General features: G+C 44.7%; 61 protein-coding genes, 1 pseudogene and 1 other annotated feature (1 of these 63 cut by a window edge). Of the genes and pseudogenes, 36 read left to right on the top strand and 26 right to left on the bottom strand.

Going from position 1 to position 57,671, the window contains the following annotated elements; translation table 11 throughout:
• The first annotated feature begins 186 nt into the window (after positions 1 to 186).
• Together KCX82_RS09865 and KCX82_RS09860 are read left to right on the top strand one after the other, a co-directional pair.
• The gene (locus tag KCX82_RS09865) at positions 187 to 1,701 is read left to right on the top strand and encodes a sodium:solute symporter family protein (RefSeq protein ID WP_227018292.1); all 1,515 of its coding nucleotides are present in this window, start codon (positions 187 to 189) and stop codon (positions 1,699 to 1,701) included.
• 123 nt (positions 1,702 to 1,824) lie between these two features.
• Positions 1,825 to 2,087, top strand: a binding site (T-box leader).
• A gap of 73 nt (positions 2,088 to 2,160) precedes the next feature.
• A complete protein-coding gene (locus KCX82_RS09860; RefSeq protein ID WP_227018291.1) occupies positions 2,161 to 3,540 on the top strand; it encodes a TrpB-like pyridoxal phosphate-dependent enzyme in 1,380 nt (459 codons plus the stop codon).
• A gap of 128 nt (positions 3,541 to 3,668) precedes the next feature.
• Here KCX82_RS09860 and KCX82_RS09855 read toward each other — a convergent pair whose 3' ends face one another.
• The 3 genes from KCX82_RS09855 to KCX82_RS09845 form a co-directional block, all read right to left on the bottom strand.
• The gene (locus tag KCX82_RS09855; RefSeq protein WP_227018290.1) at positions 3,669 to 4,373 is read right to left on the bottom strand and encodes a YjjG family noncanonical pyrimidine nucleotidase; all 705 of its coding nucleotides are present in this window, start codon (positions 4,371 to 4,373) and stop codon (positions 3,669 to 3,671) included.
• 76 nt (positions 4,374 to 4,449) lie between these two features.
• Positions 4,450 to 6,126: a sensor histidine kinase gene (locus KCX82_RS09850; protein ID WP_227018289.1), complete on the bottom strand. Its 1,677-nt coding sequence runs from the start codon at positions 6,124 to 6,126 to the stop codon at positions 4,450 to 4,452.
• Positions 6,127 to 6,433: 307 nt separating this feature from the next.
• A complete protein-coding gene (locus tag KCX82_RS09845) occupies positions 6,434 to 6,940 on the bottom strand; it encodes an RrF2 family transcriptional regulator (RefSeq protein ID WP_227018288.1) in 507 nt (168 codons plus the stop codon).
• 189 nt (positions 6,941 to 7,129) lie between these two features.
• Here KCX82_RS09845 and KCX82_RS09840 point away from each other — a divergent pair, with 189 nt between their 5' ends.
• Both KCX82_RS09840 and KCX82_RS09835 read left to right on the top strand, forming a co-directional pair.
• Positions 7,130 to 7,504 (top strand): pyridoxamine 5'-phosphate oxidase family protein, encoded by a 375-nt coding sequence (locus tag KCX82_RS09840; RefSeq protein ID WP_227018287.1) that lies wholly within the window; start codon positions 7,130 to 7,132, stop codon positions 7,502 to 7,504.
• A 229-nt stretch (positions 7,505 to 7,733) separates the two neighbouring features.
• A complete protein-coding gene (locus KCX82_RS09835) occupies positions 7,734 to 7,898 on the top strand; it encodes a hypothetical protein (protein WP_227018286.1) in 165 nt (54 codons plus the stop codon).
• Between the two features lie 219 nt (positions 7,899 to 8,117).
• Here KCX82_RS09835 and KCX82_RS09830 read toward each other — a convergent pair whose 3' ends face one another.
• From KCX82_RS09830 to KCX82_RS09820, 3 genes are read right to left on the bottom strand one after another with little or no spacing between them, the layout of a single operon-like run.
• Positions 8,118 to 8,807, bottom strand: a complete 690-nt coding sequence (locus KCX82_RS09830) for a hypothetical protein (protein ID WP_227018285.1) — start codon at positions 8,805 to 8,807, stop codon at positions 8,118 to 8,120.
• The gene (locus KCX82_RS09825) at positions 8,788 to 9,756 is read right to left on the bottom strand and encodes a hypothetical protein (protein ID WP_227018284.1); all 969 of its coding nucleotides are present in this window, start codon (positions 9,754 to 9,756) and stop codon (positions 8,788 to 8,790) included. Before KCX82_RS09825 ends, KCX82_RS09830 begins: the two co-directional genes overlap by 20 nt.
• Entirely contained in the window at positions 9,753 to 10,274 is a 522-nt protein-coding gene (locus KCX82_RS09820) for an RNA polymerase sigma factor (RefSeq protein ID WP_227018283.1), read from the bottom strand. Before KCX82_RS09820 ends, KCX82_RS09825 begins: the two co-directional genes overlap by 4 nt.
• A gap of 707 nt (positions 10,275 to 10,981) precedes the next feature.
• On the opposite strand from KCX82_RS09820, the gene KCX82_RS09815 reads away from it, so the two are divergent.
• The 6 genes from KCX82_RS09815 to KCX82_RS09790 all read left to right on the top strand — a co-directional run bounded on the left by KCX82_RS09815 (position 10,982) and on the right by KCX82_RS09790 (position 14,989).
• Positions 10,982 to 11,326, top strand: coding sequence for a hypothetical protein (locus KCX82_RS09815; RefSeq protein ID WP_227018282.1), 345 nt, complete (start codon positions 10,982 to 10,984; stop codon positions 11,324 to 11,326).
• On the top strand, positions 11,311 to 12,132 hold the full coding sequence (locus KCX82_RS09810; protein WP_227018281.1) for a ParA family protein: 822 nt from the start codon (positions 11,311 to 11,313) through the stop codon (positions 12,130 to 12,132). Before KCX82_RS09815 ends, KCX82_RS09810 begins: the two co-directional genes overlap by 16 nt.
• The gene (locus tag KCX82_RS09805; RefSeq protein WP_227018280.1) at positions 12,089 to 13,027 is read left to right on the top strand and encodes a ParB/RepB/Spo0J family partition protein; all 939 of its coding nucleotides are present in this window, start codon (positions 12,089 to 12,091) and stop codon (positions 13,025 to 13,027) included. Before KCX82_RS09810 ends, KCX82_RS09805 begins: the two co-directional genes overlap by 44 nt.
• 66 nt (positions 13,028 to 13,093) lie before the next feature.
• Entirely contained in the window at positions 13,094 to 14,029 is a 936-nt protein-coding gene (locus KCX82_RS09800) for a DUF6017 domain-containing protein (RefSeq protein ID WP_227018279.1), read from the top strand.
• Positions 14,030 to 14,152: 123 nt separating this feature from the next.
• Positions 14,153 to 14,503, top strand: coding sequence for a DUF7768 domain-containing protein (locus tag KCX82_RS09795; protein ID WP_211802330.1), 351 nt, complete (start codon positions 14,153 to 14,155; stop codon positions 14,501 to 14,503).
• Between the two features lie 39 nt (positions 14,504 to 14,542).
• The gene (locus KCX82_RS09790) at positions 14,543 to 14,989 is read left to right on the top strand and encodes a DUF3846 domain-containing protein (protein ID WP_227018278.1); all 447 of its coding nucleotides are present in this window, start codon (positions 14,543 to 14,545) and stop codon (positions 14,987 to 14,989) included.
• A gap of 61 nt (positions 14,990 to 15,050) precedes the next feature.
• On the opposite strand, the gene KCX82_RS09785 is transcribed toward KCX82_RS09790, so the two are convergent.
• On the bottom strand, positions 15,051 to 15,875 hold the full coding sequence (locus KCX82_RS09785; RefSeq protein WP_227018277.1) for a hypothetical protein: 825 nt from the start codon (positions 15,873 to 15,875) through the stop codon (positions 15,051 to 15,053).
• Between the two features lie 177 nt (positions 15,876 to 16,052).
• On the opposite strand from KCX82_RS09785, the gene KCX82_RS09780 reads away from it, so the two are divergent.
• From KCX82_RS09780 to KCX82_RS09760, 6 genes are all read left to right on the top strand, one after another.
• Positions 16,053 to 16,343 carry a hypothetical protein gene (locus tag KCX82_RS09780; RefSeq protein ID WP_227018276.1) on the top strand — a complete coding sequence of 97 codons (291 nt, stop codon included), beginning with the start codon at positions 16,053 to 16,055 and terminating at the stop codon, positions 16,341 to 16,343.
• Between the two features lie 199 nt (positions 16,344 to 16,542).
• Positions 16,543 to 16,674: a hypothetical protein gene (locus tag KCX82_RS22960; RefSeq protein WP_264373240.1), complete on the top strand. Its 132-nt coding sequence runs from the start codon at positions 16,543 to 16,545 to the stop codon at positions 16,672 to 16,674.
• Positions 16,675 to 16,767: 93 nt separating this feature from the next.
• Positions 16,768 to 17,247, top strand: a complete 480-nt coding sequence (locus KCX82_RS09775) for a PcfB family protein (RefSeq protein WP_227018275.1) — start codon at positions 16,768 to 16,770, stop codon at positions 17,245 to 17,247.
• Positions 17,244 to 19,019 (top strand): VirD4-like conjugal transfer protein, CD1115 family, encoded by a 1,776-nt coding sequence (locus KCX82_RS09770; RefSeq protein WP_227018274.1) that lies wholly within the window; start codon positions 17,244 to 17,246, stop codon positions 19,017 to 19,019. The genes KCX82_RS09775 and KCX82_RS09770 overlap by 4 nt, the downstream gene beginning before the upstream one ends.
• A 44-nt stretch (positions 19,020 to 19,063) precedes the next feature.
• Positions 19,064 to 19,279, top strand: coding sequence for a Maff2 family mobile element protein (locus KCX82_RS09765; protein WP_084234496.1), 216 nt, complete (start codon positions 19,064 to 19,066; stop codon positions 19,277 to 19,279).
• A 14-nt stretch (positions 19,280 to 19,293) separates the two neighbouring features.
• Positions 19,294 to 20,163 (top strand): VirB6/TrbL-like conjugal transfer protein, CD1112 family, encoded by an 870-nt coding sequence (locus KCX82_RS09760; RefSeq protein ID WP_227018273.1) that lies wholly within the window; start codon positions 19,294 to 19,296, stop codon positions 20,161 to 20,163.
• Between the two features lie 121 nt (positions 20,164 to 20,284).
• Here KCX82_RS09760 and KCX82_RS09755 read toward each other — a convergent pair whose 3' ends face one another.
• Positions 20,285 to 20,764: a hypothetical protein gene (locus tag KCX82_RS09755; RefSeq protein WP_227018272.1), complete on the bottom strand. Its 480-nt coding sequence runs from the start codon at positions 20,762 to 20,764 to the stop codon at positions 20,285 to 20,287.
• A 21-nt stretch (positions 20,765 to 20,785) separates the two neighbouring features.
• On the opposite strand from KCX82_RS09755, the gene KCX82_RS09750 reads away from it, so the two are divergent.
• The 13 genes from KCX82_RS09750 (at position 20,786) to KCX82_RS09690 (ending at position 33,729) form a co-directional block, all read left to right on the top strand.
• On the top strand, positions 20,786 to 21,196 hold the full coding sequence (locus tag KCX82_RS09750; protein WP_227018271.1) for a PrgI family protein: 411 nt from the start codon (positions 20,786 to 20,788) through the stop codon (positions 21,194 to 21,196).
• Positions 21,138 to 23,534 (top strand): VirB4-like conjugal transfer ATPase, CD1110 family, encoded by a 2,397-nt coding sequence (locus KCX82_RS09745; RefSeq protein ID WP_227018270.1) that lies wholly within the window; start codon positions 21,138 to 21,140, stop codon positions 23,532 to 23,534. Before KCX82_RS09750 ends, KCX82_RS09745 begins: the two co-directional genes overlap by 59 nt.
• Before the next feature lies 1 nt (position 23,535).
• Positions 23,536 to 25,689, top strand: coding sequence for a CD1108 family mobile element protein (locus KCX82_RS09740; protein ID WP_227018269.1), 2,154 nt, complete (start codon positions 23,536 to 23,538; stop codon positions 25,687 to 25,689).
• A gap of 3 nt (positions 25,690 to 25,692) precedes the next feature.
• A complete protein-coding gene (locus KCX82_RS09735) occupies positions 25,693 to 25,944 on the top strand; it encodes a DUF4315 family protein (protein ID WP_227018268.1) in 252 nt (83 codons plus the stop codon).
• Positions 25,931 to 26,656, top strand: coding sequence for a DUF4366 domain-containing protein (locus KCX82_RS09730; RefSeq protein WP_227018267.1), 726 nt, complete (start codon positions 25,931 to 25,933; stop codon positions 26,654 to 26,656). The genes KCX82_RS09735 and KCX82_RS09730 overlap by 14 nt, the downstream gene beginning before the upstream one ends.
• On the top strand, positions 26,653 to 26,847 hold the full coding sequence (locus tag KCX82_RS09725; protein ID WP_227018266.1) for a hypothetical protein: 195 nt from the start codon (positions 26,653 to 26,655) through the stop codon (positions 26,845 to 26,847). The genes KCX82_RS09730 and KCX82_RS09725 overlap by 4 nt, the downstream gene beginning before the upstream one ends.
• Entirely contained in the window at positions 26,844 to 28,985 is a 2,142-nt protein-coding gene (locus KCX82_RS09720; RefSeq protein WP_227018265.1) for a DNA topoisomerase 3, read from the top strand. Before KCX82_RS09725 ends, KCX82_RS09720 begins: the two co-directional genes overlap by 4 nt.
• Complete coding sequence (locus tag KCX82_RS09715; RefSeq protein WP_227018264.1) at positions 28,982 to 29,161, top strand: hypothetical protein; 180 nt, start codon at positions 28,982 to 28,984, stop codon at positions 29,159 to 29,161. The genes KCX82_RS09720 and KCX82_RS09715 overlap by 4 nt, the downstream gene beginning before the upstream one ends.
• Positions 29,154 to 31,262, top strand: a complete 2,109-nt coding sequence (gene radC, locus KCX82_RS23360) for a RadC family protein (RefSeq protein ID WP_227018263.1) — start codon at positions 29,154 to 29,156, stop codon at positions 31,260 to 31,262. Before KCX82_RS09715 ends, radC begins: the two co-directional genes overlap by 8 nt.
• Before the next feature lie 2 nt (positions 31,263 to 31,264).
• The gene (locus KCX82_RS09705; protein ID WP_227018262.1) at positions 31,265 to 31,489 is read left to right on the top strand and encodes a transposon-transfer assisting family protein; all 225 of its coding nucleotides are present in this window, start codon (positions 31,265 to 31,267) and stop codon (positions 31,487 to 31,489) included.
• Positions 31,490 to 31,538: 49 nt separating this feature from the next.
• Entirely contained in the window at positions 31,539 to 31,877 is a 339-nt protein-coding gene (locus tag KCX82_RS09700) for a plasmid mobilization protein (protein WP_405127686.1), read from the top strand.
• A gap of 86 nt (positions 31,878 to 31,963) precedes the next feature.
• Positions 31,964 to 32,248, top strand: a complete 285-nt coding sequence (locus tag KCX82_RS09695) for a CD1845 family protein (protein WP_227018261.1) — start codon at positions 31,964 to 31,966, stop codon at positions 32,246 to 32,248.
• 77 nt (positions 32,249 to 32,325) lie between these two features.
• The gene (locus tag KCX82_RS09690) at positions 32,326 to 33,729 is read left to right on the top strand and encodes a relaxase/mobilization nuclease domain-containing protein (protein WP_227018260.1); all 1,404 of its coding nucleotides are present in this window, start codon (positions 32,326 to 32,328) and stop codon (positions 33,727 to 33,729) included.
• Positions 33,730 to 34,083: 354 nt separating this feature from the next.
• Here the strand turns inward: KCX82_RS09690 and KCX82_RS09685 are convergent, their stop codons facing one another.
• Positions 34,084 to 34,317: a hypothetical protein gene (locus tag KCX82_RS09685; RefSeq protein ID WP_227018259.1), complete on the bottom strand. Its 234-nt coding sequence runs from the start codon at positions 34,315 to 34,317 to the stop codon at positions 34,084 to 34,086.
• Between the two features lie 2 nt (positions 34,318 to 34,319).
• Here KCX82_RS09685 and KCX82_RS09680 point away from each other — a divergent pair, with 2 nt between their 5' ends.
• Entirely contained in the window at positions 34,320 to 34,622 is a 303-nt protein-coding gene (locus KCX82_RS09680) for a helix-turn-helix domain-containing protein (protein WP_227018258.1), read from the top strand.
• Positions 34,623 to 34,887: 265 nt separating this feature from the next.
• Here the strand turns inward: KCX82_RS09680 and KCX82_RS09675 are convergent, their stop codons facing one another.
• Both KCX82_RS09675 and KCX82_RS09670 read right to left on the bottom strand, forming a co-directional pair.
• Complete coding sequence (locus KCX82_RS09675) at positions 34,888 to 37,701, bottom strand: oxidoreductase (protein WP_227018257.1); 2,814 nt, start codon at positions 37,699 to 37,701, stop codon at positions 34,888 to 34,890.
• 21 nt (positions 37,702 to 37,722) lie between these two features.
• Positions 37,723 to 38,784 carry a zinc-dependent alcohol dehydrogenase gene (locus KCX82_RS09670; protein WP_227018256.1) on the bottom strand — a complete coding sequence of 354 codons (1,062 nt, stop codon included), beginning with the start codon at positions 38,782 to 38,784 and terminating at the stop codon, positions 37,723 to 37,725.
• A gap of 166 nt (positions 38,785 to 38,950) precedes the next feature.
• Between KCX82_RS09670 and KCX82_RS09665 the strand changes: the two genes are divergently transcribed.
• On the top strand, positions 38,951 to 40,468 hold the full coding sequence (locus KCX82_RS09665) for a PucR family transcriptional regulator (protein WP_227018255.1): 1,518 nt from the start codon (positions 38,951 to 38,953) through the stop codon (positions 40,466 to 40,468).
• Positions 40,469 to 40,690: 222 nt separating this feature from the next.
• On the opposite strand, the gene KCX82_RS09660 is transcribed toward KCX82_RS09665, so the two are convergent.
• The 9 genes and pseudogenes from KCX82_RS09660 to xerA form a co-directional block, all read right to left on the bottom strand.
• A complete protein-coding gene (locus KCX82_RS09660) occupies positions 40,691 to 40,927 on the bottom strand; it encodes a helix-turn-helix domain-containing protein (protein WP_227018254.1) in 237 nt (78 codons plus the stop codon).
• Between the two features lie 6 nt (positions 40,928 to 40,933).
• The gene (locus KCX82_RS09655; RefSeq protein ID WP_405127685.1) at positions 40,934 to 41,773 is read right to left on the bottom strand and encodes a recombinase family protein; all 840 of its coding nucleotides are present in this window, start codon (positions 41,771 to 41,773) and stop codon (positions 40,934 to 40,936) included.
• 11 nt (positions 41,774 to 41,784) lie between these two features.
• Positions 41,785 to 42,372 carry a PDDEXK family nuclease gene (locus KCX82_RS09650; RefSeq protein ID WP_227018253.1) on the bottom strand — a complete coding sequence of 196 codons (588 nt, stop codon included), beginning with the start codon at positions 42,370 to 42,372 and terminating at the stop codon, positions 41,785 to 41,787.
• Positions 42,373 to 42,723: 351 nt separating this feature from the next.
• Entirely contained in the window at positions 42,724 to 43,002 is a 279-nt protein-coding gene (locus KCX82_RS09645) for a DUF1905 domain-containing protein (RefSeq protein WP_227018252.1), read from the bottom strand.
• A gap of 188 nt (positions 43,003 to 43,190) precedes the next feature.
• Positions 43,191 to 43,580 (bottom strand): DUF2513 domain-containing protein, encoded by a 390-nt coding sequence (locus KCX82_RS09640; protein WP_227018251.1) that lies wholly within the window; start codon positions 43,578 to 43,580, stop codon positions 43,191 to 43,193.
• A gap of 179 nt (positions 43,581 to 43,759) precedes the next feature.
• A pseudogene (locus KCX82_RS09635) lies at positions 43,760 to 46,768 on the bottom strand (type I restriction endonuclease subunit R); the annotation flags it as partial.
• Between the two features lie 33 nt (positions 46,769 to 46,801).
• Complete coding sequence (locus tag KCX82_RS09630; protein ID WP_227018249.1) at positions 46,802 to 48,298, bottom strand: hypothetical protein; 1,497 nt, start codon at positions 48,296 to 48,298, stop codon at positions 46,802 to 46,804.
• A gap of 31 nt (positions 48,299 to 48,329) precedes the next feature.
• Positions 48,330 to 49,550 (bottom strand): restriction endonuclease subunit S, encoded by a 1,221-nt coding sequence (locus KCX82_RS09625; RefSeq protein ID WP_227018248.1) that lies wholly within the window; start codon positions 49,548 to 49,550, stop codon positions 48,330 to 48,332.
• A gap of 13 nt (positions 49,551 to 49,563) precedes the next feature.
• Positions 49,564 to 50,502: a site-specific tyrosine recombinase/integron integrase gene (gene xerA / locus KCX82_RS09620; protein ID WP_227018247.1), complete on the bottom strand. Its 939-nt coding sequence runs from the start codon at positions 50,500 to 50,502 to the stop codon at positions 49,564 to 49,566.
• A 34-nt stretch (positions 50,503 to 50,536) separates the two neighbouring features.
• Here xerA and KCX82_RS09615 point away from each other — a divergent pair, with 34 nt between their 5' ends.
• Entirely contained in the window at positions 50,537 to 51,268 is a 732-nt protein-coding gene (locus tag KCX82_RS09615; protein ID WP_227018246.1) for a restriction endonuclease subunit S, read from the top strand.
• Here the strand turns inward: KCX82_RS09615 and KCX82_RS09610 are convergent.
• The 6 genes from KCX82_RS09610 to KCX82_RS09585 form a co-directional block, all read right to left on the bottom strand.
• A complete protein-coding gene (locus KCX82_RS09610; RefSeq protein ID WP_227018245.1) occupies positions 51,190 to 51,780 on the bottom strand; it encodes a restriction endonuclease subunit S in 591 nt (196 codons plus the stop codon). The two genes, KCX82_RS09615 and KCX82_RS09610, sit on opposite strands and share 79 nt — an antisense overlap.
• Complete coding sequence (locus KCX82_RS09605; protein WP_211800582.1) at positions 51,770 to 53,272, bottom strand: class I SAM-dependent DNA methyltransferase; 1,503 nt, start codon at positions 53,270 to 53,272, stop codon at positions 51,770 to 51,772. The genes KCX82_RS09610 and KCX82_RS09605 overlap by 11 nt, the downstream gene beginning before the upstream one ends.
• The gene (locus tag KCX82_RS09600) at positions 53,273 to 53,482 is read right to left on the bottom strand and encodes a helix-turn-helix domain-containing protein (protein WP_211800583.1); all 210 of its coding nucleotides are present in this window, start codon (positions 53,480 to 53,482) and stop codon (positions 53,273 to 53,275) included.
• A 184-nt stretch (positions 53,483 to 53,666) separates the two neighbouring features.
• Positions 53,667 to 53,936, bottom strand: a complete 270-nt coding sequence (locus KCX82_RS09595) for a hypothetical protein (RefSeq protein ID WP_227018244.1) — start codon at positions 53,934 to 53,936, stop codon at positions 53,667 to 53,669.
• Positions 53,933 to 54,478: an ImmA/IrrE family metallo-endopeptidase gene (locus KCX82_RS09590; RefSeq protein WP_227018243.1), complete on the bottom strand. Its 546-nt coding sequence runs from the start codon at positions 54,476 to 54,478 to the stop codon at positions 53,933 to 53,935. The genes KCX82_RS09595 and KCX82_RS09590 overlap by 4 nt, the downstream gene beginning before the upstream one ends.
• 142 nt (positions 54,479 to 54,620) lie before the next feature.
• Entirely contained in the window at positions 54,621 to 55,121 is a 501-nt protein-coding gene (locus KCX82_RS09585; protein WP_227018242.1) for a helix-turn-helix transcriptional regulator, read from the bottom strand.
• 107 nt (positions 55,122 to 55,228) lie between these two features.
• Between KCX82_RS09585 and KCX82_RS09580 the strand changes: the two genes are divergently transcribed.
• The 4 genes from KCX82_RS09580 to KCX82_RS09565 all read left to right on the top strand — a co-directional run.
• Positions 55,229 to 55,786 (top strand): DinB/UmuC family translesion DNA polymerase, encoded by a 558-nt coding sequence (locus KCX82_RS09580; protein ID WP_227018241.1) that lies wholly within the window; start codon positions 55,229 to 55,231, stop codon positions 55,784 to 55,786.
• Positions 55,787 to 56,133: 347 nt separating this feature from the next.
• Positions 56,134 to 56,559 carry a sigma-70 family RNA polymerase sigma factor gene (locus tag KCX82_RS09575; RefSeq protein ID WP_227018240.1) on the top strand — a complete coding sequence of 142 codons (426 nt, stop codon included), beginning with the start codon at positions 56,134 to 56,136 and terminating at the stop codon, positions 56,557 to 56,559.
• A gap of 662 nt (positions 56,560 to 57,221) precedes the next feature.
• Complete coding sequence (locus KCX82_RS09570) at positions 57,222 to 57,419, top strand: helix-turn-helix domain-containing protein (RefSeq protein ID WP_227018239.1); 198 nt, start codon at positions 57,222 to 57,224, stop codon at positions 57,417 to 57,419.
• A gap of 21 nt (positions 57,420 to 57,440) precedes the next feature.
• Positions 57,441 to 57,671, top strand: partial view of a site-specific integrase gene (locus KCX82_RS09565; protein WP_319633346.1) — the start only. It continues 900 nt past the right edge of the window; only the first 231 of its 1,131 coding nucleotides appear in the window; it begins with the start codon at positions 57,441 to 57,443; its stop codon lies off the right edge, out of view.

The raw sequence follows: 57,671 nt of genomic DNA, 5'->3' as shown, positions 1-57,671 counted from the left end.
CATTCTCCGTTCACTGTAACCTTTCATATGAATTCACTTGATTTACTTAAAGTATAAATAGAAATATCCGTGTGTCAAGTTCGATGCATATTTTATCCCTTCCAATGGAGAATCATTTACATCTTCTGTGTGCTTTATGTTATACTAATTATGGTTTTCAACATCATTGAGAAAGGAGATGAAAAGGTGAATTTTGAATCATTAGAAGAACTATTTTATTCCAATATTCCAATTCCTATCATTTTGATTTTCACTGTCATTCCATTGGTTATCGGTTCTCTTGCGTCACAAAACTCCATTTCCACCATCAATGATTTTTTTATCTATAACAGAAATATGGGAACGATGGTTTCGTTCTTTACCGTATATGCTACCTGGTGGAGTTCCTTTGCCTTTTTGGGCTCCATTTCCTATTTTTATTCGGTGGGTTCCGTCTATTGGACGGCCATTGGCTGGAATGTTTTATTCGGGCTCCTTTATCTGCTGTTCGGAGCAAAAATCGCCCAGTACGGAAAGGAAAAAGGATATCTCACTCCCATTTCTTTTTTTACTGATATTTATGATTCCAGGAAATTAAGTTTACTGGTAACCGCCATCATGATTATTTTTACCATCCCCTATCTGCAGATACAGCTTTACGGTGGTGCTATCATTATTGAAATCGCCACGAAAGGAGTCATTCCCTGGCAGATCTGTGCACTCATGTTCTATGTTGTTATGATTATCTATCTTTGGGCCGGAGGTTTACGGGCTGTTGCATGGACGGATATTTTTTACGGACTGCTTATTTTTTTGGGTTTGATTGCCGGAGGCTATTTTCTGGTATCGAAAGTCGGGGGCGTTGATATTTTATTTGAGGATTTGATCACCAAACGGCCTGATCTGATCCTTCTGCCTGTTGGTTCGGATACGGCCGGTGTTACCATGTGGATTTCCATGTTCCTCATCATTCCTATCGGTGTGGTGATGGGACCCCAAATCTGGCTCAGAATGTATGCTACCAAAGAAGCCAAAACATTTTATATCATGCCGTTGCTGCTAAGCCTGGGAACCATTGCCTATGTAGGCTCTATTCTTGCAGGAAGCGCGGCAGCACTTTTGAAACCGGAAGGCGTACAGGCTTCGGCTGATGCCATTCTTCCGATCCTGCTGGTGGAATTCGCTCCCGGGTGGTTCATGGCCCTGATTATGTGCTGCGGCGCCGCTGCATGCCTGTCTACCGCAAATTCAGGAATCCATGCGGTATCCGCTTTATTGACTTTGGATATTTACAAACGGTATTTCCGCCCGAAATCTTCGGAAAAACATATCGTTTTTATTGCAAAACTTTGCATAGTCGTATTTTCTGCCGCTGCGTATCTGGCCCTGGTTTTCGCCGAGTCTCCCATTTCTATCGTGGATATGGGATTTATCGCGCTCTGTGGAATGTCACAATTAATCGTACCTGTTGCAGGAGCACTTTTATGGGAAAAGTCCAATGCGCAGGGTGCCGCAGCAGGACTCATGGCGGGTGTCTTTTTTACCCTGTATTTTTCCTTTATGAAAACCATCGATCTCCCTTTGCATTCAGGTGTGATCGCACTGATGATAAACGGGATCACGTTTGTTATATGCGGCTTACTCCTGCCCCATAACCCCGTCACCGTAGCGAAGATTACCTTGTATCGCAAGGGGAATTTTCAGGATGTGACCTCTGATTAGAGAGATCGGTTCCAGGATTATATCTTATTCAATAAACTGAAATTACGAAAGCTGTAAAATGATCTTTTGGTAAAAAATTGTTGACAAATATACAAACAGAGCATATACTACAGAAAAACAATAGTAAAACCGTTGATTAAGAATAGTAAGCATGGATGTTACTTTTCACAGAGAGCCGCTGCTGGTGGGAATGCGGTAAATGACGCTGTGCCGAATGGACTTATGAGGGCAGGACGAACACAATTGTAATGGATCGATTGCCAGTAGCGCCTGACGGGATCTCCGCCTGTTATCAAGGGAGCATGCATGATTGTGTATGATAAGAGTGGGTGCAAATTGCATCAAACAGGGTGGTACCGCAGAAGCAACAGACTTTTGTCCCTAGTGAAAGCTAGTGACAGAGGTCTTTTTTATTACGTAAAAGCAGCATTGAAAACATATTTGAAAGGAGAAAAAACAATGAGTAAAATTCCACACAGATTGTATTTATCAGAGGAGCAGATGCCCAAACAATGGTATAACCTGAGAGCCGATATGAAAGAGCAGCACGATCCGATGATTAATCCCGGCACCATGAAGCCGGCCCAGGTTGAAGACCTGTATCCTGTCTTCTGTGAGAAGCTTGCCAAACAGGAACTGGATACGGAAACACGTTATGTTGACATACCTGAAGAAGTTCAGGAAATGTATAAAATCTACCGTCCTTCTCCTTTAATTCGTGCCTATAATCTTGAAAAGGCTTTGGATACTCCGGCTAAGATCTATTATAAATTTGAAGGAAACAACACCTCAGGAAGTCATAAGCTGAATTCCGCCATCGCCCAGGCCTATTATGCCAAGGAGCAGGGCTTAAAGGGACTTACCACAGAAACAGGTGCCGGGCAATGGGGTACTGCCCTTTCGGAAGCCTGTGCTTATTTCGGCCTTCCGCTTACAGTATATATGGTGAAGGTTTCTTACAATCAGAAACCCTTCCGAAAAGCCGTGATGCAGACCTTTGGTGCTGAGGTTATTGCAAGCCCCAGCGACACAACCCATGTTGGGCGCGAAATCCTGAAAAAAGATCCAAATACCGGCGGAAGTCTTGGCTGTGCCATTTCAGAAGCAGTTGAGAAGGCGGTAACATCAGAAGGCTACCGATATGTACTCGGTTCCGTTCTCAACCAGGTATTGCTGCATCAATCCATTATCGGTCTGGAAACCAAAACAGCCATGGAAATCCTGGGAGAATATCCTGACGTAGTGATTGGCTGTGCCGGCGGTGGCTCCAATCTTGGCGGTCTTATTGCTCCCTTTATGCAGGATAAACTGACAGGAAAAGCAAATCCAAGAATCGTAGCCGTAGAGCCCGCTTCCTGTCCGTCTTTCACCAGAGGACGATATGCCTATGATTTCTGCGATTTGGGCCAGATCACTCCGCTCGCCAAGATGTATACACTGGGAAGCGGTTTCATTCCATCTGCCAACCATGCAGGCGGTCTTCGCTACCATGGAATGTCACCTATGCTCTCAAAGCTTTATCATGATGGTTCTATGGAGGCCGTAGCCGTAGAACAGACAAAAGTCTTTGAAGCTGCTACCTTCTTTGCGAAAAACGAAACCATTCTTCCCGCACCGGAATCCGCTCATGCGATCCGTGCCGCTATGGATGAAGCGCTGCGATGCAAAGAGTCAGGAGAAGCAAAAACCATTCTCTTCGGACTCACTGGAACAGGATACTTCGACATGACCGCTTATACTTCCTATAATGAAGGTACTATGGAAGATTATATTCCTACCGATGAAGATCTGGAAATGTCCTTATCAACCCTTCCTAAAATTCCCGGAATTCAGGAATAAATAAATCAAGGGATTAACCAAAAACGAGCCAATAATCTTAAGAATTTGGATGCAATAACCGCCGGAAAACCGGCGGTTATTTTTAACCATTTACATGCCGCACCCTTACACTGTCAGGTGTTGGGTGTTTATTTAAGCAACACGTTTCTGACCTCTGTCAGACTTGATATCTCATAAGTAGGCTTTACCTTTGTATCATTCGTTGCCTTATTCGGATTGAACCAGCAGGTATCAATCCCAAAATTGATGCCTCCCTGAATATCGGAAGAAAGACTGTCGCCTACCATTAGAATCTTTTCCTTGTTCGTACAGCCAATTTCGTTTAAAGCTATGGCAAAAATCCTCGGATCGGGTTTTGAGACCCCCACCTCTTCCGAAATCACAATGTTGTCAAAGTATTTTGCGATGGCAGAGTTTCTGATTCGATTTTCCTGTATTTCTTTCAGACCATTGGATAGGATCAAAAGCCGGTAATCCTTGCAGAGACCTTCAATCAGGGTGATACTGTCATCGTATAAATGGGCTGCCTGTGACAAACGTTTTTTATAGAAATCCGCTATTGCGGAGGAGTCAAGATCCGACTGCAGACCATCGAACTTCATACGCTCTGTCAGCCTTCGAAAGCGGATGAGATTCAATTCGTACTGAGTAATCCGCCCATCCTCCAGCTCCTTCCAGACTCCGTTGTTAATCTCCTTGTAAATTGGGAAATGATAATTTTCATCATAATCCAGTCCAAAATTTATTATGGTATCCCGAAAGGCAATTTTTTCGGATTTTTTAAAATCAAATAAGGTATCATCCGCATCAAATATAATGATTTCATATTTCATAGCCTTCCTCCTTCGCATAGCTTGTACCGCTCTTATGATTCTATACCCTTTACCTCGTTGAAAAGATCACAATTCTTTATTCATAAATGTCCGAGAATTCAATATTCATGATCTGAATTAAGTCGCTGCTGTCATTCTCAACTCCGTTTTTTGTTGTATCCATATCGGAAGCATCCGACAGAATATTGATGGGCAATTCGATGTTAAATTCACTGCCTGATCCAAGTTTACTGGAAACACGGATATTGCCTCCGTGGAGCTCCACCAGTGCCTTCGTTAACGACAGCCCAATACCGCTCCCCTCTTTATCTTTCTTGGTGGTATCTTTTACCTGTTTATATCTGTCAAATATATCATCTAATTTGTCTTCGGGAATGCCAATACCGTTGTCTTTTACGGATATCTCTATTTGGCCCTGATGCTTTCTTACGATTATCGCTATGATACCTTTTGCTTTGGTAAATTTAATGGAATTTGAAATTAAATTCATCATAATTCTTTCTATAGCATCTACATCACAGAGCATATTCATTTCTTTCAATTCGGAATGAAATTGAATTTCTATATTTTTACTGGCAACATAATCCTGCAGTGACGTGGTGATGTTTTCTATAATCCGGATAATGTTGTACATTCTGAATTCCAGGTTCAGAAATCCGGCATCGATTTTGGTAGTATCAATGAGATTATTCACCAGACGAAGCTGGCGGAGACAATTTTGTTTCATTGATTGCAAATGCTTCATCATTTTTCTGGTCTTAGGGGAAGAATCTCCGTTCATGTAGAGTTCAAACAGCTGAATACCGCTTAAAAGGACGTTTAAAGGCGTTCTCAGTTCATGGGACATATTGGCGATATATTCGCTTTTATTCTGACTGTCCATTTCGGCGATGCACTTTGCGTCTCTAAGGCAATTGATTTCATTCACTTTCTCTTCCAGTTTCCTGCATTTGGCCTCCAGTTCACTGTAAGGGAAAGTAATAATATTGGTTACAATTCCTCTATATAGATAAAAAAAGCTGATTACCTTTAAGATATGTCCGTAATGATAAAAAAGAGATGACGGATCATCGGTAAGTGTAAAGATAAATTCTGTCGGAATTATGAGAAGCAATACCATTAAAATATTCTGGTTTAAAAATACTGACTCTTCGCAGTGTTTCACATTGATGTAATGGATACTTAGAAATGTTATTGCAATGATCACATACTCCATTCCGATTTTGACCCAGGTCAAGCCGGATCCCAGCCGCATAAGAGGAAAAATTCCTGGGTATTTCATCAAAAGATAGGATAATCCAATAGAAAAAAGAACTGTGAAAATCAGCATGGTGATCTTGTTCACCCTTTTTATTTTCAGGTTTAAGCTCATAGAAAATAGAGAAACCGCAGCCAATAACCGTGCTAAAATCCAGTATCGGGCCGCCAGGTCTTCATAGCCCTGTTGGAACAATGGAGTAGCAATAGAATAATAACCATGAAAAAAATCCATCACGGAAACAGCAAGAAAACCAAACCCTACCATGTACAAAATATTCGGTATGTTTTTATAAGTGCTCCAAGTAATTAAAAATATGGAGATCTCAATATATATACAAATCAGCTCCAATATGGAATGGGCTAGTAAAAAGTTTCTCGGCAATAGAGTTACAATAACTGCAATAAAAAAACCGATAATAAGTATGGAAGCATATCTTAACGAGAATTTTTTCCAATTATAAATTCCCAGATTACGTATCATTTGATTATCCATAAATCATTACCTCTTATTAATTTGTAACTATTTATCATAGAGTTTAAAAAAGAGAGTCCTGAAAACGAAGGCTCTCCATCATGATCATGACAATTCCAAGATAGTGTAAATTGTGTGTATATTTCCATGAGTATAACACAGATTATACAGTTATTCAATTCCCTAGTACTGTTTTCAATTAAGAAAAATAATTTACACCAGATGGCAGTAATAAAATATACTGGGACATCATTTCAGGACGCAGAATAACCTTACAATGAAAGAAGGCTGCCAATTTCGTATCGACAGCCTAGTTTTTCATTTGAAATTATGACTTTGATCTAATATTATTAAACCATTCAATCGTTGCTTTTCTATGCTCTTCAGGAAGCTTATTCTGCACTTGTTCATGCAGCCACGCTAAGGTTTTGTTCTTCAGATACTGTCTCATCTGATCCTCTGCTTCAAGCATTACAACTTTTATTAAACAAGGACACTTTGTATGTGTGTCAGGTAAATTGTCCTTATCCAGTAAGATATTGTTTTGCCGTATCTCTGCACACTGAAATATTGATGCAGTTCCTTCAACTGCTTCAATAATGTCCCAAAAAGTTATGTTTTCAGGTGTCCGAGCCAGTCCATATCCTCCATTGACACCAGGAATTGACTTTACAAGGCCTGATTTTCTTAATTTTGTATATACTTTTGACAGATACGTTTCCGACACTCCTTGGAATGTTGCTAAGTCTTTTATCCCAACAGATTTGCCCGAAGGAATATCCACCATATATAGCAAGCAATGTAATGCGTACTCTACTCCTATTGAAAATTGCAAAAAACCACCTCTTTACATAATACAATCTCCCCACATAGTACTTCATTATTATTTAATAGTCAATATTAGAGACAAAACTTATCTATGATGTATTTTATTTTATTGACTTTCATAAGACATAGTGTTACTATAATTGTAGATATTATTTATCTATAATATATATTATTATTTCTAGGAGGTAATGACATAATGCTTACAAAAAATTTCTATGAAGTATTAAAAAATGAAGGCGTAGTTTCAATCGTATCATGGGGAAAGGATGAACCGCACATCGTTAACACCTGGAATTCGTATTTAGTTGTAACACCCGATGAAAGAATTTTAATTCCTGCATATGCAATGCGAAGAACAGAAAAAAATGTGGAACTGAATAATAAAATAAAGATGGCATTGGGGAGCAGAGAAGTCTTAGGTTATAATGATTACCAAGGAACAGGCTTTGTTGTTGAAGGAACTGCAAAATATATTGAATCAGGCCCAGAATTTAATATGATGAAAGAAAAATTTTCGTTTTTAACCAGAGTGTTAGAAATAACAGTCACATCTGCAAAACAAATGCTGTAGATTAATCGCAACGTCAATTAAAACACCCCAAAAGCCTTTTAAATCAAGACTTTTGGGGTGTTTTACTGATTTGATTATCTCTTGATTATCTCTTATATAAATAACACTGGATTAATGGTTTCATGAAGTCCTGAATTATCGACAATGCAACTCCCAATGTTGCATGAAAAGGTATCTTCTGTTTGAACGTTAAATCCATGGGTAAGATTTCTCTAGGAGGTAAAATACAATGTTTAGATATAAAATTTTTAGCAATTATAACTTATTAATGAAGGCTTCAGATAGAATATCCAAAAATGAACAATCAAATGAAGAAGTTGTTAATGCTTTACGAAAAGAAGATTATGATCATGTCCCATTTAATATTTTAAAATTCATAGAGGAGCCTTCATAAAGTGGTTCCTTCCTATATATGTTGTATCTAAGCTAATCCTAAATGCAGCTTTTCTGCCTTTGAGCTGCAAAGTTTTATAAAATCCTTTTATTACTCAATGCGCAGGAAAATTATGTCATACTCAATCATGACTAGGCGACGGATTTTTTTCGCTAGGCTAGGCACAATGCTTCGTTGAGAAACGGAGCGTACTTTTGTGTACGTGAGTATCCTTCTTTATCATGTTTTCATTTTTTCTAAAACTTCCAATAAGCCGTTATCTTGATATATAACGATAGATTCCGGGCTGCGTCCCCTGCAAGTGTATATTACGTTATCCTTCATGCTTACACTTATGAGATAACTGTACCCATCCTTTTTCGGATACCAAATCGAAACGGACGTCTCACCACCGCTGCCGCCGGTATCGTTTCTCTCATTCAGCTCTTTTTTCTCTTCACCTGATAACGGTTGCAATGCCAGGACCTTATTGACAATCTGATCTTTTGTTTTTTCACTCAATGCGTAATCGATGAAAGAAGGGCCCCGTTCATCATGATAGGTTACGGATACTCCTTCTGGTTTGCATTCCGAAGGTATGTTTATGATCGATTGGCACTCATAATAATAGACGCCTATGGCCGCGCCCGCTATTACAATACCTCCGACCAATGCAAAAACAAGATATTTCCCCTTTACCTTTTTATATATCATCACCCCGATTGAAAGCGCCGTCATTGCCAATACCGCGGCTGCAAACACCCCTTGCCCGTCCGGCTGGTTGAGAAGACTGATTTTGTCAGGCGTCAGCGGCCATAGGAGTTCGCTAATCCTGTTTTGAAATTTCAGTGCAATCAAATAAATGAAGAGAAAGGCAAAAACGAAAGCAATGAACCAATCTCTTTTTGATTTAATCCGCAATCCTTGCATTCTTTTCCTCCTCCTTTTTCTGCCAGACAATTACCATTTGACAGAATTCGTCACTCATAGAATAGACTCTGCCTGTATCCGATACGAGATAACCTTCCTGCAGATTGATCAAGGCTGCCATGTACCTTGTGTACCAGGGACCAAAGACAAATTCGATCAGTTCCTCGTTAACTGCGTTTCTCTGCCGGTTGGTTTCCGTAATCTGCCCATCCGCATAAAAAGCTTCCTCGAGGGCCTTGAAAAAATCTTCGCGTTCTCCGGTATCGTCGTCGTAAAACCCTTCTCCGCCGGATTCATAATTCAAAAAGAATCCGCTGACGTCTTCAAATTTTTGGTTCTTCTCAACAGCGGCATGATTCGCAAGGAAGGTTCCTCCGACGGCGAGGGAAATAATGATCGCCCAGACCGCTGCAAATTTGAGATATTTGGTCAGGGTAAAGATTCTTTTATCCCCTGTAAAGAATCCAAGGCTTCCATAAATCGCTCCACCGATCAATGAAGATATCCCGTATTCCGCAAAGAAGGATGCAAAATGAGCCTGAGGGAAAAATTCATTGAGCTGCCCCAGTGTGTACTGTGTTAAATAGATAAAGCTGTGATCGTGGAACGTCACGTGGATCATTTCGCTGATCTTATAGGGTATTCCGATGACGATTTTTAAAGGCAGAAAATCCGTAATGTAATACTTATAGCTGAACCATCCCAGGATAAGGCCTACAATGGTAAAAACAACGATCCGCTTTGTCCCCTTATCATAATTCTCTACCCGTTCTTTTAAATTGCCGGTGATACATTCGGCCTCCGGAAGATTAATTGCATCTTCTTTCGCAAGGTATCCTTCCATAAGCGCCTGGCACTGCTCACAATGCTCCAGGTGTTTTTCAATTTCCAAGTCGTGACTGTCACCTTTAAGATATTCCAAAACATATTCTTTCATTTCACATTTCATGAATCCACCCCCTGTCGGGCTCCCGATACTGCTTCATATAATTTTCTCAGCTTGCTTCTTGCACGATATATCCTGACCTTTACCACCGTTTCCGTCAACTCCATGATTCCGGCGATGTCCGCATAGGATAAACCTTCGTAATCACGTAGTATCAGAACCGTTCGTTCATATTCGTTCAGCTTTAAAAGAAGCCTCTGAATTTCCTTTTTTTCTTCAGACTGCAGAATCATATCTTCCGGCGATTTATCCGTAGCCGTTATATTATTCTGAATCAGTTCATCCCCTAACAAAAACGGCTTCTTTTTTCTGGCATAAGATAAAAAGGTGTTTCTCGCTATGATCATACACCATGCTTTTAAATTGGAATCTTCATTTATCCTTTTCAATCCCAGATAGATTTTTAAGAATGTTTCCTGAGATAAATCCTGTGCGGTCTGTTCATCATGTGTCATATAAAAAAGATATCCATATACTGCATCTTTATAGTTCTCATATATTTCCCGGAACCTCTCCTTCATCTGACGTATTCCTCTCTTTAATGATCATCTATATTAATAACGCATAACCGAATAAAAAGTTACACAAATTTCAGCACAGTATAAAAATAATCCCATTCGAAAATGAAAATAGAATGGGATTTATTATAATGATTCACAGTCGCCAGGAATTGGCCGCATTACGTTTTGTAATATATCTTTTTATTTGTATTATTTTACCAAACATTCAATTTAACTGCAACATTGATTTGTATTTGACCTTAATGAGTGTATATTTAAATTATAGGCTTCAGAAAGCTTATCTTGCTTACAAAACTTTTTTATTGTGAATACATATAATACAAAAATGACAGCTAATCTTATAGACTAGCTGTCACCACATATATCACAAATACATATTTTTCTTATTCCCACTCTCTGTTTTGACTTTTTCACGCGCTCCAGCGGGCTGTTTCACGCGGTTCTAAGGCATTATTTTCAGCTTTATCGATGCTTTTTCTCGTCTATTAAGGTCGATAGTACGCTTTTAGTACGGTTTTTTCACGCATCTCAGGCGTTAATTTTATCTTCACTATTCTAAGTTTTGAACTATTATATCCCGCAGAGACTTCTAAATCAATTTTATTATGTTAATATCTCACCTCTCTGCCACCGCCTCTCTTGGGGCGGTTTTTTATTGAAAGAAATCTCCAAAGTAAACTATCAAATAAGAATCCAGGAGGGTCACAATGGAAAACCAATTTTACAATCAACAGTATCTGAAACTCTGCTCTATTGCAGATATAGAAGGAAGAGCCTTCGCTCGTACTGCATTAGAATCCTTTGCCGATCGAGAAACTCTACAAATGTTTTTAAACTCGCTGTTTTACAACCACTCCATTATGGAGAGTGATCAGTTCGCCGTTTATCTTGGCCTGATGTATGAATTCATCGGGCAGGAAATGCCGGATGATATGGACTGCTATATTGTCATGGATCAAGAGTCCAATATCTTTTTCAGCTACTTTCTTACGACATTGCTGAGAACCATTCTTAATCAGGCTGGAGGTGATCACCCTTGCCCTGCCATGTAGTTGCCATCGCCAATCAGAAAGGCGGTGTTGGAAAAACCACAACCTGTGCCAATCTGGGAATTGGTTTAGCCCAGGAAGGTCGAAAGGTTTTGCTGGTGGACTGTGATCCCCAAGGCAGCTTGACGATCAGCTTGGGTCATACTCAGCCGGATCAACTGCCAGTGACACTTTCCTCTGTCTTAGGAAAGACTATGAATGACACGGCACTTTCTCCCCAGGAAGGCATCCTTCATCATACTGAAGGTGTGGATCTAGTGCCCGCCAACATTGAGTTGTCCGGACTTGAGGTCTCGCTGGTCAATGTGATGAGCCGGGAAAAGATTCTGAAGGAGTATCTTGATGGAATCAAATCTGGCTACGACTACATCCTCATAGACTGTATGCCATCTCTTGGCATGCTGACAGTCAACACCCTGGCCGCTGCAGATAGCGTTCTCATTCCTGTGCAGGCTCAGTACCTTTCTGCAAAAGGCCTGGAACAGCTGCTTCAAACCATCAATAAAGTCCGCAAGCAAATCAATCCCAAGCTGAAGATCGATGGCATCCTGCTGACTATGATGGATAACCGGACCAATGACGCCAGGGAAATAAGTACTCTTTTGCGGGAAACCTATGGAACCAAGCTGAAGGTGTTCGACTCGTCCATCCCCCACTCCGTCCGGGCGGCAGAAACTGCTTCCTATGGGAAAAGTATCTTTGCCCATGATCCCAAGGGTAAAGTGGCAGAAGCCTACAAAAATCTGACGAAGGAGGTGCTGAAACTTGAAACCCAGCGGCAGAAATCTAAATCTGACCTCCTACGATGAGATCTTTCAGACCGAAGAAACCAGAATCGAAGCAACCCAAGAGAAGGTCATCGATATTCCTTTGACAGATTTGCATCCGTTCAAGAATCATCCCTTCAAGGTAACAGATGACGAATCGATGCTGGAGACCGCCGAGAGCATCACCAAACACGGCGTCCTGGTGCCGGTCATCGCACGTCCTCGTGACGAAGGCGGATATGAGCTGATCTCCGGCCATCGGCGCAAACGTGCCAGTGAGCTGGCCGGTAAGGAGACTCTTCCTTGCATCGTCCGTAATCTCGACGATGACGCTGCCACCATTATCATGGTTGACAGCAATATTCAACGTGAGAACATCCTGCCCAGCGAGCGCGCATTTGCTTATAAACTCAAGCTGGAAGCGTTGAAGCGACAGGCTGGGAGGCCATCGAAAGAAAATGCGGGCCAAGTTGACCCGAATTTTGATAGCCGAAGATCCAATGTGATTTTAGCCGAGCAAGCTGGCGAAAGTGTGAAACAAGTTCAGCGTTTTATCCGCCTGACAGAGCTTGTTCCTGAGCTACTCGATATGGTCGATACCAAGAAGATCGCTTTCAATCCGGCAGTTGAGCTTTCCTACCTCATGCCTCATGAACAGGTCCAGCTGATGGAAGCCATGGACATGGAGCAATCCACCCCTTCCCTGTCTCAGGCTCAGCGCCTGAAGAAATATAGTCAGGATGGCAAGCTGACCTTTGATGTCATGACCGCCATCATGTCTGAGGACAAAAAAGGTGAACTGGACAAGGTGACCCTCACCGGCGAGAAGCTCAAAAAGTATTTTCCTAAATCCTACACCCCACAGCAGATGGAGGAAACCATACTTAAGCTGCTGGAGGGCTGGTCGCGGAAGCGCCAGCAATCACAGGAACGGTAATTCCCCTCCGTGGTGCTTCGATGAGAAGCGCTTTTTTTATTCAAATGGTCGAAAGGAGGGATGCAGATGGCTGTATTTCGAGTTGAGAAAACGAGGGATTACACCGTTATGGCGAATCATCATTTGAAGAACAAGGATCTGTCGCTGAAATCCAAAGGGCTTCTATCTCAAATGCTGTCACTCCCTGAAGACTGGGACTACACCCTCAAGGGACTTTCCATGATCAACCGGGAAAGCATCGATGCCATTCGGGAAGCGGTCCGTGAACTGGAACGGGCAGGATACATTGTCAGGACAAGGGAAAGAAATGAGTTTGGTCACCTTAAGGGTACAGACTACACGATTTATGAAAAGCCTCACCTGGCGACAAATTCTACAGAAACCATAGAGCCTATATCGGAGAAGCCAGTATTGGAAATACCAATGTTGGAAAATCCAATCTTGGATAATCCAGTGTTGGAGAAACCTACGTTGGGAAATCCAACGCAATTAAATACTAAGAAAACAAATAAAGATCCATTAATGACTAAGGGATTAAGTAAACATCCATCAATCCCTGATCCATCAAGAGAAGCCACGATCGAGAAGGATGAGATTGGATTGGATGCTCATTCCATCAAGAAGTCCATCCAGGAGAAAATCGAATACAAGTTTATTGTTCAGCGTTATGACAAAGATCGTCTTGATGAAATCGTGGACCTGATGGTGGAGACCCTCTGTTCCAAGCGAGACTATATCACCGTTGCCGGGGATGATTACCCTGCATCATTGGTCAAGGAACGGCTGCAGCGCATCGACAGCACCCACATCGAATATGTCTTTGAATGCCTGGATAAAAACACCACCTTCATCCGGAATATCAAGAAATATCTGCTGACGACGCTATTCAATGCTCCAACCACCATCGATAGCTATTACACAGCACTGGTTAAACATGATCTTTACGGAGCAGGTTCCCACTTTTTCGAGGATCTAGGGAGCCTTATTAAGCCCGGCAAATAAGATGAGTTTTATTTTCATGCAAGTTTCGCAAATCAAATTAGCACGATAATCAAATTTCAAAGTTACATCCGGCCAAAAGAAACTGATTCAAAAGTTCATCTTTTCTGAAAGGAGTTACTCAAAATGAAAAGACCTCTCGCCTATATCACCGCTTCATGGGGCGTTGATCCAACTGAGAATACGGAGATCGCCGCCAAATACAGCAGGAAAGTATACGATGCTGGCTACAGTCCGATATGTCCAATTCTGATGCTTGCAACCTTCATAAATGACGGCATCCCCCAGGAGCATAAGGACAGACAGGACATTGAGCTCGATTACCTCAGACGCTCCAACGTCCTCGTAGTCTGTGGATCTCGGATCGACGAAACCGTGAAAAACGACATTGCCATTGCTGAGCGCTATCGTATCCCGGCAACTACATTAAGTGGCATCCTGACCGTTAAAAGCCACGGTCAGAAGACCTCCAAATAGCATAATTGCTGATTATGCACAAAACATGGCTTAAAAGGAATGTTTCGTGCAATTTCAAAAACAGAAAAGGAGAAAAAATCTATGGATGTATTGATTGTTGAACCTGAAAAATCGCCGCGTATGGCTAGTATCACCGGTGATCTGAATTCTCTGCAGCAGGTTGTAGGCGGCTACATCGAAGCCGTCTATCCCTATGATGACCCGGTTGCCATTGTCTGTCATGAAGAAGGCAAGCTCATCGGACTCCCCCTTAACCGAAAACTTGAGGACTACGACATCATCGCCGGCACCTTCATCGTCTGCGGGCTTGGCGAAGAGGATTTTGATTCCCTCACACCAGAGCTGGCAGAAAAGTACCGCGAGAAATTTGCTGATCCTGAGATCTTCATGAAGATGGGCAGCCGCATCGTCGCCATACCCATCAAGCCTAAGGATGAAATTCATATTGCCAAACCAAAGCATAAGTCCACCGAGCCTGAACTTTAGCTGTCTCAAAAAAAACCTGCTTGTATTAACAAATAAGACTTTCTAAGAAGTAACGAGGAATTTAATTTTCTTCCGTAATGGCATCTTTCAATAAATGATCAGCTTCTAGTTTTTTATGGAGTTGCCATGAAAAATAGGCATCAATAGATTTTTTTTTGCGAACAGCATACGCCTCTGCACTCTCTTCTAGAAACTGTGTTAGATTATCAATGATACTGCTGCGATGATAAAAGTAGGCAGTTGCATGCGGTTTAGCTTCCTTTTCATAGTTTTCAGTCATCATAGTTTTTAAAGTGGCTACAAATTCATCAGACGAATCCATCTTTTCAGCAGCTTTATGAATATTGCTGATTTGATTCTGCGCCGAATAATACTGCCCCAGTTCATAGCACATACTATGCCATTCCATTGGTAATCCATAAAACAAATTACTTTCCAAAACCTCCGACCACCATTGAGTCAGCTCATTTTTTGCTTCTTCCGGCAATTCTTCAACAAATCGTTTCACAGCCTTTTCTGAAAGGCCTGTGCTTTCGCAGAAGCGACGTACATCATCATTACCACTAATAATTTCAGTCATTCCGAATATATAGTCAGCAGAGCAACCGAAGAATTTGCAGTACGCATTAACATACTCACCTTGTAAGCGATCCGTATTTTCCGAGATTAGATGAGTTTGAATTTTCTTTTCGACACTCCCAATAGCATTGGCTTTGTTGACTTCATCTGAATTATAATTTTGCTTTTGATTTACAACCACTAGTCCTGCTTCATACAATTCGGTTGCCAGTTTTTTAACAGTAGAGATATTGTTCTTCTCCATTAGCTTCCACAGCCTATTATAAAAGAATTTCGTATCATCATGGTTTAGAGTTTTATGAGCCATATAACCCTCCTTAAAAGATGTTATTGTCTTTTTCTCTTGAATGTTTACGAAAAAAAGAGAGTAATAAAGATGTTTTTATCTTTGTTTTTAATGTACCATAAAAACATAGAAATCAGAAGCTAATTCACAAGCTACCAAATACAGGAGGAATAAAACATGTCAAAAAAAATTTCTATAATGAATTCAAATACTGACGGCGTCAATGATTTCATCGAGAATTGTATCACTGATGCCATTGACGCACTTGCTTCGACCTCAAAAGAGAAGTATAAACAAAAAACTAGTCTCATTGAAAATGCAACCGACATGACCACGCAAGAAAAGCTGCATGCACTTGACGAGAATTATGATAGCCATATGCAGGAAATCATTATGGGTGTTACTATTACAGTCCTTTCGGTTACAATTCTAGGAATCGCAATCAAAAATCACATACCAATCAAGCATGTACTTCGACTGCCGGCATAATCCACAAAACATATCTAGAATAGCGCATCAACTCCATAATGGTGTCGATGCGTTTTTTTATACACTAATTCTTTTGCATCCATTTCTTTTCGCTGAATAACCTGCCCTGTCAGTTCACTTTTTCTTCTACAACTGAAGTTTCAATACAATCCGACTTATGTGTGTCCATAGACAGAGTCGTAGTTTCTTATAGAGAAATATGCTCAGAGTATTAGTCACTACATTGATCTTCATGAAGATGGGCAGCCGTATCGTTGCCATCCCTATAAAGCGCAAGGACGAGCTGCATGTGACCAAACCAAAGCAGAAGTCCACGGAACCTGAACTCTAAATCTTAAAGAGCTTTACGATTTTACTTATTTCATGCTAAAGATACGTATTTTTGTAAATTGGATTCACCTAACCACGAAAGGAGGAATTTTTCATGCAGGAAGAAGTGGAAAACAGGACCGTTGCCCTGGCAGTCAGTACCACCCGAATGACCGGTCGTGTTCTGAAGGCTGCACTCATCAAGCTATTGGCTGAAATGAAGAAGAGCCGGGACAGTCCGCCGCAGATCCCCCACGGCAAGCAGTCAGTGAAGGCACTCATCGGTCAGAATGCCGGTGTCTCCAACATTGAGATCACAGATAAAAACATCAAGTCCTTTGAGCAGGTCGCCAGAAAGTACGGCGTGGACTATGCCCTCAAGAAGGACACCACCGGAGATAAGCCCAAATATCTGGTCTTCTTCAAGGCCCGGGATGCCGATGCCCTTACCGCAGCCTTCACAGAATATACGGCGAAGGTCCTCAAGAAGGACAAGCAGCCTTCCATCCTGGAGCAGCTTGCCAAATTCAAGCTCCTGGTTCAGTCCAAGATCATGGACCGGGTGAAAAACAAAGACAAGGAGCTGACGCGATGAATGTAAAAATCGAGCGGATGCTCCTTTTAAACCTCCCCTATGTTCTGATTGCTCTATTTGCCACTAAACTCGGAGAGGCCTGGCGATATTCTCCAGGACTGGATATCTCCCAAAAAGTACTGAATCTCATGGACGGCTTTGCTTTAGCTTTCCAGTCCCCCTGGCCGAGCCTGCTCCCGCAGGACCTGATCCTGGGCATTGGGATCGCTGGTGGAATTAAGCTGGCAGTCTATGTTAAAGGCAGGAACGCCAAAAAATACCGCAAAAACATCGAATACGGTTCAGCCCGCTGGGGCAGACCTGAGGACATCAAGCCCTTTATTGATCCAACCTTTCGAAACAACGTCATCCTCACGGAGACGGAGCGCTTGACCATGAACAACAGGCCCAAAGATCCTCGGTTGGCACGCAATAAAAACGTCATGGTGGTGGGTGGTTCCGGATCTGGCAAGACGCGGTTTTGGCTCAAGCCAAATCTCATGCAGTGCCATTCCAGCTATGTGGTCACCGATCCCAAGGGCAGCGTCGTGGTAGAATGCGGACAGCTTCTCCTGAGGGAAGGTTATAAGATCAAAATCCTCAATACCATCAACTTCAACAAATCCATGCACTACAACCCCTTTGCCTACATCAAGAGCGAAAAGGATATCCTCAAGCTGGTGACGGCCCTCATTGCCAACACCAAGGGTGAAGGCAAAGCCGGAGATGATTTCTGGGTCAAGGCGGAGACCCTTCTTTATACCGCGCTCATGGGCTACATCCACTATGAAGCGCCGGAAAGCGAGCGGAACTTCACGACCCTCATCGAGCTCATCAATGCCTCAGAAGTCCGGGAGGACGACGAGGACTTCCAGAACCCGGTGGATCTGATGTTCGCCGCTCTGGAGGAACGAGACTCGGAGCATTTTGCAGTCCGGCAGTACAAGAAATACAAGCTGGCTGCCGGAAAGACCGCCAAATCCATCCTCATCAGCTGCGGGGCCCGTCTGGCGCCCTTTGACATCAAGGAGCTCAGAGACCTGACGGCCTACGACGAAATGGAACTGGATGCCCTGGGTGACCGGAAAACGGCGCTGTTCATCATCATCAGCGATACCGACGACACCTTCAACTTCCTGGTTTCCATGGCTTACACGCAGCTTTTCAATCTGCTGTGCGACAAGGCAGATGACGTCTATGGTGGACGTCTGCCTGTGCATGTGCGCTGCCTCATTGATGAGGCAGCGAATATCGGTCAAATTCCCAAGCTGGAAAAGCTGGTGGCCACCATCCGAAGCCGGGAGATCTCGGCCTGTCTGGTGCTGCAGGCTCAATCCCAGCTGAAGGCTCTCTATAAGGATCACTGCGACACCATCATCGGCAATATGGACAGCACGATCTTTCTGGGCGGTAAGGAGCGCACCACATTAAAAGAGCTTTCAGAAACCCTTGGGAAAGAGACCATCGACACCTTCAACACCGGGGAAAGCCGAGGCCGTGAGGTTTCCCACAGTCTGAACTATCAGAAACTCGGAAAGGAGCTGATGAGCATCGACGAACTGGCCGTGCTGGATGGCGGCAAGTGCATTCTACAGCTACGCGGGGTACGCCCTTTTCTCTCAAACAAGTATGACATCACCAAACACCCCAACTACAAGTACCTCTCCGATGCAGACCCGCGAAACGCCTTCAACATCGAGAAGTACCTGTCCACCCGTCTCAAGCCCAAGCCGGATGAAATCTATGAGGTCTACCACATGGATCTGTCCGCCGAACCCGAAGCCGCCGAATGAGCGGCTGTTTTCATCTCAAAATCTAAAATAATGGAGGTCAATCAATGGAATTCTTTAACAGTGCAGTAGATGTACTTCAAACTCTCGTCGTCGCTCTCGGTGCAGGCCTTGCCATCTGGGGCGTCATCAACCTTCTCGAAGGCTACGGCAACGACAACCCCGGTGCCAAGTCCCAGGGCATGAAGCAGCTCATGGCGGGCGGCGGTGTTGCTCTAATCGGCATCGTACTGGTGCCGCTGCTTTCCGGTCTCTTCGGTTAATCGGGTAGAAAGCGATGGAAAGCATACTCGACAAAATCACCGAATGGCTGAAAACGATGCTGGTCGAAGGCATCATCACAAATTTGTCGGGGATGTTTGATAACGTCAACCAGCAGGTTGGCGAAATCGCAGGTCAAGTGGGATTGACGCCGGCGGCATGGAATTCCGGTGTCTTTTCCATGATCCGCAGCCTCTCCGAAAGCGTCATCATCCCCATCGCGGGTGTGATCCTCGCCTTTGTGATGACCTACGAGCTCATCCAAATGGTCATAGACCGGAATAATCTTCATGACATAGACACATGGATCTTCTTCAAATGGATCTTCAAAACCTTTGTAGCTGTTCTTCTGGTCACCCATACCTTTGATATCGTCATGGGCATCTTCGATATGGCGCAGTCGGTAGTCAACAGCGCTTCAGGCGTCATATCAGCGGACGCCTCGGTGGATCTGGCCACTACAGTGGCAGACCTTCAGACAAGGCTGACCGCCATGGAACTGGGTCCGCTCTTTGGACTCTGGTTTCAGAGTCTGTTTATCGGCTTTACCATGCAAGCCCTGAGTATCTGTATCTTCCTGGTCATCTATGGCCGCATGATCGAGATCTATCTGGTCACGTCTGTGGGGCCAATCCCCATGGCCACCATGGTCAACCGGGAATGGGGCGGTATGGGACAGAATTATCTTCGCTCCCTTTTGGCCCTGGCATTCCAGGCCTTTCTCATCATGGTCTGCGTCGGTATCTATGCCGTCCTGGTGCAGAACATAGCCACGGAAACCGACATCATTAAGGCTGTCTGGACCACATTGGGATATACGGTTCTTCTCTGCTTCACCCTGTTCAAGACTGGAAGTCTTGCCAAGTCCATCTTCAATGCCCATTAAGCGAAAGGAGGGAAGCTGATAATCTTATTTGAAAATGCGCACATGAAAATACGGTCAAGATACTTTGACCGCAATGCTTTTATAGTTTCATTTGGACGCCTGGCCAAGAATTTTGTGGGATTTACTCATTGAGAACGTAGAAAAATCCTTCCCAGTCCCAAAAGGCATAGATGTACTTGTCCTCAGTATCGCCCTTTACTGAATAGAGACGAACGGCTGATTCATTGTACTTTGCCTTGCCTAAATACTTACCCTTATCAGCAATTGTAAAGTCCAAGCCATTGATCTGCCGATATTCAGTCTCTCCGATTGTGAGGACATCCCACTCTGCGCCAGTAATCTCACCAATGACCCGGCCCTCTCGAGAAACATAAAAAGCTGAAATTAAAACCAAGATAGCTAAACCACCTATGAATGCTGTCTTTTTTCTCAATGTCGCACCTCCCAACCATATTTTAAATATCAGCATAAAAATCTCGGAAAAATTCATTGATATCAAATCAATTATATCATTAGCGCATTGCTCATCGTGAGCAGTTTTTCTCGAATCCAAATCACTCGATAGAAGTGTATCCTCACCAAATCCATCTTTAATGCCCATTAAGCGAAAGGAGGAAAGCCTGTGGCCTATGTCCCTGTACCCAAGGATCTGACCAAGATCAAGACGAAGGTGATGCTCAATCTCACCAAGCGACAACTGATTTCATTTGGCAGCGGTGCTCTACTGGGCGTCCCGCTGTTTTTTCTTGCCAAGCCCCACATGAGTGTCAGCACGGCAGCGCTGCTCATGGTGCTGTCCATGCTGCCGTTTTTCCTGCTGGCCATGTATGAACGAAATGGCCAGCCTCTTGAAAAGATCATCTATCAGCTCATTCAGAGCCGATTCATCCGACCGAAGAAGCGGCCCTACCAGACCGACAACTTCTATGCCGCCGTAGAGCGGCAAACCAATCTGGACAAGGAGGTAAAAGCGATTGTCCACCAAGAAAACCATCCAAAGAAAGCTCAGCCGCGAGGAAAGAAATCGCATTGAAAGCGCCATTGCCCGGTCCAAGCGTGACAGCAAGGTTCCGGCAACGGCCCAGCAGACGATCCCTTACCTGCGCATGTATCCCGACGGCATCTGCCAGGCAACGGATGCCTTATATACCAAGACCATTCAGTTTCAGGACATTAATTACCAGCTGGCGCAGAACGAGGACAAGACGGCCATTTTTGACGGCTGGTGTGATTTTCTCAACTACTTTGACAGCTCCATCCGCTTCCAGTTTTCTTTTCTGAATCTGAGTGCCAGCATCGAGGAATTCAAGCAGTCCATACTGATCCCGAACCAGAACGATGACTTTGATGACATCCGCGAAGAGTATGCCAATATGCTCCGGGGTCAGCTGGCCAAAGGCAACAACGGCCTGTCAAAGACCAAGTTCATCACCTTTGGCATCGAAGCGGAGAATCTCAGAACCGCTAAGCCCAGGCTGGAGCGCATCGAGAATGATCTCCTGAACAGCTTCAAGCGTCTTGGCGTCGCAGCAGATCCTTTGAGCGGCAAAGACCGCCTGAAGCTCCTGCACAGCATCTACCATCTGGACGGTCAGGAGCGCTTTCTCTTTGACTGGGACTGGCTGCCATTATCAGGCCTTTCCACCAAAGATTACATTGCGCCTTCATCCTTTGATTTTACTGAGAGCAGGAACTTTCGGATGGGTAGAAAGCATTGCTCTGTTTCCTTCCTGCAGATCCTGGCGCCTGAGCTCAACGACCGGATGCTGGCGGATTTTCTGTCCATGGACAACAGTCTGGTGGTTACCCTCCATATCCAGTCCATCGATCAGACCTCGGCCATCAAGACCATCAAGCGCAAAATCACCGATCTGGATCGGATGAAGATCGAAGAACAGAAGAAGGCCGTCCGGTCCGGCTACGACATGGACATCATCCCGTCAGATCTGGCCACCTATGGCGGCGAAGCCAAGAAGCTGCTGCAGGATCTGCAGAGCCACAATGAGCGCATGTTTCTTGTGACCTTTCTGATCATGAACACCGCCGATGGCAAACAGACGCTGGACAACAACATCTTTCAGGCTCAAGGCATCGCCCAGAAATACAACTGTCAGCTGGTCCGGCTGGACTTCCAGCAGGAATCCGGTCTCAATTCATCCCTGCCTCTAGGCCATAATCAGATCGAGATCCAGCGAGGCTTGACCACATCCAGCACGGCCATCTTCGTGCCTTTCACCACCCAGGAACTGTTCCAGCGCGAAGGCGAGCCCCTCTATTACGGCCTCAATGCACTCTCCAACAACCTGATCATGGTGGACCGGAAGGCTCTGAAGAATCCAAACGGCCTGATCTTGGGCACCCCTGGCAGTGGCAAGTCCTTCTCTGCCAAGAGAGAAATTGCCAATGCCTTTCTCATCACCCAGGACGACATCACCATCTGCGATCCTGAGGGCGAGTATTACCCTCTAGTGGAGCGTCTGCAGGGCCAGGTCATCAAGATCTCGCCCACCAGTGGTCACTACATTAATCCCATGGACATCAATCTGAACTACTCCGAGGATGAGAGCCCGCTGTCCCTGAAATCCGACTTCATTCTCTCCCTGTGTGAGCTCATCGTTGGCGGCAGAGAGGGCCTTCAGCCCATCGAAAAGACCGTCATCGACCGTTGTGTTCGCATGGTGTATCAGGCTTATCTCAATGAGCCCAAGCCGGAGAATGTCCCTATCCTGGGAGATCTGCACCGAATCCTTCTGGATCAGCCGGAAAAGGAAGCCAGACTCATTGCGACGGCGCTGGAGATCTATGTCAGCGGCTCGCTCAACGTCTTCAACCACCGGACCAACGTGAATATCCAGAACCGCCTGGTTTGCTTTGACATCAAGGAACTGGGCAAGCAGCTGAAGAAGCTGGGCATGCTCATCGTCCAGGACCAGGTCTGGGGTCGCGTAACCGCCAACCGGGCGGAAGGCCGAAGCACCCGCTACTACATTGATGAATTCCATCTGCTGCTTAAGGAGGAACAGACTGCCGCCTACTCCGTGGAGATCTGGAAGCGATTCAGAAAGTGGGGCGGCATTCCGACGGGCATCACCCAGAACGTCAAAGACCTGCTTTCCTCCCGGGAAATCGAGAATATCTTCGAAAACAGCGACTTCGTCTACATGCTGAACCAGGCAGGCGGGGACCGCCAGATCCTGGCCAAGCAGCTCAATATCTCTCCCCATCAGCTATCCTATGTCACCCATTCCGGTGAAGGTGAAGGCCTGTTGTTCTACGGAAATGTGATCCTGCCCTTTGCAGACCGTTTCCCCAAGGATACAGAGCTTTACCGCATCATGACGACGAAGCCAGCTGAGGTCAAGGGGGTGTGAGATGAGCGCTAAGAAAGCCAAACGCACCGTCACCCGGCTTCAGTTCACAGAGGAGGAACGCAGCAACCCGGAGCTTCAAAAAGCCTCTCAGAAGGCAGACAAGGCTGCGTCCAAGCTGGAGAAGGCTGCAAAAAAGGGCAAGGCAGAATCGCTGGGAACTCACGAGACGAGGGTTTCCTTTAGCCCCATGAAAAAGCCTGTGAAGCTGCAGTTTGAAGAGCTTCAGGTGAAGAAAACACCCTCAACTTTGAAGTCTGCTGCGAGCGCCCTGCCTGCTGCGGAGGTCCACCGACAGATTGCCAGATCCGAAGATGACAATGTCGGCGTGGAAGCTGCCCACCGCCTGGAAGGAACCGCTGAAGGCACCGTCCGGACTGCGCAGAATGCTCACCGTTCTCATGCACTGAAAGCGGAGCGAAAATCCCTGAAGGCGGAGAATAAGCTGGACCAGGCCAACATCAGCCTGCTTCAAAAACAGGCAGCCAGGGAGCAGCCGCTTTTCTCCATCAATCCCATATCCCGGTGGCAGCAAAGGCAGGCCATCAAGAAGGAATACGCTGCGGCCAAAGCCGGAAAAGGTGTGGAATCCGTTCAAAAGACGGCTCAAACCACTGTAAAGACCGCGAAAAAAGCGAAGGAGGCGCTGGAGAAGTCTGCCGCTTTCGTTGCCCGGCACTGCAAAGTTTTTCTGGGGATTATCGGCATCTACTTTGTTGTCATGCTGATTTTAAATACCTTTGCCAGCTGCTCCCAGATGGCCGTAGGCGGGCTCAACGCCTTTCTCACGACTTCCTACACCGCATCCGACGAGGACATCACTGCCGCCGATCTGGAGTACACCAGGCTGGAGGCAGAGCTGCAGTATGACCTGCTCAACATCGAACGGGATTATCCCGGCTTTGATGAATACCGCTACACCGTTGATCCCATCGGCCATGATCCTCATGAGCTGATGGCCTACCTGACGGCAAAATTCGAAGATTTTACCTACGCGGAGGTCGAGGCTGAGCTGCGATCTCTCTTTTCTTCCATGTACAACTTGAGCATCACGGAGACCGTCGAAGTGCGGTACCGCACAGAAACCCGTTACCGGACCTATACCGTGACCGATCCCGAAACCGGTGAGATCCAGACCATCCACGAAAGCTATGAAGTGGAGGTCCCATATAGCTTTTACATCCTGAACATCAACCTGAGCAGCCAGTCCCTGTACTCCGTGGTCTATCCCCGCATGAGCGCCGACCAGCGGGAAATGTATCTCGTGTACATGGATACCAAAGGCAACAAGCAGTATTTCGGCAATCCCTTTACCTTCAATTGGCAAAGCCATGTCACCAGTCTTTACGGCTGGCGGGTCCATCCCATCACGGATCGGCTGCAGATCCACCGTGGGCTCGATCTGGGCGTAGCTTTGGGCACACCGATCCAGTCCATCCATGACGGCGAAGTGGTCCGAGTCGGCTACGATGCCAGCGGCTATGGCAACTATGTGGTCATTGCGGACAAGGACAGCTACCGCAGCACCTATGCCCACTGCTCCAGCATTCTGGTAACAGAAGGACAGAGCGTCCTGCGGGGACAGGCTATCGCCAAGGCCGGAAGCACCGGTGCCAGCACCGGCAGCCATCTGCACCTGGAACTGACGTTAAATGGCCAGTATCTCAATCCCTATTTCTTCATCGAGGGGACTGACCCCTACACCCCGCCAGCCGTCGGCGCCACCAACGGCGCATATACCGACTACGACATCCCGCCGGAAGCGCTGTCAGATCCAACCTTCGCGGCCCTCATCAAGGAAGCGGAAAAGTATCTGGGCTATCCCTATGTTTGGGGAGGCTCCACGCCATCGACATCCTTTGACTGCTCAGGCTTTGTCTGCTGGGTGTTCAAAAATTCGGGCGTCTATCCATTATCAAGGACCACTGCCCAGGGCATCTTTGACCAGTGTGCCATCATCCCACCCTCGGAGGCCAGGCTAGGCGACATCGTGTTCTTTACCGGCACCTACGACAGTATCGGTCCGGTTTCCCATGTGGCCATCTACGTGGGCGACGGCATGATGATCCACGCCGGAAATCCCATCCAATATGCCTCCATGAACACCTCGTATTTCCAATCCCATTTTTACGCCTTTGGGCGTTTGCCAAGGAGGTAACCCATGAATCCAAAGATCCAAAAACTGACGGAGGAGATCGATAAGATCACTCACCGAATCAAAAGCCTTGAGGCCAGACTCATCGAGCTAAAGGCACAAAAGGACGAGCTGGAGAAGACCGAGATCGTGGAAATGGTCCGCAGTGTCTCAGCAACTCCGGAAGAGCTGGCTGCATTCATCAGGGCGTTTCGCGAAACAGGCGGAGCGCCCGATTATTTCAAAACACAGGAGGATTACGTCAATGAAAATGAGTAAGAAATGGCCTCGTGCTTCGGCCATGCTGTTTGCTATGCTGCTTTGCCTTTCCGTCTTCTCGGTCCCGGCTTATGCCAAGACCGATGAATCCAAGGCGATCACGGCAAGCTCTGATCCGATAGAGGAAGCTGTGGTGCCGACTGTCGAGCCCGCAGCCTCGGAGCCCGTCAAAGAAACGGAACCAGAAGCGGCTGTGCCTCTGACTCCGGAAGGCAATCTGACCATTGTGGATGACCTGGAAGGTGAACAGACCGAGGACAAGCAGTTCATTACGGTCAAGACCAAAGCGGGCAACACCTTCTATCTGATCATCGACCGGGGCGGTAAAGAAAATAACGTCTACTTCCTGAACCTGGTGGATGAAGCAGACCTCAGAGCCCTGATGGAGGAAGACGGTAACCTGGAGCCCCTGCCGGGAGAAGGTGCGGTCCCAACCGTTCCTGAGCCGGAACCCGAACCTACACCGGAGCCAGAAACGGAAGTGGAAGAACCCTTACCTGCAAAAAGCATGAATCCTGTACCGATCCTCATGGTCCTCCTGGTCATTTTGGGCGGTACCGGACTGTGGTACTTCAAGCTGAGAAAGCCCAAGCCAAGCATCAAGGGAAGCACCAATCTGGATGAGTACAGCTTTGATGATGACGACTTTGAAGAAAAACTGCTGGTTGAAGAGGATCAGGAAAGTTCTGAGTCGGAGCGTGATGACGAATGACGAATTTTACGGACAGTCCCTTTGAACGACTGATGAAGCAAAAGCCCAGGCAGCAGCAGGAGAAGCTATCTTCTGTCCTGCCCAAGACCCATCCCTGCCATAACAGCAGCTATCTTCAGGGCAACTGCTGCACCGGTGTCTGCTACCGTGAGCTGATCCTCCCCAAAAAGAAAAGGAAGGTGGACAAATGAGACTGGTGATCGCAGAAAAACCCAGCGTGGCGCAGTCCATTGCCGCAGTGCTGGGGGCAAACAGCCGAAAGGACGGCTATATGGAAGGAACAGATGTCCTGGTTTCCTGGTGTGTTGGACATCTTGTGGAGCTCTCTCCGGCGGATGTCTACGACGAGCGCTATGTCAAATGGCGCTTCGAGGATCTCCCGATCCTTCCAGAGCTCTGGAAATACCAGGTGCCCAAGGACAAGAAAAAACAATTTAATATCCTGAAAAGCCTGATGAGTGAAGCTCGAGTGACGGAGATCGTCTGCGCTACGGATGCCGGACGTGAAGGGGAACTGATCTTCCGTCTGGTCTATCGCCAGGCGGGATGTCAGAAACCGGTGAAGCGCCTTTGGATCAGTTCCATGGAGGACCAGGCCATCAGCGAAGGCTTCAGGAAACTTAAGCCCAGCCAGGAATACGATCCGCTCTATCAATCTGCCCTCTGCCGGGCACAGGCGGATTGGCTGGTCGGAATCAATGCAACGAGACTCTTTTCCGTTTTGTATCGTCAGACCCTTAATGTTGGACGCGTCATGTCTCCTACGCTGTCCATGATCGTGGACCGCTGGTCCGCCATTCAGGATTTCAGGTCCGAGCCTTTCTACACCGTGGTGCTGAAGCTCCCCGGCTTTGAAGCTGCCGGTGAAAAGCTGAAGATCAAGGCTGAGGCTGAAAAACTCCTCAATAAATGCCAGGGAAAGTCCGCCACAGTCACTGAAGTAAGAACCCAGGAGAAGACGGAAAAACCGCCCAAGCTTTATGACCTGACCACCCTGCAGCGGGAAGCCAACCGGCTTCTTGGGTATACCGCCCAGCAAACGCTGGATTATGCCCAAAGCCTCTATGAGAAGAAGCTCATCACTTATCCCCGAACCGACAGCCGCTATCTGACGACTGACATGGCGCAGTCCACTGCAGGCGTCCTTCAGTCAGCGCTTTCTCTTTTGCCGGAGAATGTGACGAAGGGATATTCGACGGATCTAAAGCTGCTGCTGGATGATTCCAAGGTCAGCGACCATCACGCCATCATCCCGACCCATGCTCTGAAGGAAAATATCCTGGAGCGTCTGCCCAAGGGCGAGCAGGAGCTCTTAAAGCTTCTGGCCATACGCCTCATCACAGCCACTGGAGAAGCTCATCGCTATTCGGAAACGACGGTCATTCTGGACTGCTGTGATCAACGCTTCACTTCCAAGGGAAAAACCATCCTGCAACCCGGCTGGAAGTCTGTGGAGGAGTATTATCGCAACACGCTAGCCATTCGAAAAACGGAAAAGAAAGCAGAAACCCCGCTGCCCAGACTGGAAAAGGACCAGCGCTTTGATTCGGTCTCCGTCCGGCTGGAGGAGGGAAAAACCACCCCGCCCAAGCTGTTTACCGAGGATACGCTGCTCTCTGCCATGGAAAATGCTGGCCTGGAGGATCTGCCTGAGGATGCTGAGCGAAAAGGTCTGGGGACTCCGGCCACACGGGCAGGCATCCTGGAAAAGCTGATCAAGACTGAGCTGGTGGAGCGCCGAGGCGACAAAAAGCTCAAGACCCTGCAGCCTACTCATAAGGGAGTTGCTTTGGCCACGATCCTGCCGGAGCAGATCAAATCACCCCAGATGACGGCGGAATGGGAAGATAAGCTGAAGCACATCGAAAAGGGACAGCTCTCTCCTGAGCTCTTCATGGCGGAGATCTCTCAGCACCTGAAGGACCTGGTCAGAACCTATCGGGCGGTCTCTGAACCCCCCGGCGAGCTGGCCTTGAATCCGGAAAGCATTGGACCCTGCCCCCGCTGCCAGGATCAGGTGTTGGAAGGGGAACGTCGCTTTTTCTGCCAGAACAAGACCTGTACATTCGCTCTGTGGAAGGATAACCGTTTCTTCAAGGACAAGAAAAAAGCACTGACACGGGAGGTGGCTGCTTCTCTTCTTCAGGAAGGCAGCATCCTGATGAAAAACCTTTATTCCCCCAAGACTCATAAGGCCTACGATGCCTGGATCATCATGGAGGATACTGGCGGCAAGTACGTCAATTTCAGGCTGGATTTCACGTCTGGTGAAACCAAGGATAAGGACAAAACATCGACAAAATCTAAAGAAAGGATGGAAAAATCATGAATGTCAAAGATCGGATCAAGGCTCTCCTCGGTATTGAGGTGAGCACAGATAATCTGCTGGAGCTCTGGGAGAATCCGGAAGAATATGTATCAACACCGGAAGAAGCTGACAAACTGGGAGATCTGTTTCTCTTAGTTGAGATGATGGCCGAGCTGGAGGTGGATAGCGATGAATAACACGGATGAGCTTCGCTATGTCCAGGCCTTTCTGGATCTTTACCGCATGAGCAGCGGTATCAACACGAAAAACCCGGTCATTAATTCACCGGATACGGCAGCGAACTTTTTTCGCTCGGTGATGGATCAGGTCCATGACAAGGAAGCCTTTGTTGTGGCCTTCCTCAATACCAAGAACCGTGTCATCGATCATGAGGTCGTATCACTGGGGACCATCAACAGCTCCATCGTCCACCCCAGGGAAGTCTTCCGAAATGCCATCGTCAATAAGGCTAATGCGGTGATCCTTTGTCACAATCACCCATCCGGCGATCTGACGCCAAGCTCTGAAGATCTCACCGTGACGAAAAGGCTGAAGGAAACCGGCAATCTTCTGGGCATCCAGGTGCTGGACCATCTGATTATCAATGGGATTAATCAGCAGGATCACTACTCCTTCCAGGCCCACGGCGTACTGGAAGCGCCAGCTGCTTACGGCCAAAAGGAAGCGGTCAGGGAATCCTCAGCTCAGGTGGCACCCGAAAAAAACATCAAGGATGGCCTCAAGGAAATCACGGACAAGCTGGAACAAGGCATCCGTGATTTTTTCAGCGGCGATAAATACCAGGACTACCTGCGCACCATGTCGAGGTTTCATCATTATTCCCTGAACAACACGATCCTCATCGCCATGCAAAAGCCGGATGCCACACTGGTGGCCGGATACAACCGCTGGCAGGATCAGTTCCAGCGCAATGTCCTGAAAGGTGAAAAAGGCATCCGCATCATTGCCCCAGCCCCTGTCAAAACCAAAAAAGAAGTTGATAAGCTAGATCCTGTGACGCAGAAACCCCTGCGGGATGTCACTGGCAAGACTCTCACCGAAGAAGTGGAGATCAAGATCCCCCGGTTTCGGGTCGTCTCTGTCTTTGATGTCTCCCAGACGGACGGGAAGCCCCTTCCCCAGCTGGCAAGTACCCTGACCGGCGACGTCAAGCAATATGATATTTTCATGGAGGCTCTGAAGCGATCCTCCCCCGTTCCCATATCCTTTGAAGTGATGCCCGCTAGCACCGACGGCTATTTCAGCCAGGGCAGACAAAAAATCGCCATTCGGGATGACATGAGTGAGATCCAGACGGTCTCTGCGGCCATCCATGAGATCGCCCACGCCAAGCTTCATAATCTACAGCCTGACCAGGCGCAAGATCGTGGAGAAGCTGGCAAAGCACCGGAAAAGCCTAAAGATCGGAGAACTGAAGAAGTCGAGGCAGAAAGTGTCTCCTTTGCGGTATGTGCCTATTATGGCATCGCCACAGACGAGAACAGCTTTGGCTACATCGCTGCCTGGAGCAAGGACAAGGATCTGCCCGAGCTGAAGGCTTCCCTGGAGACTATCAGCAAGACCTCAGCAGAGCTAATCGATGACATCGATCGCCATTTTGCAGAAATCACCAAGGAGCGCGGGATTTCTGCAGCAGACATAGAAAAGCAAAACGAAAAGACGGGGACTGATGATAATCCATCTCCTCGCCTGCAGGAGGTGGAATTCCTCATAGGTCCAGATGACACCTATGCCATCTATCAACTGAGAAACGACGAGAATCTGCGAAACCATCAATTTGAGAGCCTGCATCACCTGCAGAAGCTCGGTCTGACTGTGGACTATAAGAATTATGATCTGACCTACACCGGACATTTTGAGGCGGCTGCCGACACTAATGGGACGTTGAACGGTATCTATGAAAAATTCAATGAGGATCGGCCCAAGGACTTCACCGGGCATAGCCTATCCATGAGCGATGTCATCGTCTTGAAGCAACACGGCGAGCACACCGCTCATTATGTGGATGCCATTGGCTTTAAGGAAGTGCCGGAGTTCATCAAACCCATCAATCCCTTGCGGAGCATTGAGGATACGGTGGAGCAGAATGACAATCAATTTGATGGACTGATCAATAACGTTCCAACAAAAGATCTGGAAAAGACCAATGCGCCTGCCGAAAGCCGCGAAGAGAAAAAGCCACTGAAGGAATCCGTAAAGCAGCGGCTGAAAAAGTCTTCTGAGAAATCTGAGATCAGCAAAACGCTGCCTCACAAAACTGCAGAAATGGAGAGATGAAGATGGATAGATTCAGTATTGAAGAACTTAACCTCATGTGTATTTATGATACCGGCACCCGGGCTGGACTGATGGCAGGACTTGAAAAAATTGCCCTGGAGCTTGCCCCTGACGACGCGGAACTCTCCGAACTTATCCAAAGTGCCTTGAAGAAGCTGACGGCCATGAGTGATCAGGAATATGGAGAGTTGATCCTGGTTCCCGACTACGAGGAAGGAGACGACTAAAAAGAACATCTACAGCAGAAAGGTGGTGGGCACTCGAGGAGGTGATGATTTGGCAAACAGGAAGCGACAGATCCCCATTATTATCATGGTCAACGAGTGTGAAAAAGCGCTGATCGAAGAAAAGATGCGCCAGCTGGGGACAAAAAACATGGGGGCCTACATCAGAAAGATGGCTATTGACGGCTATGTGGTCCGGCTGGACCTCTCCGATATTTCTGAACTGGTATCGCTCCTTCGAAGAAGCAGCAACAACCTGAATCAATATGCCAAGCGGGCGCATGAGACCGGACGCATCTATGAGGCTGATATTGAGGATATCCAGAGCAGCCTAAAGAGTGTATGGGAAAAGGCGGATCAGATCATGACCCGCCTTTCCACCATAGACTAAAATTTTTTATCGACAACATGGACGACATTTGGATTCCTTGCTACGCTCAGAGTAGAAGATAATTTGGTTGAATGGAGGTGTGCAGCATGAGATTTCTCATCAAGCTGTTCTTATTCCCGTTAACACTGGCTTTGACGATCCTTGTTGCAGCCTGCCGTCTGCTGTGCCAGCTGTCCACCATGGTGCTTGGGATCGTGGCTTTTGTCTGCTTTGCCATTGCGCTGGGAACTATGGTCCTGCTTCAGGATTTCCCAGAAGGTCTGAGATTGATGGGTTTGGCGTGGCTGATCAGTCCCTTCGGACTGCCGCTGATCGCAGCCTTCCTGGTTGAGTTGCTTGGTGTATTCAATGATTCTCTGAAAGCTATTTGAGAAAAGAAAGAATAATCCTGTGACGGCGCGGTAGAGCAATCTGCTGCGCCTTTTTCTTTTGGAAGGAGGTGTCCGCTATGGCAACCACGAGATTAATTCCCATGCACGTCATCAAAGGCCAGACTGTGGCCCACACGGTACATGAACGCCTTTCCTATGCCATCAATCCAGAAAAAACCAACAGTGGCCAGCTCGTCAAGGCCTATGGCTGCGAACCGGAAACCGCCGCCGGAGAGATGCTGCTCTGCAAGAAAGAATATGAAACCTACATTGGACGCGGTGAAGAGAAGAAGAGTGACATCGTGCTCTATCAGATCCGACAGTCCTTTAAGCCGGGTGAGATCACCCCGGAGAAGGCACAGGAGATCGGTTTTGAGCTGGCCATGAGTTTCACCAAGGGCAAGTATCAATTTGTTGTCGCCACCCATACCGATCATGCCCATATCCATAATCACATCATTTTCAATTCCACATCTATCGATCATACACAGAAATTTAGAAATTTCTTTGGCTCTAGCGAAGCAGTCCGGAAAATCAGTGACAAGCTTTGCCTTGAGAACGGACTCTCAATCATCGAAAAACCAAAGCAAGGACCCTCCCATTACGGCAAGTGGCTGGGCGACAAAAAACCGCTATCCTGGCAGGAGAAGCTGAGACAAATCATCGATGCTGTCATGGCGCAAAAGCCAGCAGATTTTGATACTTTCCTGAAGCTCATGATGGAGTCCGGCTATGAAGTGAAACAAGGGCAGCATCTCGCCTTCAAAGCCAGTGGTCAGCAAAAATTCACCAGATTACGATCCCTGGGTGAAGGATATTCTGAAGATGAACTGAGATCAGCGATACTCGGAAAGACGGTCCACGCGCCAAAAGCCAAAGTTCCATATCGAAAAAATCCAGATAAGATCAACCTTCTGGTGGACATTCAGGCCAAGCTGCAAGCAGGAAAAGGTCCTGGTTACGAACGCTGGGCGAAGGTTTTCAATCTGAAGCAAATGGCCCAGACCATCAATTTTCTGACAGAAAACAACATTACCGATTATGAAACGCTGGTTGAAAAAACAAAAGCTGCGACGGATCGATATCACGAGCTGTCACAGCAGATCAAGGATCTTGAAAAACGAATGGCGGAGATTACTGAGTTGAAGAAGCATATCATTAACTATGCGAAAACGAAGGAGATATATACCGCATATCGAGAGTCCGGATTTTCAGGAAGGTTTTACGAGGCAAACGCAGAGGATATTTTGATTCATCAATCTGCGAAACAAGCATTCAGTTTGCTCTCAGCAAAGCAAATACCTGCCATGAAAAATCTTCAATTAGAATACCAGAAGTGCTCGAGTGCGAAAAAATCGCTATCAGCAGACTATAGGTCTATGAAGAACATTATGAAACAATCTGTAATCATAAAAAACAATGTCAATCTTATTATGGGAGCCTCATGCCCAGAAGATAAAAAAATAGAGCGGGTTCTATAGAATATGAATAACCAATAAAGCCGATAATATAGCCAACTAGCCAAATCGGGTGTCCTTGCAACTTGTTGATCTGGATAACAATCTAAAGATACATGGACATGTTTTCATGTTCTGGATGGCCGGAGTTTGACCATCTGATGTCAGACGGCAAAATCCAAATTTTACGTTTGAGGAAACATGTCCAATGTTATAGGTTGAGACGTCGATATTGATGTCGTGCCCTTGCGTGAATGTCCCGAGGCAGCACTATGGACGTCACCCGTATGCGGAAACAAATCCACTTTTGCGTCTATCTGCAGAAACATATCCACAGATTGCTGTTGTCAGGAATGTATCAACATTCTATTTCTTTCCTTAATAATCAAGTTTTTCTTCCTCTGCAATTGATGGCCCGATAAACTTTCCGTTCTCAAAAATCGTTTTTACCTTCATTGGTGTTATATCTATCTTATCGGAATATCCAAATACGAACTTGCCCAAGCTTATTCTGGAAGGCATCCAATCTTTAGGAAACCGTAAAATCCTGCCATCCTTACCCAATTCCTTAAAGTACACACCTGTGTATCCTACATATTTTTCGTTGATCACTTTTGAGTGATCATCATAGTACCCAAGTACCAGTTCTTCGTTTTCTCTTCCAAGAAACTATTCAGGATATTGAAAAAGGCAGAAAAAATACTACCTATGAAACTTTATCTGTAATAATTGAGCGATTAGGCATTTCAGCAAATATGCTATTTCCTTCAAAAATTCCTGTCGATGATGAGGAAATACAAAGATTCATTGGAAAATTCCAAGCTTGTACTTCGGAAAACAGAAAAATTCTATTAAATACACTTGATTGCCTTGCAGAACAGCTTCTTGCCTTTCATAATAATTTTTCTGATGAATAATATTGATCTTCATCCCGTAAGCTTATTTGAAATGTTTCACTGTTTAATCCATATGATTCTTAAAATTAAAAAGCAGTTGCTCCACAGATCTCCCGTGAAGCAACTGCCTCCAATTCATCCGAAATATTAAACAGCAACTATTCGGGCAAAACAAAAATTTTTGGTTCTAATCCAGAGATTATTATTCTCTTCAAAAATTATAATCAAATTTAATCTAGCCCAAATTTTAAGTAATAAAATATCAGACAACTAATATACATTAATTTTATTTTCTATATGTTTCCATAAATGCAGTTCGATCATAACGTCCTGTAAGTAGATACGGAACTACTTTATCAGCTTCCACTTCTTCCAAAAGTGTCATTTTCTGAATCAAAAGGTCATTGTTTGCCCAAGCGCCTCCAATTACACTGTTAATCGGCAACTCAGCCCATGGATCATCAGGACTTGATTTAAGTTTCACACTTACATGTCCAGGCTCCCAGCTATGATAAGTATACTCACAAAGATTAGAGATCAAGCACGCATTTGTAAAATGACTTACACTATCCTTATCTGGCAGATTGTCAAACATATAATAAAATCCGCCACCCATTGTCTTTCCACCCGCAGATGGCATCTGATACAGCACCGCAGTCATTGGATTATTATATTCTCCTAATTTCATGCTGATGTCTACTAACTCTGTTCCCCTGCGTGTTACTTGTACATTCACTTCATCGCCATTCCTGCGCATCATGAATTCCCCGCCTAATTTCTTCGGTATACCGCTATTATCCCGGCCACACTGTGTTGCCATCTCTGCGCCATTTCCACCAAGAATCAAGCTGGCGGTATAAAGTCCCTTCTGCTGCCCGTACATTGCATAGACTCCCAAAATTGCTTCATAGTAATCATCTGCAAAAGTGGGTTCCTTAATATGACATACTGACAATGTTACAATCGGCATAGGGAATGGTTTCAACGGTGGCGGAAGGATACGCGCTACTGCTGCTGGATCTGTCAGATATGCCAAGTAAACTCCTTCCTGGTTTTTCATCAAATTTATTTTCCCAAAATTCCCTACATCTTCTTTTGAGGATACAAAACCTGGAATTTTCTTTTCTTCCGCAAACAACGCTCGCCCTATCTCATATCCTGAACGAGTTGCCGGTGCTATTGTACCATCTACTTTTGCACTGCCAATCACATGCGCTTCTATACCACGTTCTCTTAAACTATCTGCAAGTGTTCCATCCGGACGGTATCCTAATGATAACACAACTGCATCTGCCGGAATTGAAACTTCTGTATGATTTTCAAGTTTTTCAAGGATAATCCTATCTTCTTTTACTTCTTTGAGTGCATGTGATAAGTAATATTGAACTCCACTTTTACCCAATCTTCCACAAACATCCATTACATTTGTCGGATTCGCATTTGGAGCTAACTTATCCAACATTTCTACTATAGCAACTTGATTTTTTCCAGTACATAGATATTCTGCAGTTTCAAGCCCTGTCTGACCTCCACCGATGACAACAACTTTTTTACCTTCTATATGAACTTTACCGCCTAAAATCTCCTCTACTGTATATACATGCTCATTCGTAATCCCTGGTATTTTACTTGGCACCACCGACTTAGAACCTGTTGCAACTATCACTGCATCTGGATTTAACTCTACGATAGAATCTTCTGTTGCTTTCGTATTTAAGCGAACCTCAACTCCAAGGCGCTTAAATTCATTTTTATAATAATTTGCAAGCCACTGCATACGCTCTTTCAGCGGTGGTTTCTTCGCATAATTCACAGTCCCGCCCAGTTCTGCTTTATCATCCATCAAAATAACCTTTACGCCACGAAGCGCAAGCGTCTGTGCCGCACACATTCCAGCTGGGCCACCACCAACAACAACTGCTTTTTTACCTGCAGGCGCTAAAGTCAATTCGCCATATCTCTTTTCCCTTGCAAGTCTCGGATTCAGTGCACATTCCGCCGGAACTCCCGCACCACCCCACTGCTCAAGGCTTTCAAAACATCTCAAACAGTTAATGCACTTCCTCAGCTCTGATTCTCTTCCTTCCAGAACCTTTCTTCCCCAATTCTCATCACATAACCAGGAGCGTCCCATTGATACAAAATCTTCAACTCCATCTTCCAGGAACTTTTCTGCAATTTCCGGATCTCGAATAGAAGACACACCGATAACTGGAATCTTCACGTTATCTTTAACCGCCTTAATCAGATCACGTCTCCAGCCCTGCGGGAAAGAAATCGGTTCTACACAAGTTGATCCTGTCTCATAAAGCCCTACAGAAACATCAATGAAATCAAGTCCTTCCGCTTCTAATGCAACTGCAATCTGTACTCCATCTTGTATATGTATGTAGTCTTCTGTGACACCTACTTTATCAAGGAATTCTTCCACTGTAAGGCGTATTCCAATTGGAAACTCTTTACCGCAAGCTTCACGTATTCCCTGTATAATCTCTTTCACAATACGAAGACGATTCTCAAAACTCCCTCCATATTCATCTGTTCGTTTATTCGTATACGGTGACAAAAACTGCTGCAAGAGGTAGCCGTGCGCACAATGTAGTTCTACTCCATCGCATCCCGCCTTCTGTACACGTACTGCTCCATCAACAAATTGCTGAATCAGCTGCTTTACTTCTTCTGTTTCCAATGCTCTCGTTTCCTGCTTAGAGACTTTACAAGGAATAGCAGAAGCGCTCACTACTGGCTGGCCGCCGATAAGTCTGGATACTCCTTCTCTCCCCGGATGTTGAAGCTGCATAAAAATCTTCGCACCATGTTTATGGACCGCCTGTGCAAGACGTGACAACGGCTCGATATGCCTGTCTTTTGTAACAGACAGCTGTCTCATCAATCCAGCTCCATGTACATCATTCACACGGGTAATTTCTGGTATAATTAGTCCAGCGCCACCGATAGCTCTTGCCTCATAATAGGCAATCATCTCATCGCTTGGTGTTCCATCCATATCTGCCAAACCTATTCCCATTGGTGACATCACGAGTCTGTTTTTCAGCTCAACATTTCCAATTTTCCCAGAGGAAAACAATTTTTCGTACATTCTATCCTTCCTTTCTACTGTTTAGCGATCTTCCCAAGGTGTTACTACCACTTTAATACATCCTGGTGTACGTTTTCCGTTTAATCCGAACAGTTCATAGCCTTTTATAATATCATTCAAAGGAACCTTATGAGTTAACGCAAATGTAGTGTCAATAACCCCATCTTTCACATACTGTATCATATCAGCAATACCTTCTGCCCTCTGAATGCCCATTGCTATTCTTGCATTCTTATATACAAGAGTATGGAACGGAACAGAGATCGGACCTCCGAATACTGCCACTGTGGAAATCATTCCACCATAGGCTACAATATTAAATGCCGTCTCCATCGTTGTCTGGTTACCAGTTGTCTCGATTACTATTGGAGCGCCCTTTCCTGTAATTTGAAGCACTTTTCCAACCATTTCAGAATCTGTCGCATTCACAATTTCATCTGCAATCCCTAACCTCTTGGCTTTTTCAAGACTTTCCTGCTGTCTGGTAATTGCAATGACATTACACTCATATATCTTCTTTAGCAATTCGCATGTGCAGAATCCAACCGGCCCAAGCCCTATTACCGCTACTGTATCTCCTTTTTGAACGCCTGCCTGCTTAATGCCAAAAAGACCTGTTGCAAGCATATCCGGAACAAGAAGCACTTCCTCATCTTTTACCCCATCAGGAACCTTGTACATACAAGTCCTTGAGTTAGATACCCTGATATATTCTGCCTGCGCTCCGCTCTGGAAAATACCGAATCCGCCACCATTCTCACATCTTCCTACACGCCCAAGTTTACACATATCACACTGCCCACAGAAGCTTAATGGCGCTACCACATAATGTTCCCCAACTTTGTATTGTTCTTTTACTGCCTCTCCTACTTCAACAACTTCAATACAAAATTCGTGTCCCAGAACCAATGGAGCTTTCGCCGGCGCATGTCCCTGAACAATATGTATGTCACTCGTACAGATTGCAGATGCCGTCACCCTTCCTATTACATCATCTGGCTTTTCAATTTTGGGCATTGGCAAATCATCCAGGCTAATTGTCTTATTTCCATGATACACTAAACCTTTCATTGTTTCTTTCATGTTCCTTTCCTCCTCATTACGGCTCAATTTATGTACATTTTTACTTTACACAATTATTGACAAATCGTTAACATGCCCACTATACGAAAATACATTTGACGATTTGTACTTTGTGCACTATAATAAAAACTAATAATTTTAATATATATAGCAGAGGCGAAACACCATGTATTTTAATCAATTAGTCAATATATTATCCCAAACTGATACAATTCATTTAGTCAATAATTCCAGTTCTATCAGCTTTTCTGATATTGCTTTTTTAGACGGGAATGAATTAGTGGATAATGAAAAGACATTATATTTTGGATTTGAAAGAGAACTAAACATTAAAAACATTTTTCCAATGCACTGTATCTTGGGTACAGAAGCTCAATCAACAAATTCACTCAATCTGATTGATGATCTGGCTCTCGTTACAGAGACATCCCTCTTTGCGGTTTTTAACCGCACCAAGCTAATACTGGAACAATCAGAAGGCAAGGGCTTATATGAGGAACTAATCCGAAAATCTGAAGAAAGCCATGATATACAGGCTGTTGTAAATGCTTCTGCTGTCAAGCTCGGAAATCCATTAATACTCATTGATCTTGATTTTAAAGTCATTGTCTATTCTACAATAAGTCCAATAGCAGACGAACTTTGGCGCAAAAATGTAGAAAGAGGGTATTGCAGCTATGAATTTATCAAAACTACCCTTTCTATGAAAGAATTTCAAAATCCATCCTATCCTACAGATTCTGTAGAAGTCTCCTGTACAGAATCACATTATCGAAAATTGTGTAACCGTATATTTTTTCGCGGAGCACATGTAGGATATGCTGTTATGATTGCAAGTGAAACAAACTTAATTCCAACGCATTTTTCCATGATGGCAACTATAAGCCAGGCAGTCAGCCATATACTGGCAAATGATTTCCCTGCCTTATTCCAGCAAAGCAGCCAGGACCAAAAAGTATTATATAATCTCTTAATCGGAGCCTTACCAGAAGAACTTTCACCAGAATTAAATACGTTAACTTTCGCTCCACATATGGCTGCTTTGGCTATCAAACCAGAACGATATTATGGTTCTGACTACATAAAGAAATGCCTTACCCCTGTCATACATCAGACATTTCCAAATGTCCACATGACTTACCATGACACCCTAATTGCAGTGCTGTTTCCTTTTAACAAAACAGTTGATATTACTGAAGCAGAGTTAAATCAGCTTAATAGCATTGCCAAAACAGAAAATCTGATAGTTGGAATCTCAAATACTTTTTCACGTATTGGCCATTTTGCCCTTCATTATGCACAGGCAAAAGCAGCTATCCAGCTCGGTGAACGGTTATCAACAAAACAACGCATTTACAAATATTGGGATTACCAATTTTATGATTTACTATCGCAAATACCTTCAAATGTATCCATAGGAAAGTATTGCCATCCTGCTCTTGCCCTTTTGCGAAAGTACGACAATGATAACGCAACCAATTTATACCATACACTTCGAGCTTATTTAGAAAGTGGATGCAATATCAAACTGACTGCCAGTAACTTATTTATTCACAGGAATTCTATGATTTACCGATTAGAACGAATTGAAGAAATTGGTCGAATAGATATCAGAAATATAGATACGCTTTTTCTTTTGCAAGTATCATATGCAATTGACCATTTTTTAGAGCATGATTCATAATTTTGATTATAAAGGTTATTAAAATATCTTCAAATTTTGTTTTCTTGAAAAACGATTGGAACTTAAATCACACACCCCGTTGAAACCAACGGGGTATCCCATGTCTTGGTTTTTTTCCAGAATGCTGTGAGCAAGACATTAAATCTATTTAAGAATAAAACAAATTAAACTCTGCCAATTCAAAATCATTTACCGCAGGCGAGTTGAGCTTCGATATTCTTATCATACCTTTTTTATTTCATCATTTCCTACACCATTATTTGATAAATTCCTAAGATGTAGATAAACCGTGTTCTTAGTAATACCAAGGTAATGTGCCACCTGTACTACTGCATCCTTCAACTGAAATATTCCTTTTTCATTAAGTATGTATATAATTTCTTTATTTCTATTTGGCGCCGTTATTGATGGATTATTAGAAACCTCTAGCTGAGCGGAGGAAACAGCTGTTGCAATCATTTTATTCTAATTATTTGTGTATGTTTCCACAAGTAAGTCATTCTTCTTATCATTGTTGTGATTTAAAAAACCATGCAGCATGTCACACAAGGAAATTTCTGTATGAAAGTTCATACAGAGTAAACCTATAATTCGATTATTTTCTCCAATAATTGGTAAAGTTGCAGAATACATAGGTATACCTTTAGCATTATGATGCGCATAAACTTTATATTGGTGAATATCTCCACTATTTCTAATCTCAGCAAGCATTTGGACAGCCAAATCCGTTATCGGTGCACCTTCAAGAATATCTACTGTATAGGTCTTTTGAAGCAATGCGTCGCCGATGTATTTCTCATTGGTTAGGATCTGCTTGATATTGGTTTCATTCCATTCTCCACGTCCAGCACCATTCAGAACGCCGTCTGCTTCAAGTGATCTTTTTATCTTCAAAAGGCTATTACCACTTAGGTACTCGCGGTAGATTCGTTTTACGACTTCCGCCTGCTCCTGATCAATGATGAGGTGTCCGTCTTCGTCCTTGGTGTAGCCCAGGAACCAATTGTGGTTGACCTGCACCTTTCCTTGTTGGTAGCGGAACTGTAAACCTAAGCGGACGTTAGCTGATAAGGATTCACTTTCCTGCTGGCTCGATTGCTCCAGATTGATGTCAGATTTTTGTGTTCGTTCGCGGGAATTTATCAAAGCGTGTTTTTCCCTTAAAACACGCCGATTTTTACCCTTGTGCGTTCTCGGAAACAGGTCAAAGACCTTGCTCCTACCAATAATATGCAAACGCACAGATTTGCCGACCGCTTCAAGACTTCGCTCTGAGGGAACCAGTCCGAAATCCCATCGCCTCAACTTTAGAATCCCTATACATCAGGCTTTTCTCCAAATTCAAATCTTGCCTTGCCTGCTGCAACAGCTGCAACCGCAACTTCCTCTTCCGTCTTATCAGGAACAACCCATAAGCCCTTTACAAATCGGGAATAGTACTTGTCATCTATAAGTTCCTTGGGAGCTTGAATGCGATAATTGTCAGGATACTTTTCAGAGGGCCACTCCCAGACGTACTCCAGTATTCCAAAAAAATCTCCGAAGGGTATGGCGCATAAATTCGGCGACCCAATAAGGACTGAGTACTTTATATTCTCATTATCAAGCCTACGGCAGAATTCTTCGCACTTTTTTATTTCGTTCAGACTCAACGGCTTGCCCTTGATTTCGAACCACCTATTCAAGCTGGGAATATAAAAGTCCGGAAGATATCTGGTTCCATCCATTTCAAATCCTTCAATTTCATATTCATAAGTTAGACCGACTGCATTGAAAAAGACTGCCCAACGAGCTTCAAGTCGACTGCGAAATCGATGTCCGTCATATTCTGTTTCAATTGCTTTAATATCATTACTCACGAACGAATAAGCCTCCTTCTTCAAATGCAACATAATTACCATCATTCATTTCCTGTAAGAACTCTCAAAACAGGGTTGCCGCCTATACTGGATTATGGTGTTCCGGGTAAGTAATGATCCAATTGTGGTTCCTCCCGTCATGCACCAGACAAGTCAATTTTATCCGTATTAATAACTAATAGCAGCTCAATTGACCCTTCCATGAATAATTATACTGGTTTGTCTTTAATTATCTTCGTTAGGCTTTTTCAAAAATCCAATTCAACCTTTGCTCGACTTACTGATGAAAATTGGTTTGTTGCGTAAGCCCTAAACACTGTGTTATCTGACAAAGTGCCAGCGTTGCCACCAAGTATTTCCCTTTTAAAATCATTTGTGTCAGATGTTTCAAGTATTTTAATCGTGCAAAAACAAAGTCACATTAACTGTATCTCCGCCGCTTTTACCGATTGCCTCTCTAATCTTTCTATTGATCGAGATTATCTTGTCTTCATTTTTCCTTGGAGCCAAATTAATGCTTTTTACTTCATAACCGTCAATTGTCCCGGATACCTTTAGAAAACCCCATTTCCCCTCAATATCTGCAGTCCCTGGAATTCTAAGGTGGTATGTCCACGCTCCAAATCCTTTCTTATATACCAACTTGAGTTCTTGATTATCAACAATCTTTATCATTATGAGTTCAGCTCCTTTCTTTAGAATTTTTTCAAATAGATATATCATCTTACTAAAAGGTACGAATTTGTTGCTTGATGTATGATTCAAACTCGTTCTAATGGGTCTGGGATTCTCCCAGGATAAGAAAATCAAATGTGATTTTCGCAAGTGTATAAACACTTGCATTGCTTGCCATTATTCTTTAACTAATTTCCCTTAATTATCGAATTTGTTATTCCTTCAACTGTTGCAGAAATAAGGGCATTTGCAACCGACTTAATTGTGTCTACAACCAATGGTAACCCTTTTTTTGTAATTGTTTCTTTGACTTTCTTCCACTGAGAATCGTCCCTTATTTTTTCCAGGAAATCATTCCCATCCCATGTTAGAGAACCGACACCAAACACATAAATTTCGTTGTCAGCATATTGTGCTTTATAGTCCGAAATCAGACCTGCTTCATATAGAATTTTACAGTGATAAGCAACCATCTCGGTATCATATCCATCAATAGCCAAATCGTATATGGCTGTTGAGCGATATTTATCTTCAATTTCCAGTAATATCAGGCGAACAAGGTCCATATCTCGTTTCATTTTAGCCTCCCACATGCTTAATTGTAATCAAGTTCAAAATTATGGGTGTCTACCACTCAATCAATAATATTTATGATCTTCATCGGGATCCAGAACAAATATGCTTGCTTCCCAATCTTGTGTTTCAGGCATTTTGGTCTTGTACTTAATCGTATATGGGTTATATAAATTATTTAGATACTATCCGTCCACATCTCACACTGCCCGATAACTGTGGCGATTGCGTCTTCAAGACCTTCAGGCGGATATTTATACTTCTTCAAAAGTTTCTTGACCATACGCCTCATACCTGCACGGGCAGATTCTTTCTTCTGCCAGTCTATGGTGCGGTTTTTGCGGAGCATTTCTGTGAGTTCGTGGGTAAGTTCAACAAGATCCTTATTCTCATAGAAATCTTTGACTGCTTCCGGTCGGGTTAGGGCGTCATAGAACGCCAGTTCCTCAGCGCTCAATCCCATTGCATCACCTTGTGCATGAGCGTTTGCCATATCTTTTGCCATCTTCATCAGTTCAGTTATGACTTCCTCATTGGAAAGCATACCGTTTAGGTACGCCTTCATTGCACGAGAGAGCATATCTGAGAACTTTTCAGATTTCACAAGATTCGTCCTACGATATAGCGAGACTTGCTCTGCAAGCAGTTTTTTTAGAATTTCAACGGCTAAATTGCGTTCCTTCATCTTTGCGATTTCATCAAGGAACTTAGGATCAAATAGAGAAAACCCTGTGTCAATATCCGAAAATAAGTTGATAACACCTTCACTTTGAATGCTCGCCTTTAGAAGTTCATTAATGCGAGTGTTAATTTCCTTCAGTGATAAAGGCTTACCTTCTCCGGTCAACCTGGTCAGAAGAGTACGCACTGCCTCGAAGAATGCTGCCTCATAGCGTTGTTCTGGTTTCAGCAACGAACGACAAAGAGACAGTGCCTGACGTAGTAGCATTGCTTCTTTAATGAACGATTCACGTTGTTTTTCTTTATCCACTCCCGAAATAAAGTTCACTCCGCCGCTGATGGATTTAGCACGAGTTAGGTCTGTGGCCTTTTCATCCATAAAATTGGAAAAGTCGAATCCAAAAAACAGATCGCGGCAAACCTCCAGTTTTTCTACGAATTTTGGCAAAGCAGTCTTAGCAATGTCCGTATCGCCGTAGTTACTCTTGTCACGGTTGGTGTAGTCATTCATTGCTTGTTTCAGCGCTGAGGCTATTCCTACATAATCGACTACCAATCCTCCTTCTTTATCCTTATAAACCCGATTAACTCGAGCTATGGCCTGCATCAAATTATGTCCTGCCATAGGCTTATAGACATACATGGTTGCAAGAGAAGGGACATCAAAGCCCGTTAGCCACATGTCTACGACAATAGCGATTTTCATTGGATCATTGTCATCTTTGAATTTCTTGGCCAATTCATCACGGCGACGTTTATTACCAATGATACTGCGCCACTCTTCTGGATCTTTGTTGCTATCCGTCATGACGACGCCAACTTTTTCTATCCATTCTGGGCGCAACTGGAGTATTTTATCGTAAATTTTCATCCCGATGGCGCGAGAGTATGCAACAATCATGGCCTTGCCTGTCAGTTCGTATTGGCGGTTTTCTTCATAGTGCTTGATAATGTCTACGGAAAGAGCTGTTATCGTCTGGTCCGCACCGAGAATGCTTTCCATCTGACCTAGTTCTTTCTTGCTCTTTTCTACAAGGTAAGGCTCTGCGCTTTCCGCTACAAGATCGTATTCAGCGTCGATACGGTGCAAGACATCCTCATCTAGCTTAAGGTGGATCACGCGGCTTTCGTAATACACAGGACGTGTTGCGCCGTCTTCTACAGCTTGGGTCATATCATAAATGTCTATATAGTTTCCAAAAACCTCAATGGTGGAGCGATCTTTCGAGGAAATCGGTGTTCCTGTAAACCCTATGTATGTAGCATTAGGTAGGCTTTCACGTATGATAAGGCCAAAGGACTTCTGAATCCGCCCGGTCTGACTGTCAACCCTTTCGTCGATAAACTGACTGCGATGCGCTTCGTCCGCTATGACGATGACATTACGTCGGTCAGATAAAAACTCGGAGCTTTCCTCAAATTTCTGTGCGGTCGTAAAGATAATGCCGTTTGCCTGCCGTCCAGCAAGCAATTCTTTCAAATGGGTTCTGCTTTCGGCCTGTTGAGGTGTTTGACGGAGAAACCCCGCACATTTTGCGAATTGGCCAAAAAGCTGATCATCAAGATCGTTTCGATCTGTCAATACAACGATCGTGGGAGAGTTTAGCACTTCTTGTAAAAGATGGGCATAGAAAACCATGGATAGCGATTTACCACTGCCCTGTGTATGCCAAAACACACCGCCCTTTCCGTCCGTCTCAGTAGCTTTGATGGCAAAGGCGGCTGCTTTTCGTACAGCAAAATATTGATGGTACGCGCCAAGAATTTTAGCATCCCCGGAAAAACAGATAAAATTCTTGATTATATCAAGCAGTCGCTCCTTTTCAAATATTCCCTCAAGGAATGTATCAAATTGAGCATACTGTGTATTTTCATAGCTACCGTCTTTTGTTTTCCATTCCATAAAGCGGTCTTCACCTGCCGTGATAGTTCCTGCTTTAGAGATGGCAAGATCACTCATCACTAGAAAGGCGTTGTATATAAACAGCGATGGTATCTCATGCATATAGTTACGAAGTTGCAAGAATGCTTCACTCGCATCCGTTTCCTCACGACTGGGCGACTTGAGCTCAAGCACTACAACAGGGAGACCATTAAGGAATACGATAACGTCAGGGCGCTTTTCGCTATTCTCAATTATGGTCCATTGATTGGCAACGGTAAAAGTGTTCCGTTCAACATTTTTAAAGTCGACTAGATAAACGAGAGAAGATCGCTGTTCACCACTATCAAAGTAACTTACCGAGACCCCGTTTTGGAGGTAATCCATGAATTGGATGTTCTTCTGCAATACCGTGCCACCCTCAAAATTGCGCAACTTATATGCAACCTCGTAAAGTGCGACTTCTGGTAGCTGGGGATTTACCCGATGCAACGCAGCAAGCAACTCCTCTTTGTGTAGCGGGTCCGTATAATCACGGGCAAAATCAGGTGCGTAAATATGGCTGTACCCCAAGGTGTCGCGAAACACCTCTAAAACAGCATTTTCATAATTTGCTTCGGTATATGGCATGCGGCTAACCTCCTTTATACTGATTAGCTTCCGTTACAAAATATCTGCGAAATATCCTTCTTCGGTCTTGGAAAACATAATTTTAGACGGAAACAAGTTCTCACCCAAATTTGCAAATCCGACCAAAGTCATAGCCCATTCAGTTAATTCCGTTGGAATTCGATAGCACTTTGCTTCAGTCTCTTCTGTTACAGTAATCATTGGAATCATCTCTTTGCTAAAGCCTACCGACAAAACGTTGCATATTTGTAGGCCGCTTTTAATGACAAGCATTGGCTGCCTGCTCGTATCGAAATAAACCTTTGCACCACGTTGGTTATAGAAATAGTCTTTTGTGGTGTCGACCACAGGATCAATTGGAAGTTTATTCCGCATACGTTCAAAATAGTCAGCCAGGCTTTCGCAAGTATAAGCGTTAAAGTATTCGCCTTGCATTTCAAGATCTTTCTTTATCTCTTCTGCTGACTCGAAATGATTCATAAACCTCAAGAGAGCAATAAACACAATAAAGTCGTCTGAATAGGTTCCTGCATACGACTTATACCAAGCCTTATTCAATTCGACTGCAACTTGATACATCTTTTTGTAAAGGGCAAGCTGTCGTTCGTTTAGCACGAACCAGCTTTTATCAAGAATCTTCTTGTTTACCTGCTCTTCTGGCGAGGTATAGCGCAGCGTACTACGTAGCGCCTTAAGCAATTTGGAAATGACCCCTGCTAACAAATCTGCCATGCGAATCCCGCAGGAGGTCAACGAATCGGCTTCGGTTACCGGAAATAAGCCCACACGTTCCGCTGCTTTAACCGTATTCCCCTTTTCACCTTCCTTGTCAATGGTTAGCGAATAGGTATGAATAGCTTTTTCAGCCAGATATTTTTTGAAGCCTACGAAAGAGATGTCGTAATTCCAGTCGATTGTTCTAATCGTAGATATATCATCTAAAATCATAAGAATTTGGCTAAATTGCTCAATTTCCATTTGCTTCAGCGTTTCATTTGCCTTATCCTTTTCTATCTGAGCTGAAAAGAAGCTCTTCAACAAAGCGATCAGTTCGCCCGTGTTCTCATATAGCCCCGCCATAATGTCGCTTGGCTGATACAAGACTAATGCCTTCGTGATTGAATATTTCATCGCGTCCATGTCCACGAAAAAGGTATTTTCGTAATCTTCAAATAGCTGACGGATGATATATTCAATTTTACTTATGACTGCATAGTAGACAAAGATTCTTTCATCGAACAAACCCAAGAAGTCTTCCAGCAAAGAAAGATTGTCATTGTTCAACGATGCAAAACCACTTTTCAGTTTACTTTGCTTGATAGTATTGCTCTTCAATTCGCCATCGGACTGCCTGTGCTGATACTTTTCTTCAAATGCGCCATACCTTTCATACAAACTGGCTTGATTCTCAGAGAGCCAGCCAACGATAACCGCGATAAAACTGTCGGAGTAATTCTCCGCAGTTATTGTTTTGTGGTTAATCTTCCTGCTATGCTCGGATTCGTCATAGTAGAAATTGAATTTGCCCATCGGCGGCCTCCTTTCGCAGTTTGGTAAATCATCATTTAGCGTCACCGAGGTCGACAACCGACAACTCACCAGACATCAAGCGGGGTAAGAGACTGTCACGAATTTCGGCAAGACGAGCATTCTCAGCTTCGAGTAACTCTTGCTTCGCGAAAATGGGGGTGCATTCTTCTTGAAAACGGCGAAGCGTGTCATCATCAGGGATAACAGCGGGAATGCCTTTCATTGTTGTTCCCGATACTTCTTTAAAAGTCGAACCCGAAGCCATATTCTCAATGCTCTGAAGGTTTTCAATCAGGAAGTAGTAAATGAAAGCAGTGCCGACACTTTCTTTCGGAACGATAGACTTGAAGCCCTGATTTGTGCAAACCTCGCCGCTCGCAATAGCGATGTAACCGATAGGCGCTCTGGAACTGAAAAGGACAGTTCCTCGTGGCATAAGCCTTGCGCTGCTGTTGCGAAGCCCAAGTTCTGTGATGTCGTCAGCTCCGTGAGTGATGAACTTACTCTTATTGACGGACAAATCTTTGGGCGTTATCCAAGCGATGCCGTGCTCGGTGTAGTATTCGGGCTTCGCTTTAGATGGCGTACTGCCACCAATGACATCGCCCAAGTCGGAAATCGTGCCATCTCTCCAATCGGCAGGCATTTCCCCGCCAAACGGCTCGAAGTCCACAAACCACGACTTGAAGATGGCCTGTGCCATCTGCTCTAAATGATGATTTATCTTAGTATTGTTGGCAATTTTGTCGTCAAGAGCTTTAAGAGTTCGCCCAATCTCAACCTGTTCTGGGAGTGATGGCAAAAGCAGCTCTATACTCTCAATGTCGGAAGGTTTAATGGATGGATAAGCCGAAACACTCTGTTCGCCTATGGCGTGTAAGCCATCTACGATGTCGTTTTGTGTCAAGTAATAATATAGATAATCAGCATCAGCCTTTGCCTTGTCTACCCTTATGACCGCAAAACCTGTGGAAACAAGCATGTTCGGCACCACATCCTTAACAATGCCGTAATGCCTTTGGTTAGGACGTACCGTCGAATATAGGATATCATCTACGACGACTTTACGTCGTGCCCTGCTCGGCAGGGTGTCCCTCCCTATTACAAGGTGCTGAATCTCACTGACACTATTTTCCGTAATGCTCCCCGTGTCCAGATAATTAACATATGACCACTTCTCTGACACAGAGTAGGTATTGGGGTTTGTTTTGCATATATCACTTATTCGTGTGATCTTCCAGTCTTGAGACACTACCATTTTCCTCCTAACCAATAAACTTTCTATGTGAATTCTTTACATTTGACTGATTAACCATCGCGTAATGCATCGTCGTGTCTATCTTCACATGACCAAGTAACCGCTGTACTTGCTCAATGGGCATACCTTTGTCGATTGCCCGTGTTGCTAGAGTCCGACGGAACTTATGCGGATGAACCTTATTCAAATCAGCCCGCTTGCCTATTTTCCTGAGCCGTGTTTCCACCCCGCCGATAAGCAACCGCTCACGGGGCTGGTTCAAGGAAACGAACAAAGCAGGGTTATTGTCATCTCTGCTTTCTAAATAATTTAGCAGGTGAATTTTAGTTCGGGCATCGAAGTAGACCATTCGTTCGCTGCCTCCTTTGCCTAATACAACACATTCCCGCTCATGGAAATTCATGTCCCCTCGGTTTAGGTTCACCAATTCACCTACACGCATTCCTGTCGATGCGAGGAGATCAACTATTGCAAGATCACGAATTTGATCGCAAGCGTCACGGAGTAGTTCCAAGCCTTCATCACTGATGGTTTCTTTTATCGGTTTGTCAGTCTTTATTTTATGAATTCGGCGCACAGGGCTTTTTAGTATGTAGTCCTCATCTTCAAGCCAACCAAAAAAACTACTAAAAATACGCCTCATATTGTCAATCGTCACTTTGGAAGATCCGCGAAATTTTTGATAGTCAGCCAAATACCCGCGAAGGTCGTCTGTACTGATTTCACGAAAATGCTTACCAATGCTATTAAGCATTTGTCGGACAGTGAAGGTGTAATATTTCAGCGATTTGTCACTACAGCCTTCTATTCGTTTTGCGGCAATAAACACGTCCAACATTCCTCCGTTATTATTAGCATCTGTCGGTTCTAGAGCCTCTTTTTCAGTTATATCGACTCCGTCAAAGGCGTATGTCAGCACCCGTCTGAGTTCCTCTAATTGCTCCATATTAAGCGTCGAAGCCATTCTTACTTGAATTTGTGTGATTAGTTTATCCTTCAAAATAATTCCTGCCTTTCATCTATTTTGTATATTGCTGGCAGGAGGAGCGGTAAATCATCATTTAGAGCAGATAGCGCAGGCCATTTTTAAGTCGTGGTTCGTTGACTTCGAGCCGTTCGGGTACGTAATGCCCGACGATTGGAGGGAAGGTACACTCAGCGAGATAGCCACCATCACTATGGGGCAATCTCCAGAAGGGTCGAGTTACAACGAAGATGGCATCGGGACTGTCTTTTATCAGGGTCGTGCCGAGTTTGGCTCTCGCTTTCCAACTCGCCGCCTGTTCACAACGCAACCCAAGCGAATGGCGGCAAAAGGTGATGTGCTTATGAGCGTTCGCGCCCCTGTTGGAGATGTGAACGTTGCCTATGAATCCTGTTGCCTTGGTCGTGGCTTGTCGGGTATCCAAAGCAACAACAGCTGTCCGTCGTTTATCCTCTACACGATGTTTGCCTTGAAGCAACAACTTGATATGTTCAACGGTGAAGGCACGGTATTTGGTTCTATTAATAAAAACGATATGGCAACCCTCCCTGTGCTTATCCCTTCTGACAAAGTGCTTCGTCAATTTGAGGAACTGGTTAACCCGATGGACGCTACCATCGAAGCGAATTATGCGGAAAGCTGTAATCTTCAAGCCGCCCGCGATTCGCTTTTACCTCGGCTGATGTCCGGCGAGCTGTCCGTTGCCGATCTCGTCGACACTAAATGATGATTTATCTTTCTGTTTTCAGCAATCCGAGCATCAAGCGCAGAAAGCGTGTCGGCAATCATCTGCTGTTCAGCGAGGGAAGGAAAGTCTACATAAATGTTGGCAAATGTATCCCTCGTAATCGTGTCAAATACCGAACCGTGCGTCTGCCTCTTCAGAAGGCGGATACTGTCTTTTAGTAGATAGTATAGGTACGTCTGAATAACCTTGCCTTTCTTTCCCCGTATTCCATAGCATGACTGGTTAAACGCCATCGGAAAAGGAATCATAGCAAGCTCACCGACTGTGCCACGTGCCGAAATAATTATGTCGTCCACATTAAGTAGCTTTGTTGAGCTATTCGCCAAACCCGCTTCAGTAATTTTTTTTTCGGTAGAGTAAACATAACGGCTATCATCGTTAAAATCCTTGACTGAAAGCCACGGGATGTCACCACCCCAGTATTCAGGGACGCTTGTTTTGGGCGTGCCACCGCCTATAAGGTCGATATTTTCTGAGAGTTTAGATTTCATATCCAAATGCCCCCAGTCTTCTGCGAATTTCATCCTCTAACTCATGCGAACGTTTGAACATCTCGGACAGTTCACTTGTCAGCCGTACCATCTTCTCCTCAAACGGCTCGCCGTCGTCTTCCTGCTCCTCAATACCGACGTACCTCCCAGGTGTGAGTATGTAGTCTTGCTTTGCAATATCTTCCGTAGTAACAGCGGCGCAGAAACCCTTTATATCTTCAAGTTTTCCTTCATCGAAGGCCTCAAAAGTGGCAGCAATCTTGGCTATGTCTTCCGTGGTCATCTCGCGTAAGCGGCGATTGACCATCGTCCCCATTTTACGGGCATCGATAAACAGCGTCTTGCCTTTCTGCTTTTTGTTTCGGCTGATGAACCACAGAGAAACTGGAATCTGGGTTGTGTAGAATAGCTGAGTAGGCATGGCAATAATGGCTTCCACCAGATCATCTTCTAAAATTCTGCGACGGATATCACCCTCACCACCACTTTGAGATGAAAGCGATCCGTTTGCAAGGACCATACCGATTTTCCCGTTTGGTGACAGATGATGAATCATGTGTTGCAACCATGCAAAGTTCGCATTTCCTGAGGGTGGCAGACCATATTTCCAGCGCGGATCGTCATTAAGGGAGCCATCATTCCAATCAGAAAGGTTGAACGGTGGGTTCGCTAGGATGTAGTCTGCTTTTAATTGTGGATGCAGATCTTTGTGAAAAGTATCTGCATTGTAACCTCCAAGGTCTGCTTCAATACCATGAATAGCAAGGTTCATTAGAGCCATCTTACGAGTTGTGGGGTTGGAGTCTTGACCGAATACAGACAAGTTGTTGATATTACCCGAGTGATGTTTAACAAAGTCAGCAGATTGAACAAACATGCCACCCGAGCCGCAACAAGGGTCGTATACACGCCCTTTAAACGGCTGTAGAACTTCAACAAGTGTTCTTACGACACAAGATGGTGTAAAGAATTCGCCTGCTCGTTTGCCTTCCTGTTCAGCAAATTTGGAAAGACAATATTCATATGCACGGCCAAGAAGATCTTTGTCACTTCCATGGTCAACCATTTGAATATTGGTAAACAGATCCACTACATTCCCAAGACGACGTTTATCTAATTCACTACGGGAATAGTTTTTCGGAAGTATGTCTTTCAGCCGCTTGTTTTCTTTTTCAATTGCCCGCATCGCATCATCGATAACTGAACCAATCTCCTCCTTATGAGCTGCTTCGGAAATAACACTCCAGCGAGCAGAGGGTGGAACGAAAAAAACATTTACTTCCGAGTAGGCATCCTTATCCTCAACGTCGTCATCATCAGCTTCAAGTTCCTGGTAACGTTCCTCGAACTTGTCGGAAATATACTTTAGGAAAATAAGCCCAAGGACGACATGTTTGTATTCGGCCGCATCCATGTTGCCACGTAAAATATCTGCAGCTGCCCAGATTTGTTGTTCAAAACCGATATTGGCTGTGTTATTTCCATTTGCCATTTATTTATCCTCCTTGATTAGTTCCATTATTTCTTTGAGGTCGCAATCAAGAGCTCTGCATATTTTTATCAAAACCTCCGTGTTGATATTCTCATTTCGCCCAAGTTTCGCAATTGTAGAAGGGCTAATACCTGCCATCTCACGAAGGTCTTTTTTCTTCAAGTCTCGGTCGATTAGGAGCTTCCAAAGTTTTTTATAGCTTATAATCATTGCCCTTCACCTCTATTAGGATTGATATCACAAATTCATACATATGTTAATTATAACCAACCCTCTTTGACATAGCAATAATAAGTTTGCGAAATCGTACTATTAGTATGGTAAGAAGTATTTTTATAATAAAAAAGCCGATCAGATGTCGGTCTGTCGGCGATATCAATTATGATGAAATTGCTTATTTTCGTTCCATAAACCATTTCCCAAGGTTTGTCCCGCTGATATTTGGACTTTGCTCAAAGAAAAGATAACTCTGATGACCATTGATTTGGACTGTATAACGGTCACCTTGGCCGCCTGCTTTCAGTGCTGCTGTAGGGCGAACATCCAGGACCTTTTCGATGGAATACTCACGGCCATCTTCCCAGCGGAGGCGTCTTGGGAAAAGATGTCCGTCTTCGGAGAAGGAAGGAATAACGGCAACATAGACTTTAGCCTGTGAAGTCACGTGTCCTCACCCCGATCAGAAAGGTGTTTAAGGAAATTGCTGTTGGACTGGATCGGAGATTCGATCAGCCAGCCTTTTCGTTTGAGAATCCGAAATTTGAAGTCAAGCAGTTCAGGAGGAACTTCCAGTTCCTTGGCGACCGAGAAGAAGAAGGTGTCCTCACTGAGGAGTTCTGTGACTTCATCATCTTCCAGCAGGTATTCCGCAGCGAACAGATTGGCTTCATACTCCATCTGGGAGGATGTATCATACAATGCAAAATCATGGAAAGCCTTCATCTTTGCTGCCTCATGATGAAGGACAGCATGACCGATTTCATGGGCCAGGATAATCCGTTGAATCGGCTCCGGCAGGTCGCTGTTGATGGTGATGTGCTTTTTTCTTGATTGTCGCAGAAAAAACCCTTTGCACGATTTATCTGAACTGCCAAGCGGCATTACTTGAACGATGATCCCCATGGCTTCAGCCAGTTTCCAAGGATCTGGCTCATCATATTTTCGCATTATGCGGGACACTTCCCGGCAAATTATCTCTATCGACATGTAATCACCTTCAAATGATATAAAATCAAATACTCATCCCGCTAACGATCCCTCACTATCATTAAATCAAAGTGTCGGTACAAAAAAACGGACAGTGAACGATAAAATGGTCGGCTGGTTGGAAATAAGAACAAAGAAATTCTTAATCCATTTCCTTTTTTCGGCCATAGGTTTTCCGGGCTTCTTCCTTACACTTTAAATAAGCCTTCATAACCGCTTCAAAAAAAGCATCCTTGGCTTCCTGATCCAGGGCTCCGCCAGCAAACAGTGCTACGTTTTGCTCAAGGAGAACATCCATTTCCTTAGCTGCCTTTGGTCCCAGTCGTTCCCGAGCTTCCTCAATGTAGGGAGCTTTTTCTATGCCGTATTTTGGGTCTGTGATCTCATCATTGAGCAGAAAGTCTACGGATACCTGAAGGGCCGCAGCCAGCTTTCTGGCGATATTTCCACGAGGCTTGGTGTCCGTTGTTTCGTATGCAGCAATGGAACGTTTTGAAACGCCGACAAGCTCACCCAGTTGCTGCTGATTGAGCTTCAATTCCTCCCGAGCTTCTTTGATCTTCACTGAGAAAGTTTTCATTTCCTTGCCTCCCGTAATGAATATAACTTCGTCAACTTCATTTTTGTATTGACTATTCTTCATTAGCCTGTTAATATTGAGCTACAAGATGAAGTTAACTTCATTATACCTTCTCAAACTTCATCTGTCAACGAAGAAGTTATAGAAACCCTTGGAAGGAGTGGTTTTTTATGAGTAAGGACCGTGCAATACTGCATAGTGATCTGAACATCGATTATCAGCTTCGAGTCCATGACATGAAAGCCAATGGCGTCCAAATCACAGTGAAGGACAATACCCTATCCTATCGTCAATATCAGATGCAGTTGCCCATGGCGACCCAGAGCCCCATGGAGATTGCCTCAGCAGCACGGCATCTGTTTGAAAATAACTACGACTGGCATACATTTGTGCGGGCAGTACAGGAGGGATACCCTATGAGAACAGTCCAGATCAAATGCAATCGAGAAAGGAGACTCTTTGACACTATAGAAGGCTCAAAACTGAAGATCCTAATCAAGTGCAGTAACACCAAGGTCTGCCCCTACAAGTCAGACTGTCTGAGGACCACAGAGATCGTCCTTGGAGCAGAAAAGGAAGCCTTTGACGAATTCTACAAAGCCATCAACTGTCCCCATTGTGGGAAGCGACTTTTCGATGTCACTACTGACAGCGTAGGCATTGTCACCATCAAATGTGAGATGTGTGGAAAAGTCGCAACCATTCCGGTCATCGCAGACCAGGGATAAACTCATTATCTGATTATGGAGCACCGGCGCACTTTTCGAAGTAGCGACCACCGCACGAGCAGGTAATGAACAACTGAATATCAATCGATACCGAGCACCGGAGCCGATTCACTGAGCTACCACCGCCGGATGATTACTCAATTGAGAGGATCATCCGGCCTTTTTTATTCAGTAATCAGCTTTTTGGCAGTGCATCACCAATGACAGGCTTCCCGCCAAAAGGAGTCTGTCATGTTTGTTTACAGCCAAATGAATAAAGCTGGCTGTCTCGTCTCACCGAGATGCCGCAGCCCACCGCCTCCTTCTTGTTCGCCGCTAACAAGCCAACAACGAGAAGGAGAATAAAAATGAAAAAGATTAATCTGCGGGACGTATACCCGTTTTATGAGAATGATTGTTTTGTTATGGTCGATGATGAGATCGCTGAGATCTTTGAAGAATCCAAGCGAAAAGAGCTGAATTATCAGCGCAAGATCTACAGAAATGGAGCTCACTTTTCCCTGGATCGGGACGATGGGATCGAGCATGATGCCATCTTTATCTCGCTTTCGCCTTATGAGATCTATGAGCGGAAGATGACGAATCAAGAGCTTCATTGTACCATCAGCAAATTGCCAGACATCCAGGCCAAACGGATCTACGCGTACTATTTTCTCGACATGAATAAGTCTGAAATTGCCCGGGCTGAAGGCGTCAGCGTGAAAGCAGTCTGCAAATCCATCAACCAAGGTTTACAGACGCTCGAAAAAGAACTTAAAAAATTTCAGAAATAGGGTTCAAAAAATGTCTGTAAATGTCATGGCTTATGAGAGGGACTTTTATCTTCTCATAAAATCGATCTTTGACAACTTCATATAGGAGAACCGGATACCTTTGATGCATGAGCCGGAAGGACAAGCCAAGCGGCAGGTACGCAAAGACCTTCGTTTTAGGAAGAGAGCGAGACATACCCATGCTGCAGGCCAATCGTGGCGGATTGGCTGGCCAAGACCTTGTGCATCAGATAATGATACTTCCGTATAGTCACAGTCCGAGCGTGATCAAACCGTCGCAGGCAATGAGTACGGCCCGCCATCAGAATGGAGGGAGGTGAAAGTCCTATGAGAGCGTAAGCCCACGCTTGTCCGGTCCATCCAAAGAACCAGAATCAAATACAGCAGCCGCACTGCATTCAGGCATTCTTAATGATGCTTCATCCTACGCGGTGCGGCTGCTTTGATTTTCATGTCAATTTTATTGATGGTTATATTCCACTGCATCGACAACATTGTCACATGAAACCGAGACGTGATACCCTCACCTTAAGTTCATCATCCCTGCAGAATTAAATAAAACCCCTGCATTCATCCTGGACATACCAAACCGCCGGGGCGCTTTTACCGACGGCTTGGTATATTCAGGAGATCCATCCTGAGAAAGAAAGGAGAAAACGAAAATGACAACCGAAAGAAAATTCGCCATCGAACCATCAAGATTTATTCATGCTGAAGAAGTCGCAGAGATTTTAGGTGTGTCGGTATCCTCTGCGTACCGGATCATCAAGCGTCTTAACAATTCTCTTAAGGACCAGGATAAAATCACCGTGGCCGGTAAGATCAGCAGACGCTATTTCGAAGAGAAAGTGATGCTGTAAATACTAAACACGTAAAGCAACATGACACGAGATTTCATGGTTCAGTGCTTTGCGGCCAGAGAGGGTGATGCTATGCCAACCTATAAAAATGAAGCCACCGGCAGCTGGTATTGTGCCTTTTACTATACCGACTGGTTAGGCAACCGAAAAAAGAAAAAGAAGGAAGGCTTTAAAACCCAAAGAGAAGCCAAGACTTTCGAACGACAATTCATTGAGAAGGCGGAAGCCAGTCCCGACATGTCCTTTGGCACC

The organism is Sinanaerobacter chloroacetimidivorans (genome assembly GCF_018128545.1).
Taxonomy (GTDB): Bacteria; Bacillota; Clostridia; order Peptostreptococcales; family Anaerovoracaceae; genus Sinanaerobacter; species Sinanaerobacter chloroacetimidivorans.
Note: the sequence above shows the minus strand (reverse complement) of the source record. Positions and strands in the feature narration are given on the sequence as shown.

Coding starts and splice junctions, on each gene's coding strand:
- KCX82_RS09860 (WP_227018291.1), top strand. CDS start 2,161: ATGAGTAAAATTCCACACAGATTGTATTTATCAGAGGAGCAGATGCCC.
- KCX82_RS09855 (WP_227018290.1), bottom strand. CDS start 4,373: ATGAAATATGAAATCATTATATTTGATGCGGATGATACCTTATTTGAT.
- KCX82_RS09850 (WP_227018289.1), bottom strand. CDS start 6,126: ATGGATAATCAAATGATACGTAATCTGGGAATTTATAATTGGAAAAAA.
- KCX82_RS09840 (WP_227018287.1), top strand. CDS start 7,130: ATGCTTACAAAAAATTTCTATGAAGTATTAAAAAATGAAGGCGTAGTT.
- KCX82_RS09835 (WP_227018286.1), top strand. CDS start 7,734: ATGTTTAGATATAAAATTTTTAGCAATTATAACTTATTAATGAAGGCT.
- KCX82_RS09830 (WP_227018285.1), bottom strand. CDS start 8,807: ATGCAAGGATTGCGGATTAAATCAAAAAGAGATTGGTTCATTGCTTTC.
- KCX82_RS09825 (WP_227018284.1), bottom strand. CDS start 9,756: ATGAAATGTGAAATGAAAGAATATGTTTTGGAATATCTTAAAGGTGAC.
- KCX82_RS09820 (WP_227018283.1), bottom strand. CDS start 10,274: ATGAAGGAGAGGTTCCGGGAAATATATGAGAACTATAAAGATGCAGTA.
- KCX82_RS09815 (WP_227018282.1), top strand. CDS start 10,982: ATGGAAAACCAATTTTACAATCAACAGTATCTGAAACTCTGCTCTATT.
- KCX82_RS09800 (WP_227018279.1), top strand. CDS start 13,094: ATGGCTGTATTTCGAGTTGAGAAAACGAGGGATTACACCGTTATGGCG.
- KCX82_RS09795 (WP_211802330.1), top strand. CDS start 14,153: ATGAAAAGACCTCTCGCCTATATCACCGCTTCATGGGGCGTTGATCCA.
- KCX82_RS09790 (WP_227018278.1), top strand. CDS start 14,543: ATGTTTCGTGCAATTTCAAAAACAGAAAAGGAGAAAAAATCTATGGAT.
- KCX82_RS09785 (WP_227018277.1), bottom strand. CDS start 15,875: ATGGCTCATAAAACTCTAAACCATGATGATACGAAATTCTTTTATAAT.
- KCX82_RS09780 (WP_227018276.1), top strand. CDS start 16,053: ATGAATTCAAATACTGACGGCGTCAATGATTTCATCGAGAATTGTATC.
- KCX82_RS22960 (WP_264373240.1), top strand. CDS start 16,543: ATGCTCAGAGTATTAGTCACTACATTGATCTTCATGAAGATGGGCAGC.
- KCX82_RS09775 (WP_227018275.1), top strand. CDS start 16,768: ATGCAGGAAGAAGTGGAAAACAGGACCGTTGCCCTGGCAGTCAGTACC.
- KCX82_RS09770 (WP_227018274.1), top strand. CDS start 17,244: ATGAATGTAAAAATCGAGCGGATGCTCCTTTTAAACCTCCCCTATGTT.
- KCX82_RS09765 (WP_084234496.1), top strand. CDS start 19,064: ATGGAATTCTTTAACAGTGCAGTAGATGTACTTCAAACTCTCGTCGTC.
- KCX82_RS09760 (WP_227018273.1), top strand. CDS start 19,294: ATGGAAAGCATACTCGACAAAATCACCGAATGGCTGAAAACGATGCTG.
- KCX82_RS09755 (WP_227018272.1), bottom strand. CDS start 20,764: ATGGGCATTAAAGATGGATTTGGTGAGGATACACTTCTATCGAGTGAT.
- KCX82_RS09740 (WP_227018269.1), top strand. CDS start 23,536: ATGAGCGCTAAGAAAGCCAAACGCACCGTCACCCGGCTTCAGTTCACA.
- KCX82_RS09735 (WP_227018268.1), top strand. CDS start 25,693: ATGAATCCAAAGATCCAAAAACTGACGGAGGAGATCGATAAGATCACT.
- KCX82_RS09730 (WP_227018267.1), top strand. CDS start 25,931: ATGAAAATGAGTAAGAAATGGCCTCGTGCTTCGGCCATGCTGTTTGCT.
- KCX82_RS09725 (WP_227018266.1), top strand. CDS start 26,653: ATGACGAATTTTACGGACAGTCCCTTTGAACGACTGATGAAGCAAAAG.
- KCX82_RS09720 (WP_227018265.1), top strand. CDS start 26,844: ATGAGACTGGTGATCGCAGAAAAACCCAGCGTGGCGCAGTCCATTGCC.
- KCX82_RS09715 (WP_227018264.1), top strand. CDS start 28,982: ATGAATGTCAAAGATCGGATCAAGGCTCTCCTCGGTATTGAGGTGAGC.
- radC (WP_227018263.1), top strand. CDS start 29,154: ATGAATAACACGGATGAGCTTCGCTATGTCCAGGCCTTTCTGGATCTT.
- KCX82_RS09705 (WP_227018262.1), top strand. CDS start 31,265: ATGGATAGATTCAGTATTGAAGAACTTAACCTCATGTGTATTTATGAT.
- KCX82_RS09695 (WP_227018261.1), top strand. CDS start 31,964: ATGAGATTTCTCATCAAGCTGTTCTTATTCCCGTTAACACTGGCTTTG.
- KCX82_RS09690 (WP_227018260.1), top strand. CDS start 32,326: ATGGCAACCACGAGATTAATTCCCATGCACGTCATCAAAGGCCAGACT.
- KCX82_RS09675 (WP_227018257.1), bottom strand. CDS start 37,701: ATGTACGAAAAATTGTTTTCCTCTGGGAAAATTGGAAATGTTGAGCTG.
- KCX82_RS09670 (WP_227018256.1), bottom strand. CDS start 38,784: ATGAAAGAAACAATGAAAGGTTTAGTGTATCATGGAAATAAGACAATT.
- KCX82_RS09665 (WP_227018255.1), top strand. CDS start 38,951: ATGTATTTTAATCAATTAGTCAATATATTATCCCAAACTGATACAATT.
- KCX82_RS09660 (WP_227018254.1), bottom strand. CDS start 40,927: ATGATTGCAACAGCTGTTTCCTCCGCTCAGCTAGAGGTTTCTAATAAT.
- KCX82_RS09650 (WP_227018253.1), bottom strand. CDS start 42,372: ATGATGGTAATTATGTTGCATTTGAAGAAGGAGGCTTATTCGTTCGTG.
- KCX82_RS09645 (WP_227018252.1), bottom strand. CDS start 43,002: ATGATAAAGATTGTTGATAATCAAGAACTCAAGTTGGTATATAAGAAA.
- KCX82_RS09640 (WP_227018251.1), bottom strand. CDS start 43,580: ATGAAACGAGATATGGACCTTGTTCGCCTGATATTACTGGAAATTGAA.
- KCX82_RS09630 (WP_227018249.1), bottom strand. CDS start 48,298: ATGGGCAAATTCAATTTCTACTATGACGAATCCGAGCATAGCAGGAAG.
- xerA (WP_227018247.1), bottom strand. CDS start 50,502: ATGGAGCAATTAGAGGAACTCAGACGGGTGCTGACATACGCCTTTGAC.
- KCX82_RS09610 (WP_227018245.1), bottom strand. CDS start 51,780: ATGAAATCTAAACTCTCAGAAAATATCGACCTTATAGGCGGTGGCACG.
- KCX82_RS09605 (WP_211800582.1), bottom strand. CDS start 53,272: ATGGCAAATGGAAATAACACAGCCAATATCGGTTTTGAACAACAAATC.
- KCX82_RS09600 (WP_211800583.1), bottom strand. CDS start 53,482: ATGATTATAAGCTATAAAAAACTTTGGAAGCTCCTAATCGACCGAGAC.
- KCX82_RS09590 (WP_227018243.1), bottom strand. CDS start 54,478: ATGTCGATAGAGATAATTTGCCGGGAAGTGTCCCGCATAATGCGAAAA.
- KCX82_RS09585 (WP_227018242.1), bottom strand. CDS start 55,121: ATGAAGAATAGTCAATACAAAAATGAAGTTGACGAAGTTATATTCATT.
- KCX82_RS09580 (WP_227018241.1), top strand. CDS start 55,229: ATGAGTAAGGACCGTGCAATACTGCATAGTGATCTGAACATCGATTAT.
- KCX82_RS09575 (WP_227018240.1), top strand. CDS start 56,134: ATGAAAAAGATTAATCTGCGGGACGTATACCCGTTTTATGAGAATGAT.
- KCX82_RS09570 (WP_227018239.1), top strand. CDS start 57,222: ATGACAACCGAAAGAAAATTCGCCATCGAACCATCAAGATTTATTCAT.